Origin of the sequence: Phenylobacterium sp., assembly GCF_036563385.1 — a bacterium.
GTDB lineage: Bacteria > Pseudomonadota > Alphaproteobacteria > Caulobacterales > Caulobacteraceae > Phenylobacterium.
In genome coordinates this window covers 549,009-604,664 of the sequence record NZ_DATCML010000011.1, presented here as the reverse complement: position 1 = coordinate 604,664, position 55,656 = coordinate 549,009, and the positions used below count along the sequence as shown (strand labels likewise).

Genomic DNA, 55,656 nt, shown 5'->3' with positions numbered 1-55,656 from the left:
CCCACGCTGGCGCCCCACTGCGGCAGGTCCTGCGTGTAGCGGGCCTCCCATTCCAGCGGTCGAAGCCGCGAGATGCGCCGGGTGGTCAGGGTGGTGGGATCGGTGACCCTCGACCAGCGGCGGTTGACCTCGCCCTGCAGCACGCCGCCCTTCCAGCCCAAGGGCTCGGTGGGGACCATGAGGGTCACGATCAGCTCGTCCTTGGTCCCGTCCCCAATGTTGGTCGGCCGGTCGTAAACGCCGTCGGGCGTGAACACCGGGCCGCGGTCGATCACGTCGGTGAGCTCAGAGCGGCGGTAGGTCACCGTCACCGCGCCGCTCTTCCAGAAGCGCTGCTCCAGGGCGAGTTCGCCCACCCAGGCCTGCTCGGGGTCCAGGTCGGGGTTGCCGACGCTGACGCCGGTGCCTTCCTCGAAGTCCGCGCCGGCCACGAAGTCGTCGAAGTTCAGCTGGCCGACCACCCGCTCCACCCGCGCCCGCACCTGGGTGCTGGGCCTGGGCTGCCACGCGACCGCCAGGCGGGGCTTGAGGAAGCTGAGGCTCTTCTCCAGCACGACGTCGCCTTCGGAGGAAATGTCGGAGGCTTCAAAGCGAAGGCCGCCGTCGAGAGTCCAGGCGGGGGCCGGGCGCCAGACCAGCTTGGCGAAGGCTTCGCCGCGCAGCTCTTCCACCTGCACGTCGGCGGCGGGCAGGTCCTGGGCCTGGCCGTTGACGAATTGCTCCGAGTGGCTGTCGAGCCTGTTCAGCGCCGTTTCGCCGCCCGCTTCAAACGATAAGGTGGCGGAGCGCTGGTGCTTGAGCACCGCACGGCCGATCGTCTCGTTGTAGTCGCGGGCGTAGCGGAAGTCGTTGATGACCCCGGGCGTCCGAGCCAGGTCAAAGCCGTGGAAGTCGGAGTCGGAGCGCAGCAGCAAGGTCTCGAGCTTGGTCCTCGCGCCGAAGTCACGGGTGTAGCGGGCGCCCAGCTCGGTCTCGAATTCGTCGTAGGGCGAGGTGAAGTTGTCCACGCGGCCCGCCGGCAGGGAGAAGGCTACCGTGTTCTCGCTCTTCCAGCTGTCCCAGAAGGCGCGGCCGTTCAGCGAGATGCGCCCGCCGAGCAGAGGCTGGCTGTAGCCGGCGGTGATGGTCTGCTGCAGGCCGTCGCTCTCGGCCTCGTAGTCGGCGCTCCGCAGGACGGTTCCGTCGGGGGCGAGGCGCACGTAGGGGCCGAACTGGCCGCCATCGTCGTTCCCGTAGCCGTAGCGGATCGTGGTCTCCCACGTGCGCTGGCCGTCGCCGCCGGAGAGCTCCAGACGCATGCCATGCATGTTGCGGCCGTCCCAGAGGTGGTTGTTCGCCACCGCGAAGAGGCCGCGGAAGCTGGCGCCCTGCTTGCGGACCACGTTGGCCAGCACCGACTTGCCCTGCATGTCGATGCCGGGCGCGCCGCCGCGGATGATGTCGATGCGCTCGACCGCGCCGGCGGACACGCGGCGCAGGATCTCCTCGAGGTTGTCGCTCTTGCTGGTGGGACGCTGGCCGTCGATCAGCACATTGCCCGCGGCCCCCTCGAAACCGCGGACGTTGTCGCCCGTCTCCAGATTAAAGCCGGGAACGCGCGCGAGCATCTCGGCGGCGTTCGAGGCCTGCTGCCCCTCGAAGAAGGCGGGCGGGTAGCTGATCACCCCCTGCTGCGACGGCGCCTCGGCGGCGGGCGGAACGGCGGCGATGGCGGCCTGGGCCAGAACGTTGGCGATCAGCATCAAGATTTAAGCTCCCCTACGGGTCGCACTTGGCCCGCGACCGCGAGGTGGAGCCAATTAAATGCCCGTAAGGTGGGTTAAATCGGTGAAATGTTTCGCTGACTGCGCGGGAGCCAGCAGCGTCTATCCCCCGAAGGTCTTCCGGACGCGGACGTACCACATCTGCGGCGCGCTCACGTCGCGGTGCTCGATGCTCGGCGCTCCGCCGGCGTTCCGCGGACCGGGATACCTGGCGATGGTGCGCCGCACGCCGCGGCCGGTGACGTTGGGGGCCTCGAAGCGGATGTGGATGTCCGGCTGCGGCTTCCACTCCAGGAACGGGTGGACGTAGGTGCTGAACTTCACCGTCTCCACCACATTGTACCGGTAGTAGGTCTGGCGGAACCCGCCGTAGGCGTCGACGCCGTAGTTGATGCGCCAGGCCGGCACGTCGTGGGTGAGGCTGACCTCCCAGTCCAGCGGCTTGAGGCCGGAGATCTCACGCTTCTCGCCGGTCGTCGGGTCGGTGACCTCGGACCAGCGCTTGATCACCTCGCCGCGCAGCAGCACGCCGTTCAGCCCCACCCGCGCGAAGGGCACGGTGGCCTCCAGGGCGAGTTCGTCCTTCGTCCCCTCGCCGATGTTCTCGGGACGGTCGAACACCTCGCCGGCGGGGCCGAACACCGGCCCGCGGTCGACGACGTCCTTGAGTTCGTAGTGGCGGACGGCGAGCAGGATGGAGCCCGAGCCCCAGAAGCGCTGCTCCACCGCCGCCTCGCCCACCCAGGCCTGCTCAGGGTTCAGGTCGGGGTTGCCGGCCGTCACGCCGCCGCCGCTGGAGAACCGCGACGAGGCGACGAAGTCGTCGAAGTTGAGCTGGCCCACCTCGCGCTCGAGGCGGAACCGGAACTGGGTGCGGCTCAGCGCATCCCAGGTGACGGACACCCGCGGCTTCCAGTAGTGGAGCGTCTTCTCCAGCACCACGTCGCCGTCGGACGAGATGGTCGAGGTCTCGTACCGGATCGAGGAATCGACGGTCCAGGCGTTGATCGGCCGCCAGGTGGCCTTCAGGAAGGCTTCGCCGCGTTCCTCCTTCACCTGGACGTTGGCGGCGGGCAGGTCCTCCTCCACGCCGTTGACGAACAGCTGGCTGGCGCTCTCCAGGTCGTTGACCGCGAACTCGCCGCCGCCCTCGAACGACAGCCGGTCGTCGTGGCGATACTTCAGCACCGCACGCCCGATGGTCTCGGTGGTCTCGCGGTCGAGCACGAAGGTGGAATCCGCCGGGCCGGCGGCGAACCGCGAGACGATGTCGAAGCTGCCCTGCTGGCGCAGGCCGACGATCTCCACCGCGGTCCTGGCGTTCAGGGCGCGGGTGTAGTTGAGGCCCAGTTCCGCGTCGTTCTCGTGGAAGACCTCGGAGCTGTTCTCGAGTCCGGGCGTGGGCGTGAGGATGCGGAACGCCTCGTCGAACTTGTACTTGCGCTCGGAGAGGCGCCCGTTCAGGCGGGCGACGCCGCCGGCCAGCGGGGTCTCGAACGTGCCGGTTCCCTGCCAGTCGAGCAGGTCGCCCTCCTGGTCGAGATCGGCCGTAACGGTCGGGCGGCCGTCGGGGTACTGGCGGATCGCCTGGCCTTCGCCATAGCCGTCGTCGATCCCCTTGCCGCCGTAGAAGCCGAGCTCCCAGGAGCGGGGGCCGAGTTCGCCCTGCGCCTCGGCGCGCACGGCCAGCGCCGTGCGGCCGTCGCCGGTGTGGTTCTGGGCGGCCGCCACCAGGCCGGTCAGGCCGCCGCCGGCCTTGCGGACCACGTTGGCGATGACGGTCTTGCCCTGCATGTCGATGCCGGGCGCGCCGCCCCGGATGATGTCGATCCGCTCGACCCGGCTCGCCGGGATGCGGCGCAGGATCTGCTCCAGGTTGTCGGTCTTGCTGGCCGGCCGGCGGCCATCGATGACGACGTTGCCGGCCGAGCCCTCGAAGCCGCGAACGGAGTCGCCGGTGTCGAGCGCGAACCCCGGCACCCGGTCGAGCATCTCGGCGACGTTCGCCGGTTGCTGGCTGGCGAAGAAGCTTGCGGGGTAGCTGGTGACCCCCTGGGCCGCGGGCGAAGGCGCAGCGGCGACGGCGGCTTGCGCAAGCACATGAACGAACAGCATCGATCTCTCCCCAGAGCACCCTCAGGTAGAGAGGGCCTGGGGAGAGAGGCCAGTTAAATGGCTGTAACCTGGATTACATCGAAGACAGGTTCCGCCTTCGACTATGGCCTAACCAGCGCTAGAGGCTGGTGCCGCCGACGGTCAGGCCGGTGATCTTCAGCGACGGCTGACCGACGCCGACCGGCACGCTCTGGCCCGACTTGCCGCAGACCCCGATGCCGGGATCGAAGGCGAAGTCGTCGCCGATCATGGTCACGCGGGTGAGCGCCGAAGGACCGTCTCCGATCAGGGTCGCGCCCTTCACTGGCGCGGTCACCTTGCCGTCCTCGATGAGGTAGGCCTCGGTGCACTGGAAGACGAACTTGCCGTTCGTGATGTCCACCTGGCCGCCGCCGAAGTTGGCGCAGTAGAGGCCGCGCTTGGTCGACGCGATCATCTCCTCCCGGTTGGAGTCGCCGCCCATCATGCCGGTGTTGGTCATCCGCGGCATGGGCATGTGGGCGTAGGACTGCCGGCGGCCGTTGCCGGTGGCCTTCAGCCCCATCAGGCGCGCGCTCATCCGGTCGTGCATGTAGCCCACGAGGATGCCGTCCTCGATCAGGATGGTGCGCTCGGTGGGGGTGCCCTCGTCGTCGACGGTCAGCGAGCCGCGGCGGCCGAGGATCGATCCGTCGTCGAAGACCGTGACGCCGGGGGCGGCGACGCGCTCGCCGACCTTGCCGGAGAACGCCGAGGTGCCCTTGCGGTTGAAGTCGCCCTCCAGGCCATGGCCCACCGCCTCGTGCAGCAGGACGCCGTTCCAGCCGGGGCCCAGGACCACGTCCATCTCGCCCGCCGGGCAGGGGACCGCCTCGAGGTTGACCAGCGCTTGGCGCAGCGCCTCCTCCACCGCGTCCTGCCACTTGTCGGGGCTGATCCACGCTTCGAAGCCGGCGCGGCCGCCCTGGCCGGTGTAGCCGTTTTCACGGCGACCATCCTTCTCGACGGTCACCTGGACGTTGATGCGCGACAGCGGGCGCACGTCGCGGATCAGGCGGCCGTCGGCGCGCAGGATCTCCACGGTCCGCTGCTCGCCGGCCATGGAGGCCATGACCTGCACGATCCGCGGGTCGCGGGCGCGGGCCCAGGCGTCGATCTCCTGCAGCAGGGCGACCTTGTCGGAAAAGCCGGGGGAGGCGAGCGGATTGTCCTCGCCGTAGAGCTTGGCGTTGGTGGCCCGCGGGCCCTCGGCGGCGACGCCGGCGTAGCCGCGCTTGGCGAGCCGGGCGGAATCGGCGGCGCGGCGGATGGCGGCCTCGGAGACTTCGCTGGAGTGGGCGTAGCCGGCGGTCTCGCCCGCCACCACCCGCAGGCCAAAGCCTTCGGTGGAGTCGTAGGCGGCCGACTTCAGCCGGCCGTCGTCGAACAGAAAGGACTCGCTCTCGCTGCGCTCCACGAAGAGCTCGCCGTCGTCGGCGCCGGCGAGGGCGTCGCCGAGGATCTCGCGGGCGCGGTTCGGGTCGACGCCGGCGGCGTCCAGGAGCGAAGGGGCGGGAGCGTGCGCGTTCATGCGGGCAAGATAGGGAGCCGAGAGACGGGCGTCACCCGCCGTCGCGCCCTTTGAGAGGATCGTGGCCCCAGTTCATCAGGCTCCAGCGCCAGCGGGTGTCGGTGACGTCGCCCCAGGGACGTTGCGCCAGGTGGCGGCGGCAGTAGCCGATCACCTTCTTCATATGCGCGTAGTCGGCCTCGGTGAGGTCGTCCGGGGATTTGGCGCGGATCGCGAGGATCTTGCGGGCCGATTGACGGCCGACGGATTCCCGCTCGCCGGCGCGCACCATCCCCACCTTCCTGGATTGCGGCGTCTCCAGCCACGCCTCGAGCTCGGACGGGGCGAGGTTGACCAGGCGGTCGAACTCCCTGCGGATCACGCGCTCCTCGTCCGGGCTCAGGTGCATGCGAATCTCCACGAACGGCATTCCGCCGGAACCGCCTCTTCCAGCCTGATCTTTACGGCGTCGCCGTGGTCGGCGCGGCAACCGCGTGGTGCGAGGCGGCAAGCGCCTTGGCAAGGCAAAGCGATGCGCGTATGCACGCGCCCGAAGGGCCGGGCAGCGTGCGCCAGCATGCCTGCGCGCGCCCTTCAGACAGTCGGCGGGGGCGATTCGTCAGTTTCGCGAGACGCGGCCGGCCAACCAGACCGAGGGGACATGAAGTCGAGGTTTCAGGGTATGCGAGCGCTGACGGCAGGCGCCGTCGCGGGCGCGATGTCGGCGTTCTGGGGCGCGACCGCCCTCGCCAATGACCTGATGGGTCAGCCGACCCCGGGCGCGATCGACCTGCAGCCGGGGGTGACCCCGCTGCGGCACGACGCCATCTTCTTCCACAACGCGATCCTGCTGCCGATCATCACGGCGATCACGCTGTTCGTGCTTGGCCTGCTGGTCTGGGTCATCGTCAAGTACAACAAGCGCGCGAACCCGGTGCCGGCCCGCTGGAGCCACAACACCGCGATCGAGGTGACCTGGACGCTCGTCCCGGTGCTGATCCTGGTGTTCATCGCGATCTTCTCGTTCAAGCTCCTGTTCGCCTACCACGACATGCCCAAGCCCGACCTGACGGTGAAGGCGACCGGCTACCAGTGGTACTGGGGCTACGAGTATCCGGACCAGGAAGTCTCCGAGTTCGTCTCGAACATGCTGCCGGAGGACCAGGCCCGGGCGAACAACGTGCCGTTCCGCCTTGCGACCACCGAGCCGATGGTCGTGCCGGTCAACAAGACGGTCCGCGTGCTGGTCACCGGCGCCGACGTGATCCACGCCTTCGCCGTCCCCTCGTTCGGCGTGATCGTCGACGCCATTCCTGGTCGGGTGAACGAGACCTGGTTCAAGGCCGAGCGAGTCGGCACCTACTACGGCAACTGCCGTGAGCTGTGCGGCGTCGACCACGCCTTCATGCCCATCGAGGTGCGCGTGGTGAGCCAGGCCGAGTTCGACGCCTGGGTGGCCCGCAAGAGCGGAAAGGGCCCCGACGCCACGAAGACCGCGCTGGACAACGCCGGCGATGCCGGAGCGATGAACACCGAGCCCGCTCCCGCGGCCCCGGCTGCCGGCCCAGCCGCCACCGGAACGATCAATCCCGCCGCCGCCGCGCCGCGCACGCCGCAGCCTGCGGCGCCCGCGACGACCAACGCTCAGCCCGCGCCCACGGCGCCGGCTGCGAAATAAGCCAGGAATAGCGTTCAGATGGCCACGTCAGCCGCTCACGACCACCACGACGCCCACGACCACAAGCCGGGCTTCTTCACGCGGTGGTTCCTCTCCACCAACCACAAGGACATCGGTACGCTCTACCTGCTGTTCGCCATCATGGCGGGCCTGGTGGGCGGCGCGCTGTCCGGCCTGATCCGCTGGGAACTGGCCGAGCCGGGCATCCAGGTGTTCCGGGAGGGCAGCCTGCTCGCCCAGACCGGCCTGATCGAACCCAGCAAGCACGGCTACAACGTGGTCGTCACCGCCCACGCCCTGATCATGATCTTCTTCATGGTCATGCCCGCCCTGATCGGCGGGTTCGGCAACTGGTTCGTGCCGCTGATGATCGGCGCGCCCGACATGGCCTTCCCGCGGATGAACAACATCTCGTTCTGGCTGCTGGTGGCCGCCTGGGTGCTGATCTGCACGTCCATGTTCGTGGACGGCGGGCCGGGCCTGGGCTTCGGCGGCGGCTGGACGGCCTATCCGCCGCTCTCCACCTCGGGCCACGCCGGCCCGTCCATGGACCTGGCGATCCTGTCGCTCCACCTGGCGGGCGCGAGCTCGATCCTGGGCGCGATCAACTTCATCACCACCATCTTCAACATGCGCGCGCCGGGCATGACCCTGCACCGCATGCCGCTGTTCGTGTGGTCGGTGCTGGTCACCGTCTTCCTGCTGCTGCTCTCGCTGCCCGTGCTGGCGGGCGCGATCACCATGCTGCTGACGGACCGCAACTTTAACACCCACTTCTTCGACCCGGCCGGCGGCGGCGACCCGGTCATGTACCAGCACCTGTTCTGGTTCTTCGGTCACCCCGAGGTGTACATCCTGATCCTGCCGGGCTTCGGCATCATCAGCCACATCGTGTCCACCTTCTCGCGCAAGCCGGTGTTCGGCTACCTCGCCATGGCCTACGCCATGGTGGCCATCGGCTTCATCGGCTTCGTCGTGTGGGCGCACCACATGTACACCGTGGGCATGAACATCAATCTGCGCGCCTACTTCGTGGCCGCGACGATGGTCATCGCGGTGCCCACCGGCGTGAAGGTGTTCAGCTGGATCGCGACGATGTGGGGCGGGTCGATCGACTTCAAGACGCCCATGCTCTGGGCGATCGGCTTCATCTTCCTGTTCACGGTCGGCGGCGTGACGGGCGTGGTGCTGGCCAACGCCGGCATCGACTACAGCCTGCACGACACCTACTACGTCGTCGCCCACTTCCACTACGTGCTGTCGCTGGGCGCCGTGTTCGCGATCTTCGCCGGCTTCTACTACTGGTTCGAGAAGATCTTCGGCGTGAAGTACCGCGAGTGGCTGGGCGCGCTGCACTTCTGGGTCACCTTCGTCGGCGTGAACCTGATCTTCTTCCCGCAGCACTTCCTCGGCCTGCAGGGCATGCCCCGCCGCTACGTCGACTACCCGGAGGCCTTCACCTACTGGAACCAGGTCTCCTCGCTGGGCTATGCCGTGACCCTGGTGGGCGTGGGCGTCTTCCTGGTGATGCTGCTCGACGCCATGGTGTTCCGCCGGAAGGCCGAGGCCAACCCGTGGGGCGAAGGCGCGACGACGCTGGAATGGACCCTGTCCTCGCCGCCGCCGTTCCACCAGTTCAACGAACTGCCGGTGATCAAGCCCGACGCCCACCACTAGGCGAACGGCCCCATCGGGACCATCTGAGAGGGGCGCGCTCCGAAAGGGCGCGCCCTTCGAACATTCCGGGTATTCTGTAATGGCCATGGCTACGGCCCAATCCACCACACGCGCGCCGGCCCGCTGGCAGGACTTCCTGCAGCTGCTGAAGCCGCGCGTCATGTCGCTGGTGGTGTTCACCGCGCTGACCGGTCTGGTGGCCGCGGATCAGCCGGTGAACCCGATCCTGGGCGCCGTGGCGATCCTCTGCATCGCGGTCGGCGCCGGCGCGTCCGGCGCGCTCAACATGTGGTACGACGCCGACATCGACGCGAAGATGCGCCGCACCCGCGGGCGGCCGGTGCCTGCCGGCCGGGTGCAGGGCGCCGACGCCCTCACGCTCGGCGTCGTGCTGTCGCTGTTCTCCGTCATGCTGATGGGCATGGCGCTGAACTGGGTGGCGGCCGGCCTGCTGGCCTTCACCATCGTGTTCTACGCGGTGATCTACACCATGTGGCTGAAGCGCTGGACGGCGCAGAACATCGTCATCGGCGGCTTGGCCGGCGCCCTGCCGCCGGTCATCGGCTGGGCGGCGGTCACCGGCACGACCCCGCTGAACGCCTGGCTGCTGTGCGCCATCATCTTCATGTGGACGCCGCCGCACTTCTGGGCGCTCAGCCTCTACACCAGCGAGGACTACCAGAAGGCCGGCGTGCCCATGATGCCGGTCGTCGCCGGCGCGTCCTCGACCCGTCGCCAGATCTGGATCTACAGCCTGCTGTTCACGCCCTTCGCCATCGCCCCGGCCTTCACCGGCCTCGGCGGCGTGGCCTACCTGGCCGTCTCGGGCCTGGGGGCCCTCGTCTTCCTGCTGCTCGCCTGGCGGCTCTATCGCAGCAAGGCGGGCGAGGCGGGGGGACAGCGCAACGACCCGGAAGGCAAGGGGGGGCTCTACGACGTGCGCGCCGGAGCCAAGGACGCCCGCAACCTGTTCGCCTTCTCCATCCTCTATCTCGCCCTTCTCTTCGCCACCCTGCTGGTGGAACACCTGGCGGGCCTGCCCGCCCTGGAGGTCTTCTAGATGAGCGATCCCGCTCGCGAGTCCGACGTCGAGACCAAGGCCCGGCGCGGCCGCAACATCGCGCTCGCCCTTGGCCTGGCCCTGTTCGTCGTCCTGATCTTCGTGGTCACCCTCGTGCGCCTGGGCGCCAATGTCACCGCCCGCCCCCTCTAAGCGCCCGCTGACGCCCGAGCAGAAGCGCAACGCCCGGGTGGCGGCGATCTGCGCCGCCAGCTTCTTCGGCATGATCGGCGCCGCCTACGCCTCGGTGCCGCTCTACCGCGCCTTCTGCCAGCTCACCGGCTTCGACGGCACGACCAAGCGGGCCGAGGCCGCGCCCGGCCAGGTGCTGGACCGGGAGCTGACGATCCGCTTCGACGCCAATGTGCGCAACCTGCCCTGGACCTTCACCGCCGAGCAGACCTCGCAGGCGGCGAAGATCGGCGAGACCAAGCTCGCGCTCTTCAAGGTGACCAACAACGGCAGCTCGCCAATCACCGGTCGGGCGGTGTTCAACGTCGTCCCCGAGCAGGCCGGCCCCTACTTCCAGAAGCTCGACTGCTTCTGCTTCTCCGACCAGACGATCGGAGCCGGCGAGACGGTGGAGATGCCGGTGCTCTATTTCGTGGACCCCAAGTACGCCTCGGATTTCGAGACCAAGGGGAAGGGCGAGGTGACGCTCTCCTACACCTTCTTCCCGTCCACGGATGCCCCGCCGACCCCCGCCACCGCCCAGGCGCACAAGCCGGCGAACGCCGGTTAGCCTTTCCCCCTTGGCGGAGGGCGCGACGCAAGGCTATAGCGTGCCGGAATTCGACTGCCCGCGCCGCGACTCCGGCGCGCGCTGACTTGCGAGGGGTACTGGACGGCTATGGCCCAAGGCGTGAAGCACGACTACCACCTGGTCAACCCGAGCCCCTGGCCGCTTCTCGGCTCGCTGTTCGCCGTAGTCATGGCGATCGGCGGCGTGGTCTGGATGAAGGGCCTGTTCGGGCTCGAGAAGGGCTTCCCCTGGGTCTTCCTGCTCGGCCTCGCTGGCGTGCTCTACACCATGTTCGGCTGGTGGCGCGACGTGGTGAAGGAAGCCAACGCCGGCGATCACACCCCGGTGGTTTCGATCGGCCTGCGCTACGGCATGATCCTGTTCATCGCCTCCGAGGTGATGTTCTTCGTCGCCTGGTTCTGGATCTTCTTCGAGATGGCCCTGTTCAACGGCCATCGCACCCTGTCCTCCATCGAGGAGGTTCGCCTCGCTTGGGAAAGCTGGCCGCCGCACGGCGTCGAGACGGTGCCGGCCTGGGAGCTGCCGCTGCTCAACACCCTGACGCTGCTGCTCTCGGGCACCACGGTCACCTGGGCGCACCACGCGCTGCAGCAGGGCGACCGCCGCGGCGCCAAGATCGCCCTGATCCTTACGATTGTCCTCGGCGTGCTGTTCACCGCGATCCAGGCTTACGAGTATCACCACATCCTCGACCACCAGTACTTCTTTAACGAGGAAGCGGGGAACTCCGGCCTCTACGGCTCGGCCTTCTTCATGGCCACGGGCTTCCACGGCTTCCACGTGCTCGTCGGGACCATCTTCCTGGCGGTATGCCTGATCCGTCTGATGAACGGCGCCTTCACCCCGCAGAAGCACTTCGGCTTCGAGGCGGCGGCCTGGTACTGGCACTTCGTCGACGTGGTGTGGCTGTTCCTGTTCGCCTTCATCTACGTGGTGTTCGGCGGCGGGGGCCACTAGGCCGGTGCCGGCGGCCCGCAACCCGCGCCTCGCGGGCCTGGCGGGCCGCCGCCCCCCCGGCGGCGAAGGCCGCCTGTTCGACGGCGTCCTCAAGGCGTCCCTGCGCTGCGAAGCCTGCGGCTTCGACCTGGCCCGCGCCAACCCCGGCGACGGGCCAGCTGTGTTTCTGATGCGAGCCGCGTCGTGACGGACTCCTGGGAGCCTGAAGTCCCTGTTCGCGAGCCCCGGGCCCAGCGCCGCGGCTTCCCCGTCGCGCTGACCGTGGTGACCGCCATCGCCCTGGCCGTGCTGGTGGGGCTGGGCGCCTGGCAGCTGCAGCGGCTGGCTTGGAAGCGCGACCTCATCGCACGCATCGAGCGGCTGCAGAACATGCCGCCGCGGCCGATCGGGCCGGCGCTCGACGCGCTGAACGAAGGCGGCGACGTGGACTTCACCCGCGTCACGGCCGTCTGCCCCGGCCTCGCCGCCGCCCCCTATGTGGAGCTCTACGGCCTCAAGGACGGAAAGGCCGGCTCCCGGCTGATCTCGGCGTGCCGGGTGGACGCCCTGCGCTACAAAACCGTCCTGGTGGACCGCGGCTTCGTGGCCGACACCATCTCTGCGCGGCCTGCGGTGGACCCGGCGCAGACCGCGCCGGTGGCGGTGACCGGGGTTCTGCGGGCGCCTGAGGCCGCCACGTTCGTGACGCCGCCGAACCGGCCCGGCCGCTTCTTCTCGCGCGACGTGGCCGCCATGGCGCAGGCGCTGGGCGCGGAGCGGCCCGCGCCGATCTTCCTGATGGCGGAGACCTCCACCAACCCGGCGTGGCGGGCGCTGGAGCCGGCCCCGATCCCGGCGGCGATCCCGAACCGGCATCTGGAGTACGCGGGCACCTGGTTCGGCCTTGCCGGCGCCCTGGCCGGCGTCTATGCCGCCATGCTCTGGAGGCGGCGGAAAGCCTGATGCGGTACATTTCGACCCGGGGGCAGGCGCCCGCCGTGGGCTTCGTCGACGCGGTGCTGGCGGGGCTCGCGCCCGACGGCGGCCTCTACGTGCCGGAGACCTGGCCCACATTCACGACCGAGCAGATCGCGGCCTTCGCGGGCCGGCCCTACGCCGAGGTGGCCGCCGCGGTCATCGGCGCCTTCGCCGGCGACGAGATCGAGCCGGCCGAGCTGCTCGAGATGTGCCGGGAGGCCTACGCGACCTTCAACCACCCGGCGGTCGTGCCCCTCGTCCAGCTCGGCCCGGACGCCTTCCTGGCGGAGCTGTTCCACGGCCCCAGCCTGGCGTTCAAGGACGTGGCCATGCAGATCCTGGCCCGGCTGTACGACCACATCCTGGGCAAGCAGAACCGGCTGCAGACCATCGTCTGCGCGACCTCTGGCGACACCGGCGGGGCGGCGGTGGAGGCCTTCCGCGGCCGCAAGAACGTGAAGGTGGTGGCGCTCTTCCCGGAAGGGCGGATCAGCGAGGTGCAGCGGCGGTTCATGACCGCCGCCGTCGAGCCGAACGTGGCTTGTGTCGCGGTGCGGGGCACCTTCGACGACTGCCAGGCGATCGTGAAGCAGACCTTCCAGGACCAGGTGCTGCGCCAAGCCGTGGACCTATCCGGCGTGAACTCGATCAACTTCGCCCGTATCGCCGCCCAGGCGGTCTACTACTTCACCAGCGCCGTGGCGCTGGGCGCCCCGCAGCGGCCGATCAGCTTCTGCGTGCCGTCAGGCAACTTCGGCGACGCCTTCGCCGGCTACGTGGCCAGCCGCATGGGGCTGCCGATCGCCCGCATCGTGGTGGCCACCAACGCCAACGACATCCTGGCCCGCACCTTCGCGGAGGGGCGCTACGAGCGCGGGGTCGTTCAGCCGACCATCTCGCCGGCCATGGACATCCAGTCGGCATCCAACTTCGAGCGGCTGTATTTCGAGGGCGTGGCGCGCGAGCCGGTGGAGACCGCGCGCGCCTTCGAAGCCTTCGCCGCGGCGGGGGCCATCGACATCCCGCCGAAGGCTTTTGCGACCATGCAGGCGATGTTCCACGGGGTCGCGGTCGGCGAGGACGAGACGCTGCGCACGATCGTCGCCACCCTGAACGAGACGGGCGAGCTGATCGACCCGCACACGGCGGTCGCCGTCGCGGCGCTGAAGCGCAGTGACGTCCCGGGCCCGGTGGTGGTGCTGTCCACCGCCCACCCCGCCAAGTTCCCGGACGACGTGGCCAAGGCGTGCGGCGTGACGCCGACCCTTCCGCGCGGGGCGGCGGACCTTGCGGGGCGGCCCGAGCGTTACGAGCGTCTCCCCGCAGAGACGGAGACGATCAAGGCCTATGTCCGCGCGTTCGCCGAGGCGTAAGAAGGCGGCCGGCGTGTCCCCGGCGGCGGAGACGCCGCGGGTGCATACGTTGGCCAACGGGGTGCGCGTCGTGTGCGACCCCATCCCCGGCCTGCAAACCGTGGCGCTGTCGGTGGTCTCGGGCCGCGGTGCGCGCTTCGAAGACGCCGAGCGCTCCGGCTGGTCGCACCTTCTGGAGCACATGGTTTTCAAGGGCGCCGGCGGCCGCTCGGCCCGGGGCATCGTGGAAGTCATCGAGGCCGAGGGCGGCAACATCAACGCCGCGACCGGCTATGAGCGCACCAGCTACCAGGTGCGGGCGCTGAAGCACGGCCTCGACCTCGGCTCGCGGGTGCTGTCCGACCTCGTCCTGCGCCCGCACATGGAAGAGGACGACCTGCGGCGCGAGAAGCAGGTGGTCGCCCAGGAGATCGCCGAGGCCGCCGACGCGCCGGACGACCTGGTGTTCGAACTCGCCCAGGAGGCGGCCTTCGAGGGCCAGGCGCTGGGCCGGCCGATCCTGGGGACGACCGAGTCCATCGGACGGGCGAGCCCCGATACCCTGAGCGAATGGCGCGCCGCGCTCTACGGGCCCGAGACCCTGGTGGTCAGCGCCGCCGGCGCGGTGGACGAAGACGAGCTGCTGAGGCTCGCGGAGCGCGATTTCGGCCAGGCGGAAGGGGCGTCCTTGCCGCCGCCGGAGCCGGCCAGCTTCACGGGCGGCGAGCGGCCGGTGGCCAAGAAGCTTGAGCAGGCGAACATCGTGCTGCTGCTGCCGGCGGTGGGCGTGCTCGACCCGGACTATTTCACGCTGCGGCTGCTGGCCGAGATCCTGGGCGGCGGCATGGCCTCGCGCCTGTTCCAGGAGGCGCGGGAGAAGCGCGGCCTCGCCTATGCCATCGACGCCTATTCGGAGACCTACGCCGACACCGGCGTGCTGGGGGTGTTCGCCGGCTGCGCCGCCACCGACGCTGAGGAACTGGCGCGGGTCACGGCGGGCGAGATCATCGAGCTGCTCAAGCCCGTTCCGGAAGCCGAACTCGCCCGCGCCAAGGCGCAGCTGAAGGGCTCGATGTTCATGGGCCGGGAAGGCGCGCTCGCCCGGGCCGAGCAGGCGGCGGGACAGGTGCTGCTGTTCGGGCGCACCCTGCACCCGGACATCGTGGCGCGCGAAGTGGACTCGGTGACCGCCGACGACATCGCGCGGTTGGTGGAGTGGATCCTGCGCTCGCGCAAGTCGGCGGTGGCGGTGCTTGGGCCCAAGCCCGCCCTGCGCGCCGCCCCCGTCTTCGAAGCCTCCCTGTTCGGCCTGGGCGCCGTGGCCTTCACCCCAACCTATTGACGCGCCCGCGAAATCCGCGAGGCTCGCGGGAATGGCCCTGCTGGACTGGATCGCGCCGGAAAGCGGCCTTCGCGTGGAAGGCGACGGCGTGGTGCTCCGTCCGCCGCGCGCCGCGGACTATCCTGAATGGCGCGAGCTGCGGGCGGAGTCGCGAAGCTTCCTGCAGCCGTGGGAGCCCACCTGGCCGGCCGACGACCTGTCCCGGGCCGCGTTCCGGCGGCGGCTGGCCGCCTACCAGCGGGACCGGGACCTGGGCGCCGCCTATCCGTTCTTCGTCCTGCGCGCCTCGGACGGGGCGCTGACGGGCGGCATCACCCTCTCCAACGTGCGCCGGGGCGTCGCCCAGATGGGCTCGGTGGGCTACTGGTGCGGCAAGCCCTTCACGCGGCAGGGCCTGACGCTGGCGGCCGTTCGCGCGCTCTCCGATTTCGCCTTCCGCACGCTCGGCCTGCATCGGCTGGAGGCCGCCTGCATCCCCGAGAACGGCCCCTCGCGCACCCTGCTGCTCAAGGCCGGGTTCACCGAGGAAGGCTACGCCAAGGCTTATCTGAAAATTAACGGCGTTTGGCGAGACCATGTCCTGTTCGGTCTGACGACGCCGCTGAGCGCGCCCGAGGGGCCGGACGAGGGTGTGTCGGTCTGACCGGCGCGTATCTGTCAGGCGACGAGATCCATGCCAGGCGGCGGCCAATGGACGTGGGACGCGACGACGACGCTCGAAGCGTTGGGCGCGGCTGACGTCGTGCTCTGGCTGTGGGAGCCGGACACCGATCGCCTGCGGCTGACCGGCGCCACCCGCGCCCTGGGGCTGGGCCCCCTGGCGCCCGACTGCTCCTCCGCCGCCCTTCGGGCGCTCGCCCTGCCCCAGGACCGGGCGACAGCCGAGGACCTGCTGCGCCCCGGCGAGCCCGGAAGCGAGATCTCCGTGCGGCTGCGGATGCGCGGCGGCGGCGCCTGCGTCTGGCGTGGCGTCTGGCTGGAGGAGGGACGCCGCGCGGCGGGCGTCGTGGCCCCGGAATCCAAGTTCGCCGCCGCAGACCAGGACGCCCTGACCGGCTTGCTGGACCGCCGAAGCTTCATCATCCGCGCCCGCGAACGGCTGCAGGCGCCCGGCGAGCACGAGCTGATCGTGGCCGACCTCGACCGCCTGCGCCGCCTCAACGAGGCGCTGGGCCACGAGCGGGCGGACCTGGTGCTGGCGGCGCTGGGCTCGCGCCTGGCGGCCGCCTTCCCGCCCGGCGCCCTGCTGGCCCGCATCGGCGAGGATGAGTTCGCCGCCCTCGCGCCCAAGGCAGGGTCTCCCGGCCCTGAGGCGCTGCGCCGGGCGCTCGAGCAGCCGTTGCGGGTCGCCGGCTTCGACATCCATCCCACCCTGTCGATCGGCGCGGTGGCGGCCCAGGGCGGCGACGCCGCGCCGGAAGCGGCCGAACTGCTCCGCCGGGCCGAGCTTGCGGTGGAGTCGGCCAAGAGCCACGGCCGCGGCGGCGCGGCCGCCTACGGCCGCAGCCTTGAGACCGACGGACTGTCGCGGCTGGCCCTCGAAGGCGACCTGAAGGGAGCGCTGGCCCGGGGCGAGCTGACGCCCTTCTACCAGCCCATCGTGCGCCTCTCGACGGGCGCGCTGTCCGGGTTCGAGGCGCTCGTGCGATGGCGCCACCCCCGGCGCGGCCTGCTGATGCCCGAGCAGTTCCTCTCCCTTCTGGAAGAGATGGGGCTGATGGGCGAGCTCGGCGCCCAGATGATGCGCGACGCCGCCCGCCAGCTCGCCGCCTGGCGGCTGAAGCACAAGGCGGCGGGGGAGCTGACCGTGGCGATCAACCTCTCCACGGGGGAGATCGACCGGCCCGGGCTGGTGCAGGACGTGGCGGCTATCCGCCAGGAGACGGGGCTTCCGCCCGGGGCGCTGAAGCTCGAGGTCACCGAAAGCGACGTCATGCGCGACCCCGAGCACGCGGCGGTGGTGCTGGGGGAGCTGCGCGCCGCCGGCGCGGCGCTGGCCCTGGACGATTTCGGCACCGGCTTCTCGTCGCTGAGCTATCTGACCCGCCTGCCGTTCGACACCCTCAAGATCGACCGCTACTTCGTGCGCACCATGGCGACCAACGACGGCTCGGCGAAGATCGTCTCCTCGGTGGTGAAGCTCGGGCGCGACCTCGCCCTGGAGGTCGTGGCGGAAGGGGTCGAGAACGCAGGCATGGCGCGCCAGCTGCAGGCGCTGGGCTGCGACTATGGCCAGGGGTTCGGCTATGCGCCCGCGCTCTCCCCGCAAGAAGCCGAGGTCTACCTCAACGAGAGCTATGTGGACGGCGCCGCGCCGGTGATGGCCCGCGGCACGCGCGGCTAGGCGCGGCCCGCGGCGAAGCTCAGCCGCTCAGGATCCACGCCCAGCTTGGCCAGCGCGCGGCTCCACTTGTGGTCGTGGCCGCCGCCGAAGATCAGCTGCTCGTCGGGTTCGCAGGTGAGCCAGACGTTCTCCTTGATCTCGTCCTCGAGCTGGCCGGCGCCCCACCCGGCGTAGCCGAGGGCGAGGGCGGAGCGGCGTGGCCGGCCGCTGTTCTGGGCCATGGCCTCGAGAGCGTCCCGGGTAGGGGTCAGCGCCAGGCCCGCGCCGACCTCCAGGCTGTGCTCTGCCAGGTAGTCGTCGGTGTGCAGAACGAAGCCGCGCTCGCGCTCCACCGGCCCGCCCATGAGGACCAGGTCCGGCGGCGCCTTGATCTGCGACTGGATGTCGAGCCGGGCGAGCAGGTCGGGCACCGTCAGCCCCTCAACCGGCCGGTTCACGGCCAGCCCCATGGCGTGGCGGGCGTCGTGCGCGCAGACGAGGATGAGAGACCGCTCGAAGCGGGGGTCTGAAATCCCCGGCATGGCGATCAGCAGCTGGCCTGCGAAGAACCCGTCGTGCATCCCCGCCAGCTTCGGGCGGGATCGAAGCGCTTTCAAGGCGCCTTCGCACATGGTTGGTTGCGTGGCGCGGAGTTGTCGCTATCTCCCGCGAAGCTCGATCCATCAGGAGACGCCCATGACCATCAAAGTCGGCGACAGGCTGCCGGACGCCACCCTCACCCAGGCGACCGCCGAAGGGCCCCGTCCGGTGTCGACCAAGGACGTCTTCGGCGGCAAGAAGGTGGCGCTGTTCGCGGTGCCGGGCGCCTTCACCCCCACCTGTTCGGCCAAGCACCTGCCGGGCTTCAAGCAGCTGTCGTCCGACATCAAGGGCAAGGGCGTCGACACCATCGCCTGCGTGTCCGTGAACGACGCCTTCGTCATGCGCGCCTGGGCCGAGGACCAGGCGGTGGGCGAGGACATCGTGATGCTGGCCGACGGCGGCGGCGAGTTCACCCGGGCGCTCGGCCTCGACTTCGACGCCTCGAAGTTCGGCATGGGCGTGCGCTCGCAGCGCTACTCGATGATCGTCGAGGACGGCGTGGTGAAGGAACTGAACGTCGAGCAGCCCGGCGAATTCAAGATCTCCTCGGCGGACTACCTGCTCGCCCAGCTCTAGACCAAGGCCGCGCTTGCCGTGCGGCCGCCCACCCCATCTTCCGCGCACGCGCGTGTCGCCCATCGGGCGGCGCGCCCAAGCATCATGAGGAAGGGGTGGGGCCTTGCTGAGCTCCCTTAGCCGGCGCGCCGCCGCCGGTCTCTGCGCCGTCGCCAGCCTGGCGGCCTTCGCCAGCACCGCGGACGCCGCCATGCGCCGCCCGCGGCCGCAGACCGACGAGTACCGCAAGAGCTGGGGGCTCGAGGCCATCGGCGCGCAGGCGGCCTATCGCGCCGGCCTGTCCGGACGCGGCGTGACGGTGGCGCTGGTCGACTGCGGCGTGGTCGCGGCGCAGCGGGAGGTCCGGCGAAACGTGAAGGTCTCGCGTGACGTGGTGGCCGGGCGGGCAGGTCCGCCGGTCGAGCGGCACGGCGCCTACGTGGCCGGGCCCCTGGCCTCGGCGCTGAACGGCGCCGGGATGGTAGGGGTGGCGTACAACGCCCATGTGGTCTCCATCCGCGCCGACTTCGACGGCGGGCAGAACGGCGAATGCGCATTCCGCCCCAGCGACCTGGCCGCGGCGCTGGATCAGGCGGTGGCCGAGAAGGCGCGGATCGTCGTCATGCCCCTGCAAGGCCGCAAGCCTTTGGGCGAGGCGTTCGAGGCCGCTCTGCGGCGCACGGTCGACAGCGGTGCGGTGGTGGTCATCGCCGCCGGCAACCGCAAGGGCGACGAGCCCACCTGGCCGGCCCGCTACGCCGCCGACCCGCGGTTCGCCGGCTCGATCGTGGTGGCCGGCGCCTCCAGCTACTATGGCGACCTGACGCCCTGGTCGAACCGCGCGGGCGCGGCCAGCCCCTGGTTCGTGGCCGCGCCGGGGGAGTGGGTGCTCACCGACTGCACGCGCAAGTGCAAGCTGGTGTCGGGGACCTCGTTCTCGACGGCCTACGTCGCCGGCTCGCTCGCGCTGATGATGGAGGCGCATCCGCAGCTAAGCGGCCGCCAGGCGGCCGAGCGGGTGCTGGTTTCCGCCCGCGACCTCGGCCCGCCGGGCGTGGACCCGATCTATGGCCGCGGCGTCCTTGACCTTGGCCGCGCCTTCGCCACGGCGGACTGAGGAAAGGGCCTGCTGAGGAACCGCGAGCCGGCCTCGCCGAAACGCCAGGGGACATCCACCGCCTTGGTGATCCCGATCCGCGGGCCGGCGACGACGCCCGAGGCCTGGCCCGGGCGCAACTCGAAGGGCGCTTCGTCCAGCGGCAGGCCGTCGTGCTCGCGCGTGATCCCCAGCGCCTGACAGAGCTTGCCCGGGCCGGAGCAGAGCGCGCGAGGCTCGGCGAGCCCGCGGCGGTCGCGCATCGCGTCGAGGCCCTGCGTCGGCTCGATGGCGCGGATCAGCACGGCGCTGCCGGGGCTCTCGCCGCAGACGAAGTTCAGGCACCAGTGGATGCCGTAGGAGCGGTAGACGTAGGCGCGGCCCACCTGGCCGAACATCACCGCGTTGCGCGGGGTGGGACCCGAGAAGCTGTGCGAGGCCGGGTCCTCGTGGTGGTAGGCCTCGGTCTCGACGATCCGCCCGCCGACGCCGCCGACCAGCAGCTCCCAGCCGATCAGCATCTGCGCCGCTTCCGCAGGATGTCTTCGCCACACGTCGGCTTGACGGGCGGAATTTCGAAGCGGCGGAATGTCGGGAGAAGAAGAGACCATTGGGAGGATGCTGGCATGCCGTACGTCGAGGGCCAAACCATCCACGACGCCGACAGTCACGTGATGGAGCTGCCAGGCACGATCAATCGGTACCTGGACCCGAAGTTCCGCGCCGCCTTCGTCGAGAAGACCGGACGCAAGGACGTGCTGCCTGAATGGTTCGCCAACGCCGCTGCGCGGCAGGAGGATCCGGAGTTCCGGGCGGGCGCCGAGGCCAACATCCTGCTGCGCAAGAACTACGAGGCGCTGGGCGCCTTCCGGGCCGACGACCGGCCGCGCACCCTGGATTACCTGGGCTTCGCCAGCCAGCTGGTGTTCACCACCGCCTGCCTGTCGAACTTCGGCCTGGAGCAGATGGGGGAGGTTGAGCTCGCCCTGGAAGCTGCGCGCGCCCACAACCGGATGATGACCGAGTTCTGCTCGGTGGACCGCCGCCTGCTGGCGACCGGCTATGTGCCCCTGATCGACCGGGCGCGCGCGCCGCAGATCGCGAGGGAGGCCATCGACCTGGGCGCCAAGGCGCTGGTGGTCCCGTCGCGGCATCCGCCGGGCTTCTCCCCGAGCCACGTGGAGCTGGACCCGCTCTGGGCGCTGGCCGAGGAGGCGGGGCTGCCGATCCTCTTCCACGTCGGCGGCGAGGAGAAGATGAGCCGGGACTACCTGGAAAACGGCCTCCCCTATGTGAAGGACTTCCACGGGGGCGACGAGAACTTCACGTCGCTCACCTTCATGGCCATCCCGCTGAGCGCCTGGCAGACCCTGTCGGCCTTGGTGATCGACGGGGTGTTCGACCGCTTCCCGCGGCTGAAGTGGGGCGCGATCGAGCTGGGGGCCTCCTGGCTGCCCAGCCTGATGAAGTTCCTGGACTCCGGTACGGCCGCGTTCGGCCGCGAGGAGCGGCTGAAGAAGCTGTCGGCGCGTCCGTCCGAGATCCTGCGGCGGCAGCTGCGGGTCACGCCCTATCCGCACGAGGACGTGCGCTGGATCATCGACAACGCCGGCGAGGAGACCGTGCTGTTCTCCTCCGACTTCCCGCACGTGGAGGGCGGCCGCAACCCGCTGAAGCGGTTCAATGAGAGCCTGGACGGGGTGAGCGAGCGGGCGAAGCGGGCCTTCTATCGGGACAACTTCATCGACCTGATGGGCAAGGGGCTGGACCCGGCGCTGCACGACCTGCCGGAGCTGGCGGCCGCCTGATTGGCCTTCGCCCTCGACCACGTCTGGATCGCGACCGCCGAGCGGGATGTGGCCCTGGCGGCGTTGAGCGCGGTCACGGGGCGGCCGGTGCTGGACGGGTGGACGCCCGGCGGCGAGGTCCGTTCGCGCGGGGTGCGGTTCGGCAACGGCGCCTTCCTGGACGTGCACGGCGAGGCCTCGGGCTTCGGGGCGAGCCTGCTGCTGCGCGGGTCCCTCGACGCCGCGGAGGCGCTGGCGGCGGCGCACGGCTGGTCGGTCGTACGCGCGCCCAGGGAAGACGCGCCCGAGGCGTACCGGCCGCCGTGGTCGATCTTGGCGTTCCGCCGGCGGCAGGGCGCGCTCTCGCACCTGGCGGTGATCGCCTACGAAGCCGAGGTCACCCAGGCGGGTGCGGAGTACGCCGTGCCGCTCTATACGCCGGCTCCGGGCGTGGGGCCGACGCTGTCCCGGGTCTGGGTCGGCGGAGACGGGGCCGAGGCGCTGGCCGCATTCGGCTGCCCCGGCCTGGAGGTCGGCGAGACCGACGGGGTGTCACGGATCGAGATCGCCGGAGCCGCCGGGCCGGCGATCCGCATCGGTGAGGTCGAGGTGGTCTTCGCGCCCTAGCCGGTGAGGGCTTCGGCGGCTTCGGGGGCGGCCGGGCCGGAAAGGGCGCGGACCACCACCTCGAGCAACTCCTCCACCTGGATGGGCTTGGAGGCGTGATCGGTGAAGCCGAGGTCGAGGTAGCGCTGGCGGCCGCCGGACGTGACGTCGGCCGTCAGGGCGATCACCGGGGCGTGGCGGTTTGGCCCGTCCTGGGCGCGGAGTTCCTGCAGGGTCTCGATGCCGGTCATGCCCGGCATCTGGATGTCCATGAGGACGAGGTCGAAGGCCTGGTGGGCCATCAGGTCGAGGGCCTCGCGGCCGGAGGCGGCGCGGACCACGTCATGCCCGAAGCTGCCGAGCAGCTGGCCGATGACTTGGAGGTTCACCGGGTTGTCGTCAACCGCAAGGACGCTGAGCGCGTCGGAGGGCGCCGGGGCCTCGGCGTCGTGCTCGGGCTGGCGGGGCCGGGCGGCGATCTCGATCGGAAGTTCGACGATGAAGGTGGAGCCCTTGCCGAGGCGGCTCTCGACCGAGATGCGGCCGCCCATGAGCTCCGTGAGCTGACGAGCGATGGCGAGGCCGAGGCCGGTGCCGCCGAACCGGCGGGCCTCGGAGGCGTCAGCCTGGGTGAAGCGGTCGAAGAGGGTGGCGAGCTTGTCCTGCGGGATGCCCGAACCGGTGTCGCGCACGGCGATCCGCAGCCGAACGGACCCCGGGCCGCAGCTCTCCGCGCTCACCAGCACGTCCACCGAGCCTCGCTCGGTGAACTTCAGGGCGTTGCCCATGAGGTTGAAGAGCACCTGGCGCAGGCGCAGGGCGTCCATCTGCACGAACTCGGGGAGGCCCTCCTGCACCTGCAGGCCGAGGCGGACGCCCTTCTCCTGGGCGCGTCCGCCCCAGAACCCCACCAGACGGTCGAGGAAGAGCTGCAGGTCCTCCACGCCGTGGACGATCTCCATGTGGCCGGCGTCGATCTTGGAGATGTCCAGGACATCGTTGAGGATGCCCATCAGGTACTTGCCGCTGTCGATCAGGGTGTCGATCCGCTGGGCCTGGCGGGGATCGGTCTCGTCGCGCTTGAGCAGCTGGGCCATGCCGAGCACGCCGTTCATGGGCGTGCGGATCTCGTGGGACATGGTGGCCAGGAAGGCGGAGGCGGCGCGCTGGGCGCGGCGGGCCTCGTCGCGGGCGGCGGCGAGGTCGTTCATCATGGCGATGTTGGTGGTGAAGGCCGCGTGCCAAGCGCGGATCGCCCGCGAGGTGCCCAGCGAGATCAGCATCATCATGACGGCGAGGGAGGCCAGGCTGGCCAGCACGCCGGCGGCCGGCCAGCCGGAGAGGTGGCCCAGCACGAGGCCGCTGGCCGCCGCGAGGGCCGGGGCGGCGAACGACCAGAACATCAGGCGCGACAGGGCGCCCGCCGAAATCGCGATGGCCGCCATGGCGCAGAACTGCAGGCCGAAGAACAGCAGCTCGGCGTCGCCGCCGGTCCGCGCGACCGCATAGACCGGCGCCATGTAGACGGCCACGCGCAAGGCGCTGAGCGCCCCGATACGGCGGAAGCCCACGGCCTCGGGCGTCCGGGGCGCCTCGGCGATCCACCAGCGCAGCACCGCCTGCAGCCCGGTGTCGAAGGCGCAGGCGCTGAGGAACATGACGCCGGCCGCGCCCGGGTGGCCGAGCGCCCACATGGCGCCCGCCGACAAGGCGTTGAAGGCGTAGTGCGCCCAGACCGGCAGCACCAGGCCGGCGAGCGTCAGCTGGTACCCGTTGGGCGCCACAGAATGGCTGTCGCCGCCGGCGACCGGCGGTTGGGTCATGACCCGTCTTGGCATTGCATCCCCCGAAGGCGGCGGACCCTAGGGGGAAAAGGTAAAGCTTAGGAGAACAAGGGTCGTGCAGGCCCGGCGGTCAGCCGGCCAGCGCCTCCGGGCTGACGTGCTCCAGGTCGCCAGCCCCCTCGCAGACGCTGTCGGCCAGGCCCGGGGCGCCGGCCAGCACCTGGGCGGCGTAGAAGCGGGCCAGCGCCGGCTTGGACTGCAGCCAGGGATCCGATGCGCCGGCCGCGGCCAGCGCCTGGCGCCCCAGGAACCAGCCGCCGATCACGTCGCCGGCCAGCTTGAGGTAGGGCGTCGAGGCGGCCTGGGCGGCCGTGCCGCCGTTGGCCAGCACCCACTCGGTGGCGCGCTCCAGGGCCCCCACGCCGGCGGCCAGACGCCGGCCGACGGCGGCGAGCTCGGCGGTGTCGGCGAGGGTCTGGGCGGTGACCTGCATCTCGGCGCAGAGCTCGCGCATCACGGCGCCGCCGGCCATCGGGACCTTGCGGCCGACCAGGTCCAGCGCCTGGACGCCGTTCGTGCCCTCGTAGATCGGGGCGATCCGGGCGTCGCGGTAGTGCTGGGCCGCGCCGGTCTCTTCGATGAAGCCCATGCCGCCGTGCACCTGGACGCCCAGGGAGGCGACCTCGACGCCGACGTCGGTGGACCAGGCCTTGGCGATAGGAGTGAGCAGCTCCTGGCGGGCGCGTGCGGCGGCGCGCTCCTCCTCGGTGTCGGCCAGGCGGGCGATGTCGGCCAGCACGCCGGTGGTCAGGCAGATGCCCCGGGCCGCCTCGATCTTGGCCTTGGAAAGGGTGAGCATGCGCCGCACGTCGGGGTGGCCCCAGATGGCGCCGTCCGCGGCCCAGGCGGCGCGACCCTGGCGGCGCTCCTGGCTGAAGGCGAGCGCCTGCTGGAAGGCCCGCTCGGCGATGGCCACGCCCTGGACGCCGACTTGCAGGCGGGCGGCGTTCATCATGACGAACATGTGGGCGAGGCCCTGGTTGGGTTCGCCGACCAGCTCGGCCTTCGCGCCCTCGTAGAGCATCACGCAGGTGGGCGAGCCGTGGATGCCCAGCTTGTGCTCGATGGACGCGGGCCGGAAATCGTTGCGAGCGCCGAGGTTCCCCTCGTCGTCGAGCAGGTGCTTGGAGGTTAGGAAGAGGCTGATGCCCTTCACGCCGGGAGGGGCGTCGGGCAGGCGGGCGAGCACCAGGTGGCAGATGTTGTCGGTGGCGTCGTGGTCGCCCCAGGTGATGAAGATCTTCTGGCCGTACAGGCGGTAGCCGCCGTCCCCGTCGGGCTCCGCGCGGGCGCTGAGGGCGGCGAGGTCGGTGCCGGCCTGCGGCTCCGTCAGGACCATGGCGCCGGTCCACTCGCCGGAGACGAGTTTCGGCAGGACGAGGCGCTTCTGCTTCTCCGTGCCGTGCAGCGTGAGCGCCTCGACGGCGGCCTGGGTCAGCATCGGGCAGAGGCCAAAGGCCATGTTGGCCGCGTGGACCATCTCGAAGACGGCGAGCTCCATGGCCTTGGGCAAGCCCTGGCCGCCGAACTGCGGATCGGCGGCGAGCGAGTTCCAGCCCTGCTCCGCGAACTGGCGGTAGGCCTCGGCGAAGCCTGGCGCGGCGCGAACCACGCCGTTCTCGATCTTCGCGCCGTCCAGGTCGCCGCGGCGGTTCAGCGGCGCCAGCACGTCGGTGGTGAAGCCGCCGGCGGCCTCGAGGACGGCTGAGATGGTGTCGGCGTCCAGCTCGGGGAAGGCGCGCTTCACCAGGGCGTCATGGCCGACGGTGGACAGGGCGAAGGCGAGGTCGCGGACCGGCGCGCGGAAGGTCATGGGGCAAGCTCCAACTGCCGCCGCTGTTTAGGCCAAGGAACCCGGCGGTCAAAGGTGGACCGTAGGAACCGGGGCGCCGCTTGAGGCTTCTCGCGCCGGGGCCGGCGGCGACGGGCCGCGCGGTCCAAAGAGGGATTGCCCATGTCCGAAGACCTTCGCCCGCTCGCCGTGGTGACCGGAGCCTCCGCCGGCATCGGCTACGAGCTCGCCAAGCACGCCATCGAACACCACGGCTTCGACGTGATCATCGCCGCCGACCGGCCCGAGATCGTGGAGGCCGCCCAGGCCTTTCGCGCCATGGGCGCGAATGTCGACCACATCCAGGTGGACCTCTCCACCCGCGAGGGCGTGGACAGGCTCGTGGAGCTGGTGGGCGACCGGCCGGTGGACGCCCTGCTGGCCAACGCGGGCCACGGGCTGGGCCACGCCTTCCTCGAGCAGCCGGTCGAGGACTGGATGCACGTGATCGACACCAACATCACCGGGACCATCTACCTGGTGCAGCGGCTCGCCCCGCGGATGGTGGAGCGCGGCCAGGGCCGGATCCTGTTCACCGGCTCGATCGCCGGCTTCATGCCCGGGACCTTCCAGGCGGTCTACAATGGCACCAAGGCCTTCATCGACAGCTTCTCCTTCGCGCTCAGGAACGAGCTGAAGGACACCGGGGTGACGGTGACCTGCCTGATGCCGGGGCCGACCGACACCGACTTCTTTGAACGCGCCGGCATGGAGGACACCAAGGTCGGCACCGACAAGAAGGACGATCCGGCGATGGTCGCCAAGGTCGGCTTCCACGCCATGATGCGCGGCGAGGGCGACGTGGTCGCGGGCTTCAAGAACAAGGTGCAGGCCACCATGGCGGCGGTGACGCCGCAGACGGGCCTGGCCGAGATGCACCGCGGCATGGCCGAGCCGGGCTCCGGCCAGAAGTAGGCGACCCACGACAAGGCGCGGGCGCCGGTGTAACCAGCGCCCGTGGCCGAGGGCGCAGCACAGAACGGGACCGAGATCGCCGCGGCGGCGGGCGCCCTGCGCGCCGGACGGCTGGTGATCCTCCCCACCGAGACCGTCTACGGCCTGGCCGCGGACGCGGCGAACGCGCGCGCGGTCGCCGCGGTCTACGTGGCCAAGGGGCGGCCGAGCTTCAACCCGCTGATCGCCCACGTGGCGGACCTGGCGGCCGCGCAGCGTGTGGCCCGGTTCGACGACCGGGCGCTGGCGCTCGCGGAACAGTTCTGGCCGGGGCCGCTCACTCTGGTGCTGCCGGTGGCGGACGGGACGGCCGTCTCGGACCTGGCCCGCGCGGGGCTGGACACGGTGGCGGTGCGGGTTCCGGCCCACCCGACGGCGCGCGGCCTGCTGGCGGCGTTCGGCGGACCCGTGGTGGCGCCCTCCGCAAACCGCTCGGGTCGCCCCAGCCCGACGACGTTCCAGGACGCTGTCGAGGAGACCGGCGCGGCGGCGGGCGCGGCGCTGGACGGCGGGGCCTGCGCGGTCGGCCTGGAGAGCACCGTGGTGGCGCTGCTCGACCAGCCGCGGCTGCTGCGGCCGGGGGCGGTGACCCGCGCCGAGCTGGAGGCGGTGGTCGGGCCGCTGTCCGAGGCCGAGGCCGACGCGAAGCGCTCGCCCGGGCGCCTCGCGCGGCACTATGCGCCGAAGTCGCCGGTGCGGCTGGAGGCGGTCTCGCCGCGCCCGGGAGAGGCCTGGCTGTCGTTCGGGCCGGGGGGGCGGGGCCGCTGGAACCTGTCGCCGACCGGCGACCTGGCCGAGGCGGCGGCCAACCTGTTCGCCTACCTGCGCGCCGCCGACCGGACCGAGCCGGCGGCCATCGCCGTGGCGCCGATCCCGGAGGAGGGTCTGGGCGAAGCGATCAACGACCGCCTCCGCCGGGCGGCGGGGTTCGTGGGGTAGCGCCACGGTCGTCATCCCCGGCCTTGTGCCGGGGACCCATGAACACGAACACATCGAGGAATAAGCGCGGCGGCGCCGCTCGGGGCCAGCGGTGCCACGGAGATCATGGGTGGCCGGGACAAGCCCGGCCATGACGATCGGGGGAGGGGTTCGGTGGCGGCGGGGAGGAGCTATACTCCCCCCATGACCGCGCCTGTGCCCGCCGATGTCCTGTCCCGCCTGAAGGCCGTGCTGGGGGAAGGGGGCTGGAGCACGGATCCGGAGCGGATCGGGCCCAAGCTGGTGGAATGGCGGGACCGGTGGGTTGGGGCGACGCCGTTCCTGGCGCTGCCCCGGACCACGGCGGACGTGGCGGCGGTGGTGGGCGTCTGTTTCGAGGCGGGCGTGCCGATCACGCCGCAGGGCGGCAACACCGGCCTGGTGGGCGGACAGATCCCGCAGGGCGAGATCCTGCTGTCCACCGAGCGGCTGAACCGCATCCGCGACCTGGACGCCATCGACGATGTGCTCGTGGCCGAGGCCGGGGTGACCCTGTCGGCGGTGCACGAGGCGGCGGCCGGGGCGAACCGCCGGTTTCCGCTGGGGCTGGCTTCGGAGGGCTCAGCCACGGTGGGCGGTTTCGTCTCGACCAATGCCGGCGGCACCCAGGTGCTGCGCTATGGCATGGCGCGCGCCCTGGTGCTGGGGCTGGAGGCGGTGCTGCCGAACGGCGAGGTCTGGGACGGGCTGAAGCGGCTGCGCAAGGACAACACCGGCTATGACCTGAAGCAGCTGCTGATCGGGGCCGAGGGCACGCTGGGGGTGGTCACCGCGGCGGCGCTGAAGCTGCACCCGGTGATGGCCAGCCGGGCCGTGGCGATGATCGGGGTCGGTTCGCCGGAAGACGCCCTGCAGCTGCTGGCGCGCGCCCGGGAGGAGACGGGCGGGGCGGTGGAGGCCTTCGAGCTGATGGCGCGGATCGGCATCGACTTCGCCCTGCGCAACATCGCGGGCACGCGCGACCCGCTGGCCGAGGTCCACCCCTGGTACGTGCTGGCCGAGTTCGCCTCGGGCGAGCCGGGCTCGGCCGAGGCGGCCATGGAGCGGTTCCTGACCGCGGGCGTGGAGGCCGGGCTGGTGCGCGACGCGGCGGTGGCCCAGTCCGACGCCCAGGCCAAGGCCCTGTGGGCGATCCGTGAGAACCAGTCGCCGGCGCAAAAGCCCGAGGGTGCGACCTGGAAGCACGACGTCGCCGTGCCGGTGAGCCAGGTGGCGGCGTTCCTGGCGGAGGCGACCGCGGCCATGCAGGCGTTCGCGCCCGGCAGCCGGATCGCGGCCTTCGGCCACGTGGGCGATGGCAACATCCACTACGACGTGCTGCGCCCGGACGGCGGCGCGGACGCCGAGCACGCCGCCAAGCGGGACGCCGGCAGCCGGATCGTCCATGACATCGTCGCCAGGCTCGGCGGCTCGATCAGCGCCGAACACGGCCTGGGGGCGATGAAGACCGCCGAGGCGGAGCGCTACAAGAGCCCGGTGGAGGTGGCGGCCATGCGGGCCATCCGCCAGGCGCTGGACCCCAAGCGGATCATGAACCCGCGGGTGTTGTTCTAAGATCCCCTCTTCCGCCGGCGCAGCCCGGAAGGGAGAGGGAATTTGCGCCTTGGCGGCTACCGCGGAGCCGCCTAAGAGGCCGGCGATGCTGATCGTCCTTTCCCCGGCCAAGTCGCTCGATTTCAGCGCCGGACCGGACTTCGCGCCGCTGACGGCGCCGCAGCTGACGGACGACACGACAGAGCTGGCCAAGGCCACGAAGAAGCTGCGGGTCCAGGACCTGAAGCGGCTGATGAGCCTGTCGGACAGCCTGGCCAAGCTGAACCGCGAGCGGTTCCAGGCCTTCGACCCGGCCTCGGAGGAGGGGCTGCAGGCCGCCTTCGCCTTCAACGGGGACGTCTACACAGGGCTGCAGGCCCGCACGCTGGACCGCAAGGGCCTGGCGTGGGCGCAGGAACACGTGCGGATCCTGTCGGGGCTCTACGGCCTGCTCCGGCCGATGGACGCCATCCAGCCGTACCGCCTGGAGATGGGGACCCGCTTGAAGACCAAGCGCGGCGCCAGCCTCTACGACTTCTGGGGCGGGCGGATCGCCGAGGCGCTGAACGCGGACGCCATGGGCCACAGGGACAAGACGCTCGTGAACTGTGCAAGCGGCGAGTACTTCGGCGCGGTGGACCGGGCGGCCTTGACGCTGCCGGTGCTGAACTGCCGTTTCCTGGAAGAGAAGGACGGCGAAGCGCGGATCATCTCGTTCTACGCCAAGCGGGCGCGCGGGATGCTGGCCAGGTTCGCCATCGACAACCGGATCGCCCGGCGGGAGGACCTGAAGGGGTTCGACGTGGCCGGCTATCGTTTCGTGCCCGAGCTTTCGAGCGAGGACGAGTTCACCTTCGCCCGGCCGCAGCCGCCGCCGGCCGGCGCAGCCAAGGACGCCTGACCCATGCCGCAACCCTACAACCTCGAGGGCCAGGCGGCCGTCGTCACCGGCTCGACCAGCGGCATCGGCCAGGCCATGGCCCAGGCCCTGGCGGCTCAGGGCGTGAACGTGATCCTGAACGGCTTCGGCGACCCGGCGCAGATCGAGGCGGACCGGCGGCGGATCGAGGCCGAGACGGGCGTGAAGGTGGCCTACCACGGCGCAGACATGACCAAGCCGACCGAGATCGAGGACCTGGTGGACATGGCGCGCCGGGAGTTCGGCCGCCTCGACATCCTGGTGAACAACGCGGGCATCCAGCACGTGGCGCCGGTGGACGAGTTCCCGCCGGAGAAGTGGGACGCGATCATCGCCATCAACCTGTCGAGCGCCTTCCACGCCACACGGGCGGCCCTGCCGCTGATGAAGGCGGCCGGGCGCGGGCGGATCGTCAACCTGGCGTCGGCGCACGGCCTGGTCGCCTCGCCGTTCAAGTCGGCGTATGTGGCCGCCAAGCACGGGGTGGTGGGCTTCACCAAGTCGGTGGCCCTGGAGGTGGCGCGCCAGGGGATCACCGTGAACGCCATCTGCCCGGGCTATGTGAAGACGCCGCTGGTGGAGGCGCAGATCGGCGACCAGGCCAAGGCGCGGGGCATCGCGCCGGAGCGTGTGGTGGAGGAGGTGATCCTGGCCGCCCAGCCGAACAAGGCGTTCATCGACTATGGGCAGCTGGCGGGGCTGCTGCTGTACCTGTGCTCGGACATGGGCGGCGGGACGACCGGCGCCGCCTACACGGTGGACGGCGGCTGGACGGCGGCTTGACGGTCAGCCGGAAAGCAGCCCTCCTGCCTCCAACAACTGTTTGAAAACGAGGGAGGCATGCCATGGCGTTCAAGCCGTTCGACCTGACGGGCAAGGTGGCGCTGGTCACCGGCGGGAACGGGGGGATCGGGCTCGGCATGGCCGAGGGCCTGGCGGCGGCGGGCGCCACGGTGGCCATCTGGGGCCAGAACCCCGAGAAGAACGCCAAGGCTGAAGCGGCGCTGACGGCGCACGGCGGCCAGGTGCTGGTGCAGAAGGTGGACGTGGGCGACGAGGCCGCGGTGGTGGCCGCCGTGGCCGAGGTGGTCGAGCGCTTCGGTCGGCTGGACTTCTGCGCCGCCAACGCGGGGATCGGCGGCGGGGCGCCGTTCGAGGAGATGACCACGGAGAAGTGGCGCCGGGTGACCACGGTGAACCTGGACGCGGTGTTCTGGACCTTCCGCGAGGCTGTGAAGCCGATGATCGCCCGCGCCAAGGCGGGCGAGCCGGGGGGCTCGCTGGTGGTCACCTCGTCCACCTCAGCGATCCACGGCGCGCCGCGCAACCAGGCCTACGCGTCGACCAAGGGCGGGGTGCTGGCCATGGTCCGTGGCCTGGCGGTGGAATACGCCCGCTACGGGATCCGGGCGAACTCGATCCTGCCGGGCTGGATCGCCACCGACATGACCGCCGGCCTGCAGGCCTGGGACACCTTCAACGAGAAGGCTATCGGCCGGGTGCCGATGCGGCGCTGGGGCGAGGGCGAGGACTTTTCGGGCATCGCGGTCTACCTGGCGTCCGAGGCTTCCCGCTTCCACACCGGCGACAGCTTCGTCATCGACGGCGGGTATACGATCTTCTGATCTCTCTCCTCTCCCGCGAAGCGGGAGAGGGCAGGGTGAGGGGCGGCTCGTACAGAGGGGTCGCGCCGGATGGGAGGTCGAGGGCCCTCGGGCCGGCATCCGGAGTGGTGGCGAGGTCCCAGCCGGCCCTCACCCTACCCTCTCCCCGTGCCGGGGGAGAGGAGAGTTACCTCGGGTCAGGGTTTCCAGCGTCAGGCGGCGGCGCCATCCTGACCGGGACGTCAAATCCGGAGGAACGCCATGGCCCTGCATACCAAGCTCTGCGACCTGCTGGGCGTGCAGCATCCGGTGATGCTGGCGGGCATGGGCGGGGTCTCCTACGCCGAACTGGTGGCGGCGGTGTCGAACGCCGGCGGCTATGGCGTGCTGGGCATGGCCGGGCGCGGCCCCGACTTCATCCGCGAGCAGATGCGGCAGGTCCGGAAGCTCACCGACAAGCCGTTCGGCGTCGACCTGCTGGCGGCGAGCCCCGACAGCCTGACGGCCTCCGTGGACGTAATCATCGGCGAGGGGGCCTCGTCGTTCGTCGCCGGGCTGGGCGTGCCCATGCCGATCCTCGAGAAGCTGAAGACCGCAGGCCTCAAGGTGATGGTGGTCTGCGGGGCGGTGAAGCATGCCGTAAAGGCCGAGCAGGCCGGCTGCGACGCGGTGATCTGCCAGGGCGGCGAGGGCGGCGGGCACACGGGCCTGGTGGGCACCATGCCTCTGGTGGCCCAAGCGGTGGACGCGGTGAAGGTCCCGGTGGTTGCGGCGGGCGGCATCTATGACGGCCGCGGCCTGGCGGCGGCGCTCAGCCTCGGGGCCGTCGGCGTCTGGATGGGCACCCGGTTCATCGCCTCGCAGGAGGCGCACGCGGGCGAGCTCTACCGGCAGACCATCGTCGAGGCCACCGACGAGGATACGGTGCGCACCCGCTGCTACTCGGGCAAGCCGATGCGGGTGAAGAAGAACCCCTATGTCGAGGACTGGGAAAGCCGGCCGGGCGACATCCAGGCCTTCCCGATGCAAGCGATGGTCTCGCACCAGGCTGGGGTGATGGGCGGCATCGGCGGCCAGATCGAGGGGCTGGACGCCGACCGCTCCTGCTTCGCCATGGGCCAGTCGGCGGGCGGGGTCCACGAGGTGCTGCCGGCCGGCGAGATCGTGCGGCGAATCCTCGCCGAGGCGGAGACCGCGCTGGACGCGGTGGCGGCGCTCCGGACGCGGACGCCGCAGCCGGCCTAGGGCGCGATCGCCAGATAGCCCGGCGGGTCCTTGAGGAAGGCGCCGAAGTCGGCCAGGCAGGCCCGCCACGCGGCCACCTGGGTGAGCATCTCCTGGCGGGTGTCGCCGGCGAACAGCAGGGTGGAATAGAGCACGTGCGGCTTGCCGGCCCGGTCCTGGGTCAGGCGGCAGGTGAGCGAGCTCTGGTTGAAGCCGTTGAGCTGGGCGAGCGTCGGGGAGCTGCGCTCGGCCACCGCTTCGAACTGCACGGCGCTGCAGGCGCGGCCCTGAGGGCTGCAGCCGGCGAACTGGGCGGTGAAGCCGCCGGCGGGGGAGGTGACCTTCAGCAGCACGCCGTCGCCTTCGCGCCGGTCGGTCACGGCTTTGGCGTCCACCGAGGCGAGCAGGTCGATCAGGCTTGCCGGGTCGCGGGCGTCGAACGGGCCGGCGGGCGCGGCCTTGGCGGGCGCGGTCTTTGGCGGCGTGGCCTTGGGGGCGGCGGCCTTGGCGGGGGCGGGCCTGGCGGAAGGCGCCTGGGCCGCAGCCGGGGCGGCGAAGGCCAGGGCGAGGAGCAGGGCGGTGAGGGCGCGCGGCATCATGCCGAGCTATCAGACCTGCGACCTGGGCGCGAGCATGGCGGCCGCGTCAGGCCGCCGTCTGGCCCGCCGGGACCTGTTCGGCTACTCTGCGGCCGATCTGCACTGGAGTTCCTGGATGCGCGCTGTCGTCGTGGCCCTCGGTCTGGCCGCCCTCTCCCTTCCCGCCCTGGCGCTCGCCCAGGCCCAGCCGGCGGAGCCGGCCCAGCCCGCCCCGCAGGCGGCGCCCTCGGCCCGCGAGCGGATGGAAGCCGACAAGCTGCGCCCGGGGCGCGGCCAGCTCGAGAGCTATGTGGGCGAGAAGAAGGGCTCCGGCGTCGGCGGCGACGACAAGCGCAAGTGGGAAAGCACGCGCGACAAGATCGACGCGGCGCTCGCCCAGGGCGACTGCGCCGGCGCCCGCAAGATCGCCACCAACGAAGGGCTGCACGACCTCGCCGCCCAGATCCGCCGGGCCTGCAAGAAGAGCTAGGCCCGGCTCCACCAGAGACGGAGGTTCAGTTCGATGCGCGTACTCGTTGCTCTCGTCGGTCTCGGCCTCCTAGCGGCGCCCGGCCTCGCCAACGGCCAGACGGCGCCTGCCCCCCCCGACCGTGACCCCGCCGGCTGCCGCGTCGGGGCTTCGGTGGGTTGCCCCTCGCTGCGCGCAGGCGCCGATCCTCAGATGCAGTTCGCCAGCGTCCGGCGCCGGCAGGCCTGGGAGGCGCTGAAGGCGAAGGTCGATCCCGCCCTGGCCGCCGGCCGCTGCGACGAGGCCCGGGCCATCCTGGTGGACGAAGGCCGGCACGAGCTTGCCGACAAGGTCGAAAAGGCCTGCAAGGCCCGCAGCTGAGTCCAGCAGCAGCTCTCGATTTCCGTATCGTGCAGCTCTGACCGCCGATAGTCTCTTCGAAGACTTCGGAGGGATCCCATGGAACTGGCTGTCGCGCTCGTCTTCCTGGCGCTCGCGGTGATCGTGGCGCTGAGCGCCATCAAGATCGTGCCGCAGGGGCGCGAATACACGGTGGAGCGGTTCGGCCGCTACACCCGCACCCTGAAGCCTGGGATCAGCTTCCTGACGCCGTTCGTCGAGAGTGTGGGCCGCAAGGTCAACATGATGGAGCAGGTCCTGGACGTGCCGCGCCAGGAGGTGATCACCAAGGACAATGCGGTGGTCCAGGTGGACGGCATCGTCTTCATCCAGGTGATGGACGCCGCCGCCGCCGCCTACCGGGTGGACAACCTGAACTACGCCATCGCCCAGCTGGCCATGACCAACCTGCGCACGGTGGTGGGCTCCATGGAGCTGGACGAGGTGCTGTCGCAGCGCGACCAGATCAACTCGCGCCTGCTGAACGTGATCGACGACGCCACCAGCCCCTGGGGCGTGAAGGCGGCGCGGATCGAGATCAAGGACCTGCAGCCGCCGCCGGACATCACCAACGCCATGGCGCGGCAGATGAAGGCCGAGCGCGAACGGCGGGCGGTGATCACCGAGGCCGACGGCGAGAAGTCCGCCGCCATCGCGCGTGCGGAGGGCGCCAAGCAGGCCGCCATCCTGGAGGCCGAGGGCCGGCGCGAGGCGGCGTTCCGAGACGCGGAGGCCCGCGAACGGGAGGCGGAGGCCGAGGCCAAGGCCACCGAGCTGGTCTCCAACGCCATCGCCCGTGGCGACGTGAACGCGATCAACTACTTCGTGGCCCAGAAGTATGTGGAGGCCTTCTCGCGGCTGGCCGACAGCCCGCAGCAGAAGACCGTCATCGTGCCGGCCGAGATGGGGGCGCTGGTGGGCTCGATCGCCGGCATCGGCGAGCTGGTGAAGACGGTGCAGGCCGACGGCCCGACCCCGCCGCCGCGCCCGCGCGCCGGCCGCGCCGCCGCCGTGCCGCCCACGGGAGGCTGAACCATGGACGGGGCGATCGAACTCTACTCCGCCCACCCGTTCTGGGCCTGGGCGGCGGTGGGCGCCGCGATCCTGGCGGTGGAGATCCTCACCGGCAGCGGCTGGCTGCTCTGGGCGGCCGCCTCGGCGGCGGCGGTGGGATTGGCGAGCCTGGCCGACCTGTCGCTGTCCGCCGCCTTGCTGCTCTACGCCGGCCTGACCATCGTCTCGACGCTCGCGGCGCGCCGCTACCTGCCGCGGCGGATCCTGGGACCCGACGGGGACATCAACGACAACGTCGGGCGCCTCGTCGGCCACCGCGGCGAGGCCGTCGCCGCCTTCGAGAACCGGTCCGGCCGGGTTTCGATCGACGGGAAGGAGTGGGCGGCCGAGCTCGAGGGCGGCGAGCGGCTCAGGGCGGGCGCGCGGGTGGAGGTCGTGGGCGTGGACGGCGCCCGGCTGAAGGTGCGCGAAGCCGAGGCTTCGCCGTAACGCAGGTCTGCGGCCGGACCCGGGACAAGGCCGGCGAGGGTCTCTTAAGCCGTTGGAAGAACGCCACACTTCGGCCGGCATCGCGGCTCATCTTGACCCTTTAGGAGACGTGGCGCTTATGTGCGCGCCGCAAGGAAACACCCTGGAGAGAAACCCGAGATGAGGTCCAAGGCATTCGGACTGGCCGCGGCGCTGGTCGCCGCCGTGCTGGTCCCCGCGGCCGCCCTGTCGCAGGCCAAGAAGGGCGGCGGCGAGATCAGCGAAGCCCAGCGCAAGCAGGGCATGGCCGAAGCGCCGGCCCTCGTTCAGACCCTGGGCCTCGCCTGCAACGTCACCGACGCGCGGTTCGTCGGGAAGCAGGAAGACAAGAAGGCCAAGACCTCCACCAGCTTCTACGAAGTGGCCTGCCAGCAGGGCATGGGCTTCGTGGTGCAGGCCCCGGCCGGCGGCGCGCCGACCGCCTTCACCTGCATCGAGGCGAACACGGTCCCCGAGGGCGGCAAGGAAGCCGCGCTGCCCTGCAAGCTGCCGGCCAACAGCGACCCGAAGTCGGTGCTGACGCCGATGATCCAGAAGGCCGGCGCGGCCTGCACCCCCGAGCGGGTGCGCGGCATCGGCCAGGGCAAGACCCAGACCTTCATCGAGGTCGCCTGCCAGGGCGGCGAGGGCTATGTGGTCATCGCCTCCGCGCCGTTCGACCCGGCCAAGCCGGCCACGGCGCAGAACTGCCTGAACTTCGATGACGCCAACGGCAACATCAAGTGCACCCTGACCGACGCGGCGACGCGCCTGGCGGTGGTCGACACCTACGCCAAGACGAACCAGTGCGCCGTGAAGGATCGCCGTTTCGTCGGCACCTCGAAGGACGGCGCCAACTTCTTCGAAGCCTCCTGCCAGGACGGCAAGGGCTACATCTACAAGGTCGTCAACGGCCAGGTCGCCCAGAACTGGGACTGCGGCAAGGCCCAGGGCGTGCTCGGCGGTTGCACCCTGACCGACGCCCGTCAGGCGCAGAGCGAACAGGCCGGCCTCTACACCCGCCTGGCCAAGTCCGCCGGCGGCAACTGCGACGTCGAGAAGTACGCCCTGTTCCCGATGCGCGGGCAGGAAGAGGTCGTGGAACTGGTCTGCAAGGGCGGCGCCGGCGGCGTCGGCATCTTCCCGGCCAACGGCAAGGGGCAGTTCCTCGACTGCGGCCGCGCCCTGGTGGCCGGCTATAAGTGCGGCCTCTCGGCCAAGGTCGACTACTCGGCCCTGACCGCCGACCTGAAGAAGAACAACGTCCAGTCCTGCGTGGTCTCGAACTCGCGCCTGATGGCCAAGACGCAGAAGGGCACCACCCTGGTGGAAGTCGCCTGCGCCGACGGCCTGAAGGGCTATGTGCTCGAGTACAACACCACCCCGACCGTGAGCGCGATCGGCGCGACCGGCTGCGCCTTCTCCGGCGGCTGCAAGCTGCCGGGCAACACCTAGACGCAGGCGAGAGCCTGAACGAACGAGGCCCGCGGGGTGACCCGCGGGCCTTTTTCTTTGGGCGCGCCGCCTACCTTCCCGCGTGGGAAGGGAAGATCAGATGGCGGCTTCGATGAAGGTGGGGCCGCGCTGGGCCATGGCGGCGGCGAAGGCCTTGTCGAAGTCCTCGCCGGTCTCGCAGCGGACGGCCGGCAGGCCAAAGCCCCTGGCGACCGAGACCCAATCGATCTTCGGGTCGCCCAGGTCGAGGAGCTTGGAGGCGGAGGGACCGGCCTGGCCGGCGCCCGTCCGCGTCATCTCCACATTGAGGATGCGGTAGGTGTGGTTGGCGAAGACCACGACGGTGATGTCGAGGTTCTCCCGGACCATCGTCCAGAGCGCCTGGACCGTGTACATGGCCGCGCCGTCGCCGTTCAGCGACAGGATCTTGCGGTCCGGGCAGGCGACAGCGGCGCCGACGGCCAGCGGCAGGCCGATGCCGATGGCTCCGCCGGTCAGCGCCAGGGTCTCGTGGGCCCGGGCTGTCGCGACCCCGGCCGCCACGCCGGTGCCGGAGGTCACCGCGTCGTCGCAGATCACCGCGCCTTCCGGCATGTGCCGGGCGATCGAGGCGCCCACGTGGTAGGGGTTGAGACGGCCCGAGGGGGCCGCGTCGGGGATGGCGAGCGGCTGCACGGGCCCTTCAGCAGGAGCGCCCAGGGCGTCGGCGAGGGCGGCGAGGCCGGCGACAGGATCCTCCGACCGCTCAGCGAGCGTCAGGGTCTCGCAGCCTTCTGGCACGAGCACGCTTGGCCGGTCCGGATAGGCGAAGAAGGCCACCGGCGTGGTCGTGCCGACGAAGACCATCAGGTCGACGCCCTCCAGCTCGGCCAAGGCCATCTCGCCGAAATAGGGCATCTTCTTCGGCAGGAAGACGCCGGCGCCGCGCGCCTGCCGGGCTACGAAGGTGTCGGAATAGACGGTGACCCCGGCCGCTTCGAGGCGGGCGGCGGCCCTCAGCGCCTCGCCGCGGCAGGCCTCGCCTCCCAGAAGCACCACGGGCTTCTTCGCGGCCTTGATGGCCTGGGCGGCGGCGTCCACCGCCTGGCCAGCCGGGGCCGGCCGGGTGGGCTTCTGGGCGATGACCGGCTCGCCTTCGGTCGGCAGCCAGGCGGAGTCGGCGGGCAGCACCAGGCTGACCGGGCCGCCCGGGGGGCCGTAGCTGGCGGCTACCGCCTCGGCGGCGAGGCCCGCGACGCTGTGGGGCGTGTCCGCGGAGCGCACCCAGATGGAATTCGGCTTCACCAGGGTGGCGATGTCGGAGTTCAGCGGCGCGTCGTACTGGCGGTGGTAGGTGGCGTGGTCGCCGACCACGTTGACGATCGGGGTGAAGGCGCGCCGGGCGTTGTGCAGGTTGGCCACGCCGTTGCCGTAGCCGGGGCCGAGGTGCAGCAGGGTGCAGGCGGGCTTGCCCGCCATCCGGCCGTAGCCGTCGGCGGCGCCGGTGGCGACACCCTCGAACAGGCAGAGCACCGGGCGCATCTCGGGCTTGCCGTCCAGGGCGGCGACGAACTGCATCTCGCTGGTGCCAGGGTTGGCGAAGCAGGCGGTGACGTCGTTGGCCACCAGGGTCGAGATCAGGGCGTCGGCGCCGTTCATTTAAACACCATCACGTCAGGAGAAGGGGGATCGGCGAACAGCCGCTGGACGGCGGCCGCGTGCCGGGCGCGGGCCAGGCTCTGGGCGATGTAGCCCTTGTCGGTGATCTCGCCGGAATGCGGATCGGGCGGCTCGGGCAGGACGAGGGCGCGCGCGACCCGGCCGCCGGAGCCCTTCGCCTTGCCGTTGAAGCGGGCGAGCCCCGCGCGGACCGCGGCCTCCACCTCAGTCCGCGACAGGGTGGGGTTGGGATAGAACAGCAGGCCCACGTGCTGGCCCCCCTCGCCGCAGACCACCGCGTCGGTGACCGCCGAGCCGACCGCGCCGACCGCCCCGATCCGCAGGTCGCCGACGCTGACGAAGGTGCCGGACGCCAGCTTGAAGTTCTCGGACAGCCGGCCGTCGTAGACCATGCCTTCGCGTGGGTCCGACGGGTCAACGAGGCGTGCGGCGTCGCCGATGAGGTAGAAGCCCTCGTCGTCGAAGATGCTGGCGTTCAGGTCCGGCCGGCCGAGATAGCCCTCGGTGATCTGCGGACCTTTGACGCGGAACTCCATCTTGCCGGCGTTGGGCGTAAGGCGGACCGATGTGCCCGGGATCGGCAGGCCGATCATCCCCATGCGGGCGTTCGGCCAATGCACGTTGCAGGCGGTGGGGCCCGTCTCCGTCGCGCCATAGCCGGAGCCGAAGCTGATCCGCTCGCCAACGGTACGCGCCGCCACCGCCTGGATACGGTCCGCGGTCGCCTGGCCGAGCGCCGCGCCGCCGTACTGCAGCAGCCGGACGCGAGAGAAGAAGGTGCGGGCGAGGGCGTCGTCCTTCTCCAGCTCCTCGGCCAGCAGCATCCAGCCGGCCGGCACCATATTCTGGTAAGTGGGGGCGATCTCGCGCAGGTTCCGCAGGGTCTCGCCGAACCGGGCGGCGGTCGGCTGCCCGCGGTCGATGTACAGCGTGCCGCCGCGGTGCAGCCCCATGTGCAGAATGGCGTTGGCGCCCAGGCTGTGGCTCCAGGGCGCCGAGTGCAGCATCACCGGCGGCTCGGGATCGTCGAAGCAGGCCTCGATCTGGGCCGCGTTCAGCGAGATGGCCCGATGGGTGCAGATCACCGCCTTGGGGTGGCCGGTGGACCCCGAGGTCAGCAGGTACTTGCCGTGGTCGCCGGGCTGAGCGGTGAATTCGGCGGCGGCGCCCCGGAAGAGACGCTCCAGCGGGATGTCGCCGGGCCGGCCGTTGCGTCCGGCGATGACCGGCAGCCCGGCGAGGCAGGGGTTCGCCAGGCCGTCGGCAAACAGCTCCGCGTCCTCCGTGTAGACCGCGGCGGGATTGAGGATCTGCACGGCGTGGGCGAGACGGGCCGGGTTCGCCCCCTTCAGACCGTATTGCGGGGAGACGGGGGCGACCGGCATGCCCTGGCTCATGGCCGCATACTTGATCAGCGCGTGGTCGATCGCGTTGCCGGACAGGATCAGCAGGGGCCGCGCGCCGACGACGCCCAGCTCGCGGAGCCCGCCGGCCAGAATGGCGACGCGCTCGCGGGCCTCGGCGAAGGTGAGGGTGCGCCAGCCCTCGCCCGAGCGCTCGGCCAGCCAGACCCGGTCGGGGGCCGCCCGGGCCCAATGCTCAAGGGCCGCGACCGTGGTGAGGAAACGCTCGGAGAAGGGCGTCGGATTGGTGAGCACCAGATCCCCGCCGGCCCTGGAGTCCACCTCGAGCCGGCGCGGCGCGTAGCGGGGGTCGCGGAAGGGCGCAGTGTCGGTCCGGAGCTCGGCGTCCATCTGTCGAGGGTTACGGGCGGCGGGGCCGAAAGGAAAGCCCAACCTTCCGCACTTGCGCACGGGGGCAGGCGGTCGGTGAGAGGACGGTTGCAAAACACCGTCGTGCGTGCCTGTTCTCCGCCGGACAGCACTGGGGGGCGCCGGGCTTGGAGAGCGTCGCGACAGGGAGAGCCTTTGTCGGCCAGTCCGGCGTCCTGCTCGCTCTGCTCGGCGTCCTGGCGGCGCCCGCGATGGCGCAGCAGGAGCCGCAGGCGGACGACGCGGCGCCGCCCGAGACCAGCTCTACCGAAGCGGCGGCGCCGCCGCAGCCGCGAGAGCCGGTGGTGGTTCGCCACAGGGTGCTGCGCTCGCCCACGGGCGAGGACGTTTCGGCGCTCTATCCCGACGCAGCGGCGCTGGCCGATCTGGGCGGCCGGGCGGTCGTCGAATGCACCGTCGCCCTCTCCACGCGGCTGGAGGCCTGCAGGGTCCTCGAGGAGGAGCCCAAGGGCTACGGGTTCGGCGACGCGGCGGTGCGCACGGCGATGCTCTACCGGATCGCGCCACCCACCATCGACGGCGAGCCTGTGCCCGGCACCAAGTTCCGGGTGCCCGTGCGCTTCGCCATGGCGGACGGTCCGCCCCGGCCGGTCAAGCCGCCACCCGCGCAGCCGGATGGGGCCCAGCCGGCTCAGCAGGGGAAACAGAAGGGCGCCGACACGGCGAAGCGCGAGGATCGGCCGAAGCGGCCGGCGGTGCGCGCCGCCGGGGCGCTCTGGGCGCCGCTGTCGTTCGCAGCGGCGCTCATGCTGGCGACCGCCGCGGCCTTCCTCTGGCCCGTACAAACCCGGCCGCGGCGCAGGGCGCGCCCATGGGCCTGACGCACTCTGCGGAGACACGATGATCGTTGGCATCGATCTGGGCACCACCAACTGCGCGGTCGGCGTTTGGCGTGACGGCCGTCCGGAGCTGATCCCCAACAGCCTGGGCCATCGGCTGACGCCCTCTGCGGTGAGCGTCGACGAGGACGGCGCGATCCTGGTCGGCCTGCCGGCGCGCGAGCGGCAGACGACGCATCCGCAGAACACCGCCACAGCCTTCAAGCGCTACATGGGCTCCACCCGGCGAACGCGGCTCGGCAAACACGAATTCCTGCCGGAGGATCTCTCCGCCCTCGTGCTGCAGCGCCTGAAAGGCGACGCCGAAGCCTTCCTGGGCGAGCCGGTGACCGAGGCGGTGATCACTGTTCCCGCCTACTTCAACGACAAGCAGCGCAAGGCCACGCGCCGCGCGGGAGAGCTCGCGGGGCTGAAGGTCGAGCGGCTGTTGAACGAGCCGACGGCGGCGGCGCTGGCCTACGGCATCCACGAGCTGGCGGACGAAAGCCGGTTCCTGGTGTTCGACCTAGGCGGCGGCACCTTCGACGTCTCGGTGCTCGAGATCTTCGAAGGCGTCATCGAGGTGCGCGCCTCGACCGGTGACAACCGGCTGGGCGGCGAGGATTTCAACGAAGTGCTGGTGGACGGCTTCGTCCGCCTCCCCGGCGTCGCGTTCGCCGAGCGCGACCGACAGGATCCGGTGCTGCGGGAGCGGCTGCGGGAGGCCGCCGAGAAGGCCCGGCGGGCGCTCACCGACGAACCCGCGGTGACCATGTCGCTGACCTGGCGCGACGAGACGGTCGCGGCGGAGGTCACGAGCGAGATGTTCGAGACGTGGGCCGAGCCCCTGGTGCAGCGGCTGCGCGAGCCTGTCCTGCGGGCCCTGCGCGACAGCCAGCTGCGCGCCGACCAGCTGCAGGAGGTCGTGCTGGTTGGCGGGGCGACCCGGATGCCGCTCGTCCGCCGCACGGCGACACGCATGTTCGGCCGCTTCCCGGCCCATGCCGTCCATCCGGACGAGGCCGTGGCCATGGGCGCCGCGGTGCAGGCGGGGCTCAAGGCCCGTGACGCGGCGCTGAAGGAGGTCGTTCTGACCGACGTCTGCCCCTACTCCCTGGGGACGGAGTCGGTGGAGCGGGGGCCGACGGGCGCCTTCCGGGAGCCGGTGTTCGTGCCGATCATCGAGCGCAACACCATCATCCCGGCGAGCCGGGTGTCGAGCTTCGTCAATGCGCAGGACAACCAGCGCCAGGTGGACCTGCGGATCTTCCAGGGGAGTCGCGCCGGCCGGCCGACAACATCCTGCTGGGCAGCCTGACGGTGCCGGTGCCGCCAGGGCGGGCGGGCGAGGTGCAGCTGGACGTTCGCTTCACCTACGACGTGAACGGCCTGCTGCAGGTGGAGGTCCACGTGCCGCGGACGGGCGAGCGCCGGGAAATCACCATTGTCGACGACGACACCCTCACGGCCGAACAGATCGAGAAGCAGAAGGCTGCGCTGGCCGCCCTGAAGCAGCATCCCCGCGACGACGACGCCAACCGCCATGCCCTCGCCCGCGCCGAGCGCTGCTACGAAACCTTCCTGGGCGACCGGCGGGACTATGTGGCGCGGCTGATCAGCGAGTTCGAGGCCGTCCTGGAGACGCAGGACCCACGGGCGGCGGAGCATGCCCGCAAGGCGCTCAACGAGCGGCTGGACGCGCTCGAAGGCGAGACCTGGCTGTGAGCAGCCGCTCCATCTGGCGCACCCTAGGGATCGCGGCCACCCGCGACCGCAGCGCGATCCGGCGGGCCTATTCGGTTCGGCTGAAGGCGACGAACCCGGAGGACGACCCGGAGGGCTTCCAGGAGCTGCGCTCCGCCTACGAGCGGGCGCTGGCTATGGCCGAGGCGCCGGAGGCGTATGCCGAGCCGGTGCAGCCGGAGGCGGACTGGACCGCGGGTCCGGCTGACGACCCCTTTCCGGAACGTTCGAGGCCCGAGCCCGCGGAGCCGCGCCCGCCGGCGGAGGTCCCCGGCGTCAGCCGCGAGGAGGTGGCCGACCTCCAGGCGCGGTTCGAACGCCTGGATCGGCTGCTCGACGCACCGGAGCGGGACGAGGACGCCATCCTGATCGCCTTCGACTATGCCCTGCGGGCGCCCGCCCTGGAGGCGGTGGTGCTGCGCGACCAGGCCGAGGCCTGGGTGGCGTCGGCCATCCTGGACCGCGCGCCTCAGGCCGACCTGCTGATCCCCGGAGCCATTCAGGCCTTCGGCTGGAGCGACGCCGGCCTGGATTGGCGGCACACCTGGGTCGACGCGGTGCTCGCCCGCCACAGGACCTTGGAGGTCGTCGCGCGCCTCTCCAGCCGACGTTCGCCGTTCCATGCCGGGTACCGGGCGCTGGTCGAGCCGCCCGTCGGACTCCGCGCCTGGCGCAACCGCCTCACGCCGGGGCTGCCCGGCAAGGTGCGTGTGGTTCTCCACCACCTGGACGAGGCCGGCGCGCCGGAGCAGCTCGATACGGCCGCGCTCGCGTGGTGGACGGAGCGGCTGCGGCGCAGGCGCCCTTGGGTGGAGTGGTCGATCCTCGCCTTCCTCAGCTTCAGCGTCGCCGGGGGTTACTTCCAGTCGACGGGCGTGGCGGGCGCCTCGCCGCCAGAATTTTGGGGGACGGCCGCCGCGATGGTCGTGCTGGCCGCCGTGGCCGTCGGCGTCGGGGCCGGACCGGCGCGCCGCGCCCTGCGGCGGCGCTGGCCCTTCTCGGAGCCGGCCTGGCTGCGGTACGGCTGGGCCCTCGCCGGCGTGGGCGTCCTGGCGCTCGCGGGCTTGGCTCCGACCAGCCCGCCCGTGACGCTCGCGGTGCTTGGCCTGGGGCTGCTCACGCTCGTGTGGTCCGTTGCGCTGGCCTCGCCGGACCTGGACGAGCCGGAGGTGCTACGCCTGCGGTACTGGTGGATCTTCCGGGCGGACCTGAAGCTCTCCCGCGCCGGATACATGGCGGTTTCCCTGCTGCCCCTGCTGCTGCTCCACTTCTCCGTGACGACCGATCTGGCGGACCGGGCCTGGGGGCAGACCGGCCTGGCGCTTGTCCTCGTCGGCGCCGCGCAGGCGGCGGGCTACAAGGATCTCCGGGCCGCCTGGCTGGGCGCGACGTCCGCCCGCACCCGCATCGTCGTCCTGGGGATGGCGCTGGCGGCGGTCGCCGCCCTGCCGACCCTGCTCTGGGCCACAGCGCCGGGGCCGAGGTGGGTGGGCGGCGCCGTCGCTCTGGTGGCGGTGTTCATGCTGGGACACATGTGGGCGCTTCCGGAACGCACGGGCCTGACCGCCCGGCACCTGATCGCCAACCTGGGCTGGCTGCCCGCCATCGTCATCGGCGTCGCCGTCGGCGACACGACGGGGCAGGGCAACGCCGCCCTGCTGTTCGGGGGCATGTGGGTCCTCGCAATTGCCGCTGCGGGCCTGGTGGGGGCGCTGCGCGAGGAGATCGTGCTGACGCGGCCGGCTCCGCGGACGGCCTAGCCCAGCGAGCGTCGTCGCCGCTCGAGGTAGAGCCGCTCGGCGGGCGGCGGCCTCAGGGCGAGGGCGGCGTCCAGGGCGGCCCGGGCTTCCACCGCCTCACCGGCCGCGGCGAAGAGGCCGGCGCGGGCGGCGTGGTATGGGAGCCAGGCCTGCAGGCGTTCGGGCCCGACCTGGGCCAGGGCGGCGAGGCCCTGGTCGGGGCCGAAGGCCTCGCCGATCGCGACGGCGCGGTTCACGGCGGTGACCGGTGTGGGGCGAAGGGCCAGCAGCACGTCGTACAGCGCGGCGATGTCGCGCCAGGGGGTCGCTCCGGTCTCGGCGCGGGTCAGGTGGGCGCCGTGGATGGCCGCCAGCACCTGGCGCGGGCCGCTGCGGCCCAGCCCTGCGGCCCGATCCATCAGCCGGACGCCGGCGGCGATCAGGTCGCGCCGCCAGAGGCCGACGTCCTGCTCGTGAGGCGGGACCATGGCGCCGCTGTCGTCCAGGCGGGCCGGCCGACGGGCCTCGGCGAAGCGCACCAGGGCGGCGAGCGCGAGGACTTCGGGGTCGTCGGGGAGCAACTCGGCCAGCAGGCCCGACAGCCGCAGCACCTCGGCTGCGAAACCGGCGGTGTCGCCCGCCAGCGCGGCGTCCTCGTAAGCCTGGGCGTAAGCGATCTCCAGGGTGGCCAGCACCGCCTCGATCCGTTCGGGCCAGGCGGCGGGGCTGGGGACCTCGAAGGGAACGCCCGCCGCCGCGATCTTGGTCTTCGCCCGGGTGATCCGCTGGAGCATGGTCGGTTCGGGGACGAGGAAGGCGCGGGCGAGACGCTCGGCGCTGAGGCCGCACACCACCTTCAGGGTCAGGGCGGCGCGTGCGTCCAGGGCGAGCGCCGGATGGCAGCAGACGAAGATCAGCCGCAGGCGCTCGTCGGGGATGGGCTCGTCGGCGGCCATCAAAGCCTCCTCGGGCGTCGGCGGCGGCTCTGGGGCGTCCGGGACTAGACGGGCGCGCACGGCGGCCCGGCGGCGGGCGTCCAGCGCCTTGCGCAGGGCCGCGCGCCACAGCCAGGCGCCGGGATCGCGGGGGGCCTGGTTCGGCCAGGCGGCCAGGGCCGCGGCGGCCGCCTCCGCGAAGGCGTCCTCCGCCTGGTCGAGGTCGCGCAGGCGGGCCGCCAGGGCCGCGACGACCCGCGGCCGGGCCTCGGCGATCGCCCGCCCGAACGCCGTCACTGGTCGTGGACGATGAGCGGCCGGACCTCGATCTTCGTGCCCTCGACGCCGGGCACGCGGCGCGCGATGGCCAGGGCCGCGTCGAGGTCCGGCACGTCGATCACGTAGTAGCCGCCGAAATGCTCCCGGGTTTCGGCGAAGGGTCCGTCGTGGATGGTCTGCCGGCCGCCGGCGCCGGTGAGCACGGTGGTGGCCGTCTCGACGCCCTGCAGCCCGGCGCCTTCGATCTGGACGCCCGCCGCGCGGAGCTCTTCCGCAAGCGCCATGTGCCTGCCGACCACATCCTGCAGCAGGGCCTCGCCGCCTTCGCCCTCGTAGGCGTCGGCCGGTTCGTAGACGAGCAGCATGTATTGCATTGGAAGTCCCCTCGGGGTTTGAAGTCTGCGCGACGTCGATGCGTGCGTCACCCCGGAGACGCGCCGCGTCGGCCGGATTCGACAGGGGTAGGCTGATGCGTGCGTTTTTCTTCTCGGCGGCCCTGCTGGCGCTCTGGCCTGCCCACGCCCTGGCCCAGGCGCCGGCTGCGACACCGGACGCCCACACCCGGGCGCTGGCCGCCGGCTACAAGGCGGCGTTCCTGTGCAGCGACCTGTTCAACGCCGGCCAGACGCCGGAGCAGGTGGCGGCCGACGACCTGGAGGGGATCTATCCCGACTACCAGGTGCTGGTCCGGGAGCTGCCGGCCGAAATCGACCGGGACCGCAAGCAGGTGAGCGTCCGGTTCGACAAGCACCTGGCGCCGCGGGTGGCGGCCTGGCGGCCGAACCTCGGCTGCAGCCAGCTGCCGATCGGTGCGGAGCCCGAGGCGGCCGCGGTCCTGCCGCGCTTCGACGCCGCGCCGCCCAACACCGCCGGTCGCAAGTGGCCGGACGGAGACGTGCATCCGAAGGTGCGCACGCCGGCCAAGCTGGCGCGCGTGGCCCAGGCGGCGTTCGACGGCGCGACTTATGGCGAGGGCTCGAAGACCACGGCGGTCCTGGTGCTGAAGGACGGGCGGATCGTGGCCGAGCGCTACCGCGCCGACTTCGACATGCATACCCCGCAGCGCACCTGGTCGGCGGCCAAGAGCCTGACGGCGACGGTGGTCGGCCGGGCAGTGCAGCTGGGTATCGCCAAGGTGGATGCGCCGGCCAACATCCCGGAGTGGAAGGTCCCGGGCGATCCGCGCGCGAAGATCACCCTCGCCCAGCTGATGAACATGGGCAGCGGGCTATGGACGGACGGCCCCGGCAACCGCACGGATGAGGTCTATGTGGGCGGCGGCCTGGTCACCGATTGGGCCACGCGGATGCCGCTGGAGGTCCGGCCGGGAACGCGCTTCCGGTACGCCAACAACGACACCCTGCTGGCCGCGCGTAGCGTGCGGGCGAGCCTGGGCGACGGCGAGCGCGCGCTGGCCTTCCCGTTCCAGGAGCTGCTCTGGAAGATCGGCATGACCCACACCACGCCGGAGACCGACTGGCAGGGCAACTACATCCTCTCCAGCCAGCTGTGGACCACGGCCCGGGACCTCGCCCGGCTGGGGCTGCTCCACCAGAACGATGGGGTGTGGAACGGCGAGCGCCTGCTGCCGGAAGGCTGGGCCAGGTTCGTGGCGACGCCGGCGCCGGCCCAGCCGCCCAGCGGCCCAGGCTATGGCGCGTTCTTCTGGCTCTACGGCCAGGCCCAGGGCCTGCCCGAGGGCACCTACGGCATGAACGGCAACCGCGGCCAGTACGTGCTGATCGTGCCGTCGAAGAAGGTGATCGTGGTCCGCCGCGGCTATGACCCGGCCGGCAAGCGCTTCGACGAGGCCAGGTTCGCGAAGGACGTGCTGGCGGCGCTGGAGTAGCTCAGCCCGCAAGGGTCTCCTGGAACCGCACTGGCTGGCCCCGGTGAGGCGCCACGATCTCGTCCTCGCGCATCACCACGGTCCCGCGGATGACCGTCGCCACCGGCCAGCCCTTGGCCTCCATGCCGTCGAAGGGTGTCCAGCCGACGCGGCTGGCCATGTCGTCATGCCGGAAGGTGCGGCGGGCCTTCAGGTCGACGATGGTCAGGTCCGCGTCGTAGCCCACCGCCAGCCGGCCCTTGTCGGCGAGATTGAACAGGCGGTTGGCGCCGTGGCTGGTCAGGTCGACGAGGCGCTCGAGCGTGAGCCGGCCCTCGGCCACATGGGTCAGCATCACCGGCAGCAGGGTCTGCACGCCCGGCATCCCGGAGGGCGAGGCGGGGTAGGGCCGGGCCTTCTCCTCGGAGGTGTGCGGCGCATGGTCGGAGCCCAGGACGTCGGCCACGCCATTAGCGACCCCCGCCCACAGGCCCGCCCGGTGGTGGGCGTCGCGGATCGGCGGGTTCATCTGGGCGTAGCCCTTCAGCCGTTCGTACGCCTCGGGACCGGCGAGGGTGAGGTGCTGCGGCGTCACCTCCACGGAGCAGATGTCCTTGTGCGCGGCGAGGTAGGCGATCTCGTCGGCCGTGGTGACATGCAGGATGTGGATGCGCTTGCCGAGGCTGCGGGCGATCCGGACCAGGCGCTCGGTGGACTGGATGGCAGACTGGGCGTCCCGCACCTCCGGGTGGCTGGTCCAGTCGCCCTCGCGGGCGAGGGCGCGGCGCTCGGCCAGGCGGTACTCGTCCTCGGAGTGGAAGGCGGCGCGGCGGTTGATGTTGCGCAGGACGGCCTCGACCCCGGCGTCGTCCTTGACCAGCAGGGTGCCGGTGGAGGCGCCCATGAACACCTTCACGCCGCAGCAGCCGGGCAGGCGCTCCATCTCGCCGAGCCACGGCGTGTTCTCGTGCGTCCCGCCGACGTAGAACGCGTGGTCGCAGTGCATGCGGTCGCGGGCGCGGGCGAGCTTGTCCGCCAACTGGTCGGGGTCGGTGGTGGTGGGCTCGGTGTTCGGCATCTCGAACACCGCCACCACGCCGCCGAGGACGGCGGCGCGCGAGCCGGTCTCCAGGTCTTCCTTCCACTCGAGGCCGGGCTCGCGGAAGTGGACCTGGGTGTCGATGACCCCCGGCATCACCGTCAGGCCCGCGGCGTCGAAAGTCTCGCCGGCGCTCGCCTGGGAGAGGTCGCCGATGGCGGCGATCTTGCCGCCGCGCACGCCCACGTCGGCCAGGCCTCGGCCGGCGTGGTTCACCACCTCGCCGCCACGGACGATCAGGTCGTAGGTGTCAGCCATGCGGGGTCTCAGCCATGCTTGGTTTCGCGGCGGGCGGGTTCGGTCTCGGCGAGCAGCGCCTCCGCCGCCTTTGCCACGGTCTCCACGCTGAGGTCCATCATGTGGCAGACCTGCTGCGAGAGGGCGGGATCGGCGTTCTTCACCTGCTCGAAGCTGCGGGGGCCGCGCACCACCCGCGCGTGCTCGCCCCAGGGCGCGTAGAGTCGCTCGTCCGAAGGGCCGAAGAGGGCCAGTGTCGGCACGCCGGCCGCCGCCGCCAGGTGCGTCGTGCCGCTGTCGTTGCCGATGTAGAGGCGCGCCCGCTTCAGGGCGGCGTGGGCGACGAGCAGGTCCGTGCCGCCGGTGAGGTCGATGAGCTGCTTGCGCATCACCACGTCCTTCAGCTGGGCGGCGACCTTCGAGTCCTCCGGCCCGCCCAGGATCATCAGCCGCCCGCCGCGCATCGGGCCGCCGGGGCCCAGCAGGCGCAGGGCCACCTGGCTGAACCGCTCCGCCGGCCAGGTCTTGCCGATCCAGTTGGCGGCCGGGGCGATGGCCAGGATGGGTCCGTAGCCCTGGGTGAGCTCAGCCGCGAGGGCCTCGGTCTCGAGCGAGGTGAAGATGTAGGGCGCGGCCGGCTCGTCCTCGATGCGCAGGGTGCGGGCGGCCTCCATCACCTTGTGGACGGGCTCGCCTGTGGCCTTGCGGAAGACGGCGCGGCGGCGCGTGCTGAGGAAGCGCGACAGCCCGGAACCGCGAAGGTCGACCACCAGGCCCCATTTCCGCCGGCGCACCTGACGCCAAAGGTCGAACCAGTGGGAGCCGTTCTTGGCCTTCTCGAACACGATCAGCCGGTCGAGGTTGGGGAGATCGGCGAACAAGGGCGCCGCGGCCGGGCCCGCGACGATGGTGAAGCGCGCGTTCGGGATCTCGTCCGCCAGCCGCTTGATCAGGCCTGACGAGAGCACCGCGTCGCCGATCCGGGTCGCGGTGATGAACAGAATCGGGAAGGACCCGCGCGCCATCGGCCATCTATAGGCCGCCGCCCGCTGGCGCTCCACCGCGGCTGCGCCCAAATTGCTGTCATGAGCTTCTACTGCTTCCTTCCAAGCCGAGCGCTGATCGCCGTCGTCGGACCCGACTGGCGCAGCTTCTTGCAGAACCTGGTAACCCAGGACGTGGAGACGCTGGCGCCTGGCGAAGCGCGGCTGGCGGCGTTGCTGACGCCGCAGGGCCGGCTGCTGTGGGACATGTTTGTCGTCGGCCGTGAGGAGGGCTGCTGGCTGGACGTGGCGGCCGAGCACCGGGACGCCATGCTGCAGCGGCTGGCCATGTATCGCTTGCGGGCGAAGGTGGAGCTGAGGGCGTCGGAACTGGCGGTGAGCGCCATCCTCAACGCCACCCATCCCGGCGGAGGTTGGGTGCGGGATCCGCGACATCCGGAGCTCGGCTGGCGCGGCTATGGCGCGGACCTGCCCCAGGGGGCGTCTCCCGCGACGGAGGCCGATTACGAGGCCCACAGGTTGGCGCTCGGCATCCCCGGGCCCGCCGACTGGGGCTCTGAGAAGACCTACCCGATCGAAGCCAATTTCGACCTGCTGCACGGCATCGACTTCAAGAAGGGCTGCTTCGTGGGCCAGGAGACCACCTCGCGCATGAAGCGGCGCGGGCAGATCAAGACCCGCATGCTGCCGATCGTCTTCGAAGGGCCGGCTCCGGCGGCCGGCGCGGAGGTGCTTGCTGGGGCGCTGCGCGCGGGCGAGGTGCTGTCCGGGGGCGACGGCCGGGCCATGGCGCTGCTGCGCCTGGACCGGGCCCTGGGCGCGGAGCTGACGGTGGACGGCCGAGGCGCCCGAGCCGAGGTCCCAGCCTGGATGGCGCCCGCCTTGGGAGAGGCCGCCGCCTGAAGCTGGGCCGAAGAGGCCTGGGGATAAGCTGTCCGAAATCCGCGGATGCGGCGCAAACGACCCTTGAGGTTCTGAGCGCGCTCGGCTGAAGGTGGCGCCGATGACGGCTCCCGTGACCCGGTGCGGCTGGCGCGGCATGGCCGGCGACCCGCTCTACGAGCGCTACCACGACACCGAGTGGGGCGTGCCGGAGTACGACTCGCGGGCGCTTTGGGAGAAGCTGGTGCTGGACGGCTTCCAGGCCGGGCTGGCCTGGATCACCATCCTCCGGAAGCGCGACGCCTTTCGCGCGGCCTTCGATGGCTTCGACCCGGAGAAGGTCGCGCGTTACGGCGAGAGCGACCGGGCGCGGCTGATGGCGGATCCAGGCATCGTCCGATCGAACGCCAAGGTCGACGCGGCCATCGCCAGCGCACGGACCTACCTGGAGATGCGCGAGCGCGGCGAGGACTTCTCCGAGTTCTGCTGGGGGTTCGTGGGCGGAGAGCCGCTGCAGAACGGCTGGTCGGAGATCGGCCAGGTGCCGGCGAAGACACCGCTGGCGGAGGAGGTCTCGAAGGCGCTCAAGGCGCGCGGCTTCAAATTCGTGGGCCCGGTGATCGTCTATGCCTGGATGCAGGCCACCGGCCTCGTGAACGACCACCTCACCTGCTGTTTCCGCCACGATGAAGTAAAGGCGCACGCCCATGGCTAAGGGCCCGACCATGCTGCTCGAGCGGGCGTTCGTGGACGCGATCGTCTGCGGCGTCGACGAGGCGGGCCGTGGGCCGTGGGCCGGACCGGTGAGCGCCGGCGCCGTGATCCTCGATCCGAACCCGCGCAAGCACCCGAAGGGGCTCGACGACTCCAAGAAGCTGAACGCCAAGACCCGCGAGGCTCTGGAGATCGAGATCAAGAAGAAGGCGGTGGCCTGGGGCGTCGGCTTCGCCACGGTCGAGGAGATCGCGAGCCTGAACATCCTGCACGCCACCGGACTGGCCATGTGCCGCGCGATCGAGGCGATGGCGGTGCAGCCGACCCACGCCCTCGTGGACGGCAACTACCGCTTCAAGCTGCCGTGCGAGGTGAAGACGGTGGTGGGCGGCGACAGCAGGTCGAAATCCATCGCGGCGGCCTCGATCCTCGCCAAGGTGGCGCGCGACCGGCTGATGGCCGAGATGGACCAGGTCTATCCGGGCTACGGCTTCTCCAGCCACAAGGGCTACCGGGCGCCGATCCACGCTCAGGCGCTGCTGGAGCTGGGGCCCTCGCCGATTCATCGAATGGCCTGGGGCCCGGTGAAGCTCGCCCTGATGGGCAAGGACCCGCTGATGGCCTTCGAAGACGCCGTCCAGGACGAGCTGCCGCTCGAAGCGGCGGAGTAGGGGGCGGCGGAGCGGGAGTTGCTTCGCCAATTAACTTTCCATTGACCATAAACGGCAACGGCCCCTTCACCATGAAAGGGGGAGGATTCAGACTCCTGACCTCAAGAGGCTGACATGGGCTTTGCGGCCGAGACCATCATCCTGGGCGACTGCCTGGAGGAGCTGAAGAAGCTCCCGGACCGGTCCGTCGACCTGGTCTTCGCCGACCCGCCCTACAACCTGCAGCTGGGCGGCGACCTGCTGCGGCCAGACAACTCGAAGGTGGACGCCGTCGACGACGACTGGGACCGCTTCGAGAGCTTCGAGGCCTACGACATCTTCACCAAGGCTTGGCTGAAGGAGTGCCGCCGCGTCCTGAAGGACGACGGGGCGCTGTGGGTGATCGGCAGCTACCACAACATCTTCCGGGTCGGCGCGACCCTGCAGGACCTCGGCTTCTGGATCCTGAACGACATCGTCTGGCGCAAGGCGAACCCGATGCCGAACTTCAAGGGCACGCGCTTCACCAACGCCCACGAGACCCTGATCTGGGCGACGAAGAGCCGGGGCGGGAAGCGCTACACCTTCAACTACGACGCCATGAAGATGGCCAACGACGAGCTGCAGATGCGCTCGGACTGGACCTTGCCGCTGTGCACCGGCGAGGAGCGGCTGAAGGACGAGACCGGCCAGAAGGCTCACCCGACGCAGAAGCCCGAAGCGCTGCTGCACCGCTTGATCCTGGCTTCCACCAAGCCTGGCGACGTGATCCTTGACCCGTTCTTCGGCACCGGCACGACGGGCGCGGCCGCCAAGCGGCTCGGCCGCCGCTTCATCGGCATCGAGCGGGAGGCGCAGTACGCCGACCTGGCGAAGGCCCGGATCGCCAAGGTCATCCCGGCCTCTCCCGAGGAGGTGATGGTGACCGGCTCCAAGAAGTCGGAGCCGCGGGTGCCTTTCGGCCAAATTGTCGAGGCCGGCCTGCTGCGGCCTGGCGACGTGCTCTACTGCCCGAAGGGCCGCAACGCCGCCCGGGTGCGCGCGGACGGCAGCCTTGCGGTGGGCGAGCTGACCGGCTCGATCCACAAGGTGGGCGCCATGGTGCAGTCCGCACCCGCCTGCAACGGCTGGACCTATTGGCACTTCAAGTCCGACGCGGGCCTGGCGCCGATCGACGTGCTGAGGGCCAAGGTCCGCAGCCAGCTGCCGGCCTGAGCCCCAGCGGCGCTGGCCGCTATTCCACGTCTTCTAACTGGACCGCGGGCGGTTTCCTGCCCAACCTGAGGGTAAGCAGGGGGGAGACTGACGCCGTGAACGGACGAAGGCCGTGAACCCGCGCATCTTCGTCCTGACGATGGTGACCTTCGCCTTCGGCTCGTCGGCCTTCATTTTCGCCGGCCTGCTGGAGGTGATGGCGCGCGACCTCGGCGTCACCACCGCTGTCGCGGGCCAGCTGCAGACCGCCTTCGTCCTGACCTCGGCGGTGCTTGGGCCGTTCGTGGCCTGGATCTTCGGGCGACTGGACCGCAAGTTCACCATAGTGCTCGGCCTGAGCCTCGGCCTGCTGCTGCATCTGGCCTGCGCCTTCGTCCCGAACTTCACCTGGCTGCTCGTGCTGCGAGCCCTGGCGGGCTTGGCGGGCGCGATCTCCGGCCCGTCCGCCAGTGTGGCGGCCGCGCAGCTTGCTCCGCCCGAACGGCGCGGCTCGGCCATCGCCATGGTCTCCGGGGGCATGACGCTCGCCTTCGTGCTGGGCATCCCCATGGGCAGTGTCGTGGGCTCGATCTTCGGCTGGCGCGCCACCTTCCTGTTCGCGGCGCTGCTGTCGGGTGTGGCCCTGGCCGGCGTGCTGTTGTTCATGCCGAGGGTCCCGGCGCCGCCGAAGCGCACCGGCGGCAAGCTGGAGATCCCGGCGATCTGGCCGCTCTACGCCACGACTTTCCTGACCTTCGCCGCCAACATGACGCTGAACCTCTACATCGCCCCGATCGTGCGCGTCGGGGCCGGGGTGACCGGTGCGGGCGTGGGCGCCTTCCAGGCGATGATCGGCGTGGGCTCAATCGCCGGCTTGTGGCTGGGCGGACGGGCCGCCGACCGCGACGCCGGCAAGGCCTGGGTGATCCAGGGCTTCCTGATCCAGGCCGCGGCCATGAGCACCCATTTTGCCGCGACCCACCATGTCGTTCCGGCCGGCGCGCCCAGCCGGCTTCTGGTGGCCTTCGCCATCTTCCTGGCGGCCACGGCGCTGTTCTCGATCACGCCGGTGATCCAGAACCGGCTGATCCGCATGACGGAGGGCGCGCCGGTGGCGCTGGCGCTGAACGGGTCGGTGATCTCCATGGGCCAGGCCCTGGGCTCGGCGCTTGGCGGCGCGGCGCTGGCGGCGTTCGGCGTCCCGGCGATCCCGGCCGCCGCCCTGGGCATGTCGCTGGCCGGCCTGCTGATCCTGATCCTGGTGTTCCCGAAGGCGCCTAGAGCAGGTTCGTAAGCCCGGCGCGGGCCGCCTTCAGGAAGACGCTGGGCAGGGCGTCCAAGTCACGCCGTGGGCTCCAGATGAGGTCGGCCGCCTCGCCTTCCGCACGCAACAGCTGCAGCGTCAGGGTGAAGTGGGTGAAGCCGTGCTCCACCTCCCCCACGCCTCTCCACGCCGCCTCGGCTGGCGCAGCGGACAGGGCCTCGTCCTCGGTCCACCGCTCGGCCCGCCACTCCGAGGTCGGCAGGGCCAGCATGCCGCCAAGCAGCCCGCTGGGCGGCCGCCGCACGAGGGCGACCTGGTCTCCGCGGGTCAGGACATAGGCGACGCCG

52 protein-coding genes and 1 pseudogene (2 of these 53 running past the window's edge) are annotated in these 55,656 nt (G+C 71.1%); 37 read left to right on the top strand and 16 right to left on the bottom strand.

Annotated features, from left to right (window positions below; all coding sequences use genetic code 11):
* The 4 genes from VIL67_RS11155 to VIL67_RS11140 all read right to left on the bottom strand — a co-directional run.
* Positions 1–1,742, bottom strand: partial view of a TonB-dependent receptor plug domain-containing protein gene (locus VIL67_RS11155; RefSeq protein WP_332048959.1) — the 5' portion only. The gene continues 283 nt to the left of window position 1, outside the view; only the first 1,742 of its 2,025 coding nucleotides appear in the window; its start codon is at positions 1,740–1,742; the stop codon falls past the left edge of the window.
* Between the two features lie 123 nt (positions 1,743–1,865).
* Positions 1,866–3,878 carry a TonB-dependent receptor plug domain-containing protein gene (locus VIL67_RS11150; protein WP_332048958.1) on the bottom strand — a complete coding sequence of 671 codons (2,013 nt, stop codon included), beginning with the start codon at positions 3,876–3,878 and terminating at the stop codon, positions 1,866–1,868.
* A 118-nt stretch (positions 3,879–3,996) separates the two neighbouring features.
* Entirely contained in the window at positions 3,997–5,427 is a 1,431-nt protein-coding gene (gene tldD, locus VIL67_RS11145; RefSeq protein ID WP_332048957.1) for a metalloprotease TldD, read from the bottom strand.
* A gap of 31 nt (positions 5,428–5,458) precedes the next feature.
* Positions 5,459–5,815 (bottom strand): DUF3140 domain-containing protein, encoded by a 357-nt coding sequence (locus VIL67_RS11140; protein WP_332048956.1) that lies wholly within the window; start codon positions 5,813–5,815, stop codon positions 5,459–5,461.
* Between the two features lie 252 nt (positions 5,816–6,067).
* On the opposite strand from VIL67_RS11140, the gene coxB reads away from it, so the two are divergent.
* From coxB to VIL67_RS11080, 12 genes are all read left to right on the top strand, one after another.
* The gene (gene coxB / locus VIL67_RS11135) at positions 6,068–7,084 is read left to right on the top strand and encodes a cytochrome c oxidase subunit II (RefSeq protein WP_332048955.1); all 1,017 of its coding nucleotides are present in this window, start codon (positions 6,068–6,070) and stop codon (positions 7,082–7,084) included.
* 18 nt (positions 7,085–7,102) lie between these two features.
* Entirely contained in the window at positions 7,103–8,761 is a 1,659-nt protein-coding gene (ctaD, locus tag VIL67_RS11130) for a cytochrome c oxidase subunit I (protein WP_332048954.1), read from the top strand.
* Positions 8,762–8,846: 85 nt separating this feature from the next.
* Positions 8,847–9,821 (top strand): heme o synthase, encoded by a 975-nt coding sequence (gene cyoE / locus VIL67_RS11125; RefSeq protein ID WP_414696201.1) that lies wholly within the window; start codon positions 8,847–8,849, stop codon positions 9,819–9,821.
* Entirely contained in the window at positions 9,822–9,974 is a 153-nt protein-coding gene (locus VIL67_RS11120) for a hypothetical protein (RefSeq protein WP_332048952.1), read from the top strand.
* Positions 9,952–10,563: a cytochrome c oxidase assembly protein gene (locus VIL67_RS11115; RefSeq protein ID WP_332048951.1), complete on the top strand. Its 612-nt coding sequence runs from the start codon at positions 9,952–9,954 to the stop codon at positions 10,561–10,563. Before VIL67_RS11120 ends, VIL67_RS11115 begins: the two co-directional genes overlap by 23 nt.
* Positions 10,564–10,671: 108 nt before the next feature.
* A complete protein-coding gene (locus VIL67_RS11110) occupies positions 10,672–11,541 on the top strand; it encodes a cytochrome c oxidase subunit 3 (protein WP_332048950.1) in 870 nt (289 codons plus the stop codon).
* A 4-nt stretch (positions 11,542–11,545) separates the two neighbouring features.
* The gene (locus VIL67_RS11105) at positions 11,546–11,728 is read left to right on the top strand and encodes a DUF983 domain-containing protein (protein ID WP_332048949.1); all 183 of its coding nucleotides are present in this window, start codon (positions 11,546–11,548) and stop codon (positions 11,726–11,728) included.
* Positions 11,725–12,483, top strand: a complete 759-nt coding sequence (locus VIL67_RS11100; RefSeq protein ID WP_332048948.1) for an SURF1 family protein — start codon at positions 11,725–11,727, stop codon at positions 12,481–12,483. Before VIL67_RS11105 ends, VIL67_RS11100 begins: the two co-directional genes overlap by 4 nt.
* Entirely contained in the window at positions 12,483–13,871 is a 1,389-nt protein-coding gene (gene thrC / locus VIL67_RS11095; RefSeq protein WP_332048947.1) for a threonine synthase, read from the top strand. Before VIL67_RS11100 ends, thrC begins: the two co-directional genes overlap by 1 nt.
* Complete coding sequence (locus VIL67_RS11090) at positions 13,846–15,192, top strand: M16 family metallopeptidase (protein WP_414696200.1); 1,347 nt, start codon at positions 13,846–13,848, stop codon at positions 15,190–15,192. Before thrC ends, VIL67_RS11090 begins: the two co-directional genes overlap by 26 nt.
* A 31-nt stretch (positions 15,193–15,223) precedes the next feature.
* On the top strand, positions 15,224–15,835 hold the full coding sequence (locus VIL67_RS11085; protein ID WP_332048945.1) for a GNAT family N-acetyltransferase: 612 nt from the start codon (positions 15,224–15,226) through the stop codon (positions 15,833–15,835).
* A gap of 30 nt (positions 15,836–15,865) precedes the next feature.
* Positions 15,866–17,536, top strand: coding sequence for a putative bifunctional diguanylate cyclase/phosphodiesterase (locus VIL67_RS11080; protein WP_332048944.1), 1,671 nt, complete (start codon positions 15,866–15,868; stop codon positions 17,534–17,536).
* Here the strand turns inward: VIL67_RS11080 and VIL67_RS11075 are convergent.
* Positions 17,533–18,096, bottom strand: coding sequence for a YqgE/AlgH family protein (locus VIL67_RS11075; protein WP_332048943.1), 564 nt, complete (start codon positions 18,094–18,096; stop codon positions 17,533–17,535). The genes VIL67_RS11080 and VIL67_RS11075 overlap by 4 nt on opposite strands.
* A 115-nt stretch (positions 18,097–18,211) precedes the next feature.
* On the opposite strand from VIL67_RS11075, the gene VIL67_RS11070 reads away from it, so the two are divergent.
* On the top strand, positions 18,212–18,694 hold the full coding sequence (locus VIL67_RS11070) for a peroxiredoxin (RefSeq protein ID WP_332048942.1): 483 nt from the start codon (positions 18,212–18,214) through the stop codon (positions 18,692–18,694).
* A gap of 103 nt (positions 18,695–18,797) precedes the next feature.
* Positions 18,798–19,790: a S8 family peptidase gene (locus tag VIL67_RS11065; protein WP_332048941.1), complete on the top strand. Its 993-nt coding sequence runs from the start codon at positions 18,798–18,800 to the stop codon at positions 19,788–19,790.
* Here the strand turns inward: VIL67_RS11065 and VIL67_RS11060 are convergent.
* On the bottom strand, positions 19,739–20,290 hold the full coding sequence (locus tag VIL67_RS11060) for a DNA-3-methyladenine glycosylase (protein ID WP_332048940.1): 552 nt from the start codon (positions 20,288–20,290) through the stop codon (positions 19,739–19,741). The two genes, VIL67_RS11065 and VIL67_RS11060, sit on opposite strands and share 52 nt — an antisense overlap.
* 105 nt (positions 20,291–20,395) lie before the next feature.
* Here VIL67_RS11060 and VIL67_RS11055 point away from each other — a divergent pair, with 105 nt between their 5' ends.
* Together VIL67_RS11055 and VIL67_RS11050 are read left to right on the top strand one after the other, a co-directional pair.
* Entirely contained in the window at positions 20,396–21,577 is a 1,182-nt protein-coding gene (locus tag VIL67_RS11055) for an amidohydrolase family protein (RefSeq protein WP_332048939.1), read from the top strand.
* On the top strand, positions 21,578–22,183 hold the full coding sequence (locus VIL67_RS11050; protein ID WP_332048938.1) for a hypothetical protein: 606 nt from the start codon (positions 21,578–21,580) through the stop codon (positions 22,181–22,183).
* Here the strand turns inward: VIL67_RS11050 and VIL67_RS11045 are convergent.
* Positions 22,180–23,985: an ATP-binding protein gene (locus VIL67_RS11045; RefSeq protein ID WP_332048937.1), complete on the bottom strand. Its 1,806-nt coding sequence runs from the start codon at positions 23,983–23,985 to the stop codon at positions 22,180–22,182. The two genes, VIL67_RS11050 and VIL67_RS11045, sit on opposite strands and share 4 nt — an antisense overlap.
* A 91-nt stretch (positions 23,986–24,076) precedes the next feature.
* The gene (locus VIL67_RS11040) at positions 24,077–25,819 is read right to left on the bottom strand and encodes an acyl-CoA dehydrogenase family protein (protein WP_332048936.1); all 1,743 of its coding nucleotides are present in this window, start codon (positions 25,817–25,819) and stop codon (positions 24,077–24,079) included.
* A gap of 141 nt (positions 25,820–25,960) precedes the next feature.
* On the opposite strand from VIL67_RS11040, the gene VIL67_RS11035 reads away from it, so the two are divergent.
* From VIL67_RS11035 to VIL67_RS11005, 7 genes are all read left to right on the top strand, one after another.
* The gene (locus tag VIL67_RS11035) at positions 25,961–26,752 is read left to right on the top strand and encodes an SDR family NAD(P)-dependent oxidoreductase (protein WP_332048935.1); all 792 of its coding nucleotides are present in this window, start codon (positions 25,961–25,963) and stop codon (positions 26,750–26,752) included.
* A gap of 42 nt (positions 26,753–26,794) precedes the next feature.
* Positions 26,795–27,730 (top strand): L-threonylcarbamoyladenylate synthase, encoded by a 936-nt coding sequence (locus tag VIL67_RS11030; protein ID WP_332048934.1) that lies wholly within the window; start codon positions 26,795–26,797, stop codon positions 27,728–27,730.
* A 183-nt stretch (positions 27,731–27,913) separates the two neighbouring features.
* On the top strand, positions 27,914–29,323 hold the full coding sequence (locus tag VIL67_RS11025) for an FAD-binding oxidoreductase (RefSeq protein WP_332048933.1): 1,410 nt from the start codon (positions 27,914–27,916) through the stop codon (positions 29,321–29,323).
* An 85-nt stretch (positions 29,324–29,408) separates the two neighbouring features.
* On the top strand, positions 29,409–30,203 hold the full coding sequence (gene yaaA, locus VIL67_RS11020; protein WP_332048932.1) for a peroxide stress protein YaaA: 795 nt from the start codon (positions 29,409–29,411) through the stop codon (positions 30,201–30,203).
* Between the two features lie 3 nt (positions 30,204–30,206).
* Positions 30,207–31,004 carry a 3-hydroxybutyrate dehydrogenase gene (locus VIL67_RS11015; RefSeq protein ID WP_332048931.1) on the top strand — a complete coding sequence of 266 codons (798 nt, stop codon included), beginning with the start codon at positions 30,207–30,209 and terminating at the stop codon, positions 31,002–31,004.
* Positions 31,005–31,066: 62 nt separating this feature from the next.
* Positions 31,067–31,846, top strand: a complete 780-nt coding sequence (locus VIL67_RS11010; protein WP_332048930.1) for an SDR family NAD(P)-dependent oxidoreductase — start codon at positions 31,067–31,069, stop codon at positions 31,844–31,846.
* A 240-nt stretch (positions 31,847–32,086) separates the two neighbouring features.
* A complete protein-coding gene (locus VIL67_RS11005) occupies positions 32,087–33,070 on the top strand; it encodes an NAD(P)H-dependent flavin oxidoreductase (RefSeq protein ID WP_332048929.1) in 984 nt (327 codons plus the stop codon).
* On the opposite strand, the gene VIL67_RS11000 is transcribed toward VIL67_RS11005, so the two are convergent.
* Entirely contained in the window at positions 33,067–33,648 is a 582-nt protein-coding gene (locus VIL67_RS11000; protein WP_332048928.1) for a YbjN domain-containing protein, read from the bottom strand. The two genes, VIL67_RS11005 and VIL67_RS11000, sit on opposite strands and share 4 nt — an antisense overlap.
* Here VIL67_RS11000 and VIL67_RS10995 point away from each other — a divergent pair.
* From VIL67_RS10995 to VIL67_RS10975, 5 genes are all read left to right on the top strand, one after another.
* Positions 33,647–34,117 carry a hypothetical protein gene (locus VIL67_RS10995; protein WP_332048927.1) on the top strand — a complete coding sequence of 157 codons (471 nt, stop codon included), beginning with the start codon at positions 33,647–33,649 and terminating at the stop codon, positions 34,115–34,117. The genes VIL67_RS11000 and VIL67_RS10995 overlap by 2 nt on opposite strands.
* Positions 34,118–34,150: 33 nt before the next feature.
* Complete coding sequence (locus tag VIL67_RS10990; protein WP_332048926.1) at positions 34,151–34,477, top strand: hypothetical protein; 327 nt, start codon at positions 34,151–34,153, stop codon at positions 34,475–34,477.
* A 78-nt stretch (positions 34,478–34,555) separates the two neighbouring features.
* A complete protein-coding gene (locus tag VIL67_RS10985; protein ID WP_332048925.1) occupies positions 34,556–35,527 on the top strand; it encodes an SPFH domain-containing protein in 972 nt (323 codons plus the stop codon).
* A 3-nt stretch (positions 35,528–35,530) separates the two neighbouring features.
* Positions 35,531–35,998 (top strand): NfeD family protein, encoded by a 468-nt coding sequence (locus tag VIL67_RS10980; RefSeq protein ID WP_332048924.1) that lies wholly within the window; start codon positions 35,531–35,533, stop codon positions 35,996–35,998.
* 159 nt (positions 35,999–36,157) lie between these two features.
* Positions 36,158–37,471, top strand: coding sequence for a hypothetical protein (locus tag VIL67_RS10975; protein WP_332048923.1), 1,314 nt, complete (start codon positions 36,158–36,160; stop codon positions 37,469–37,471).
* Positions 37,472–37,567: 96 nt separating this feature from the next.
* On the opposite strand, the gene VIL67_RS10970 is transcribed toward VIL67_RS10975, so the two are convergent.
* Both VIL67_RS10970 and VIL67_RS10965 read right to left on the bottom strand, forming a co-directional pair.
* Positions 37,568–39,109, bottom strand: coding sequence for an acetolactate synthase large subunit (locus VIL67_RS10970; RefSeq protein WP_332048922.1), 1,542 nt, complete (start codon positions 39,107–39,109; stop codon positions 37,568–37,570).
* Complete coding sequence (locus tag VIL67_RS10965; protein ID WP_332048921.1) at positions 39,106–40,884, bottom strand: feruloyl-CoA synthase; 1,779 nt, start codon at positions 40,882–40,884, stop codon at positions 39,106–39,108. The genes VIL67_RS10970 and VIL67_RS10965 overlap by 4 nt, the downstream gene beginning before the upstream one ends.
* A gap of 146 nt (positions 40,885–41,030) precedes the next feature.
* On the opposite strand from VIL67_RS10965, the gene VIL67_RS10960 reads away from it, so the two are divergent.
* The 3 genes and pseudogenes from VIL67_RS10960 to VIL67_RS10945 all read left to right on the top strand — a co-directional run bounded on the left by VIL67_RS10960 (position 41,031) and on the right by VIL67_RS10945 (position 45,244).
* Positions 41,031–41,744 carry a TonB family protein gene (locus VIL67_RS10960; protein ID WP_332048920.1) on the top strand — a complete coding sequence of 238 codons (714 nt, stop codon included), beginning with the start codon at positions 41,031–41,033 and terminating at the stop codon, positions 41,742–41,744.
* A 19-nt stretch (positions 41,745–41,763) separates the two neighbouring features.
* A pseudogene (locus VIL67_RS10955) lies at positions 41,764–43,466 on the top strand (Hsp70 family protein).
* Positions 43,463–45,244: a hypothetical protein gene (locus VIL67_RS10945; RefSeq protein WP_332048917.1), complete on the top strand. Its 1,782-nt coding sequence runs from the start codon at positions 43,463–43,465 to the stop codon at positions 45,242–45,244. Before VIL67_RS10955 ends, VIL67_RS10945 begins: the two are co-directional and overlap by 4 nt.
* Here VIL67_RS10945 and VIL67_RS10940 read toward each other — a convergent pair.
* A complete protein-coding gene (locus tag VIL67_RS10940) occupies positions 45,241–46,455 on the bottom strand; it encodes an RNA polymerase sigma factor (protein ID WP_332048916.1) in 1,215 nt (404 codons plus the stop codon). The genes VIL67_RS10945 and VIL67_RS10940 overlap by 4 nt on opposite strands.
* On the bottom strand, positions 46,452–46,811 hold the full coding sequence (locus VIL67_RS10935) for a YciI family protein (protein ID WP_332048915.1): 360 nt from the start codon (positions 46,809–46,811) through the stop codon (positions 46,452–46,454). Before VIL67_RS10935 ends, VIL67_RS10940 begins: the two co-directional genes overlap by 4 nt.
* 95 nt (positions 46,812–46,906) lie before the next feature.
* Here VIL67_RS10935 and VIL67_RS10930 point away from each other — a divergent pair, with 95 nt between their 5' ends.
* Complete coding sequence (locus VIL67_RS10930) at positions 46,907–48,286, top strand: serine hydrolase domain-containing protein (RefSeq protein WP_332048914.1); 1,380 nt, start codon at positions 46,907–46,909, stop codon at positions 48,284–48,286.
* A gap of 1 nt (position 48,287) precedes the next feature.
* Here VIL67_RS10930 and VIL67_RS10925 read toward each other — a convergent pair whose 3' ends face one another.
* Positions 48,288–49,622 (bottom strand): dihydroorotase, encoded by a 1,335-nt coding sequence (locus VIL67_RS10925; protein WP_332048913.1) that lies wholly within the window; start codon positions 49,620–49,622, stop codon positions 48,288–48,290.
* Between the two features lie 8 nt (positions 49,623–49,630).
* Positions 49,631–50,626, bottom strand: coding sequence for a glycosyltransferase family 9 protein (locus tag VIL67_RS10920; RefSeq protein WP_332048912.1), 996 nt, complete (start codon positions 50,624–50,626; stop codon positions 49,631–49,633).
* Between the two features lie 60 nt (positions 50,627–50,686).
* Here VIL67_RS10920 and ygfZ point away from each other — a divergent pair, with 60 nt between their 5' ends.
* The 5 genes from ygfZ to VIL67_RS10895 all read left to right on the top strand — a co-directional run bounded on the left by ygfZ (position 50,687) and on the right by VIL67_RS10895 (position 55,339).
* Complete coding sequence (gene ygfZ, locus VIL67_RS10915) at positions 50,687–51,508, top strand: CAF17-like 4Fe-4S cluster assembly/insertion protein YgfZ (protein WP_332048911.1); 822 nt, start codon at positions 50,687–50,689, stop codon at positions 51,506–51,508.
* Positions 51,509–51,608: 100 nt separating this feature from the next.
* The gene (locus VIL67_RS10910; protein ID WP_332048910.1) at positions 51,609–52,202 is read left to right on the top strand and encodes a DNA-3-methyladenine glycosylase I; all 594 of its coding nucleotides are present in this window, start codon (positions 51,609–51,611) and stop codon (positions 52,200–52,202) included.
* Entirely contained in the window at positions 52,195–52,872 is a 678-nt protein-coding gene (locus VIL67_RS10905) for a ribonuclease HII (protein WP_332048909.1), read from the top strand. The genes VIL67_RS10910 and VIL67_RS10905 overlap by 8 nt, the downstream gene beginning before the upstream one ends.
* A gap of 114 nt (positions 52,873–52,986) precedes the next feature.
* Positions 52,987–54,066, top strand: coding sequence for a site-specific DNA-methyltransferase (locus VIL67_RS10900; RefSeq protein WP_332048908.1), 1,080 nt, complete (start codon positions 52,987–52,989; stop codon positions 54,064–54,066).
* 112 nt (positions 54,067–54,178) lie between these two features.
* A complete protein-coding gene (locus tag VIL67_RS10895) occupies positions 54,179–55,339 on the top strand; it encodes an MFS transporter (RefSeq protein ID WP_332048907.1) in 1,161 nt (386 codons plus the stop codon).
* Here the strand turns inward: VIL67_RS10895 and mutY are convergent.
* Positions 55,323–55,656, bottom strand: partial view of an A/G-specific adenine glycosylase gene (mutY, locus tag VIL67_RS10890; RefSeq protein WP_332048906.1) — the 3' end only. 716 nt of this gene lie beyond the right edge of the window; only the last 334 of its 1,050 coding nucleotides appear in the window; the start codon falls outside the window, past its right edge; its stop codon occupies positions 55,323–55,325. The genes VIL67_RS10895 and mutY overlap by 17 nt on opposite strands.

What these genes read in the sequence shown, in the direction of transcription:
- VIL67_RS10965 (WP_332048921.1), bottom strand. Translation starts at nt 40,884, where the DNA reads ATGGACGCCGAGCTCCGGACCGACACTGCGCCCTTCCGCGACCCCCGC.
- VIL67_RS11120 (WP_332048952.1), top strand. Translation starts at nt 9,822, where the DNA reads ATGAGCGATCCCGCTCGCGAGTCCGACGTCGAGACCAAGGCCCGGCGC.
- yaaA (WP_332048932.1), top strand. Translation starts at nt 29,409, where the DNA reads ATGCTGATCGTCCTTTCCCCGGCCAAGTCGCTCGATTTCAGCGCCGGA.
- VIL67_RS11060 (WP_332048940.1), bottom strand. Translation starts at nt 20,290, where the DNA reads ATGCTGATCGGCTGGGAGCTGCTGGTCGGCGGCGTCGGCGGGCGGATC.
- VIL67_RS10990 (WP_332048926.1), top strand. Translation starts at nt 34,151, where the DNA reads ATGCGCGTACTCGTTGCTCTCGTCGGTCTCGGCCTCCTAGCGGCGCCC.
- VIL67_RS11055 (WP_332048939.1), top strand. Translation starts at nt 20,396, where the DNA reads ATGCCGTACGTCGAGGGCCAAACCATCCACGACGCCGACAGTCACGTG.
- VIL67_RS11090 (WP_414696200.1), top strand. Translation starts at nt 13,846, where the DNA reads ATGTCCGCGCGTTCGCCGAGGCGTAAGAAGGCGGCCGGCGTGTCCCCG.
- VIL67_RS11025 (WP_332048933.1), top strand. Translation starts at nt 27,914, where the DNA reads ATGACCGCGCCTGTGCCCGCCGATGTCCTGTCCCGCCTGAAGGCCGTG.
- VIL67_RS11140 (WP_332048956.1), bottom strand. Translation starts at nt 5,815, where the DNA reads ATGCACCTGAGCCCGGACGAGGAGCGCGTGATCCGCAGGGAGTTCGAC.
- VIL67_RS11110 (WP_332048950.1), top strand. Translation starts at nt 10,672, where the DNA reads ATGGCCCAAGGCGTGAAGCACGACTACCACCTGGTCAACCCGAGCCCC.
- tldD (WP_332048957.1), bottom strand. Translation starts at nt 5,427, where the DNA reads ATGAACGCGCACGCTCCCGCCCCTTCGCTCCTGGACGCCGCCGGCGTC.
- VIL67_RS10985 (WP_332048925.1), top strand. Translation starts at nt 34,556, where the DNA reads ATGGAACTGGCTGTCGCGCTCGTCTTCCTGGCGCTCGCGGTGATCGTG.
- VIL67_RS10970 (WP_332048922.1), bottom strand. Translation starts at nt 39,109, where the DNA reads ATGAACGGCGCCGACGCCCTGATCTCGACCCTGGTGGCCAACGACGTC.
- VIL67_RS10920 (WP_332048912.1), bottom strand. Translation starts at nt 50,626, where the DNA reads ATGGCGCGCGGGTCCTTCCCGATTCTGTTCATCACCGCGACCCGGATC.
- VIL67_RS10905 (WP_332048909.1), top strand. Translation starts at nt 52,195, where the DNA reads ATGGCTAAGGGCCCGACCATGCTGCTCGAGCGGGCGTTCGTGGACGCG.
- VIL67_RS11085 (WP_332048945.1), top strand. Translation starts at nt 15,224, where the DNA reads ATGGCCCTGCTGGACTGGATCGCGCCGGAAAGCGGCCTTCGCGTGGAA.
- VIL67_RS11010 (WP_332048930.1), top strand. Translation starts at nt 31,067, where the DNA reads ATGGCGTTCAAGCCGTTCGACCTGACGGGCAAGGTGGCGCTGGTCACC.
- VIL67_RS11115 (WP_332048951.1), top strand. Translation starts at nt 9,952, where the DNA reads ATGTCACCGCCCGCCCCCTCTAAGCGCCCGCTGACGCCCGAGCAGAAG.
- VIL67_RS10980 (WP_332048924.1), top strand. Translation starts at nt 35,531, where the DNA reads ATGGACGGGGCGATCGAACTCTACTCCGCCCACCCGTTCTGGGCCTGG.
- ctaD (WP_332048954.1), top strand. Translation starts at nt 7,103, where the DNA reads ATGGCCACGTCAGCCGCTCACGACCACCACGACGCCCACGACCACAAG.
- VIL67_RS11075 (WP_332048943.1), bottom strand. Translation starts at nt 18,096, where the DNA reads ATGCACGACGGGTTCTTCGCAGGCCAGCTGCTGATCGCCATGCCGGGG.
- VIL67_RS11035 (WP_332048935.1), top strand. Translation starts at nt 25,961, where the DNA reads ATGTCCGAAGACCTTCGCCCGCTCGCCGTGGTGACCGGAGCCTCCGCC.
- VIL67_RS10910 (WP_332048910.1), top strand. Translation starts at nt 51,609, where the DNA reads ATGACGGCTCCCGTGACCCGGTGCGGCTGGCGCGGCATGGCCGGCGAC.
- VIL67_RS11150 (WP_332048958.1), bottom strand. Translation starts at nt 3,878, where the DNA reads ATGCTGTTCGTTCATGTGCTTGCGCAAGCCGCCGTCGCCGCTGCGCCT.
- VIL67_RS11040 (WP_332048936.1), bottom strand. Translation starts at nt 25,819, where the DNA reads ATGACCTTCCGCGCGCCGGTCCGCGACCTCGCCTTCGCCCTGTCCACC.
- VIL67_RS10995 (WP_332048927.1), top strand. Translation starts at nt 33,647, where the DNA reads ATGCCGAGCTATCAGACCTGCGACCTGGGCGCGAGCATGGCGGCCGCG.
- VIL67_RS11000 (WP_332048928.1), bottom strand. Translation starts at nt 33,648, where the DNA reads ATGATGCCGCGCGCCCTCACCGCCCTGCTCCTCGCCCTGGCCTTCGCC.
- VIL67_RS11080 (WP_332048944.1), top strand. Translation starts at nt 15,866, where the DNA reads ATGCCAGGCGGCGGCCAATGGACGTGGGACGCGACGACGACGCTCGAA.
- VIL67_RS11045 (WP_332048937.1), bottom strand. Translation starts at nt 23,985, where the DNA reads ATGACCCAACCGCCGGTCGCCGGCGGCGACAGCCATTCTGTGGCGCCC.
- VIL67_RS11015 (WP_332048931.1), top strand. Translation starts at nt 30,207, where the DNA reads ATGCCGCAACCCTACAACCTCGAGGGCCAGGCGGCCGTCGTCACCGGC.
- VIL67_RS10935 (WP_332048915.1), bottom strand. Translation starts at nt 46,811, where the DNA reads ATGCAATACATGCTGCTCGTCTACGAACCGGCCGACGCCTACGAGGGC.
- VIL67_RS10930 (WP_332048914.1), top strand. Translation starts at nt 46,907, where the DNA reads ATGCGTGCGTTTTTCTTCTCGGCGGCCCTGCTGGCGCTCTGGCCTGCC.
- VIL67_RS10925 (WP_332048913.1), bottom strand. Translation starts at nt 49,622, where the DNA reads ATGGCTGACACCTACGACCTGATCGTCCGTGGCGGCGAGGTGGTGAAC.
- thrC (WP_332048947.1), top strand. Translation starts at nt 12,483, where the DNA reads ATGCGGTACATTTCGACCCGGGGGCAGGCGCCCGCCGTGGGCTTCGTC.
- coxB (WP_332048955.1), top strand. Translation starts at nt 6,068, where the DNA reads ATGAAGTCGAGGTTTCAGGGTATGCGAGCGCTGACGGCAGGCGCCGTC.
- VIL67_RS11070 (WP_332048942.1), top strand. Translation starts at nt 18,212, where the DNA reads ATGACCATCAAAGTCGGCGACAGGCTGCCGGACGCCACCCTCACCCAG.
- VIL67_RS10975 (WP_332048923.1), top strand. Translation starts at nt 36,158, where the DNA reads ATGAGGTCCAAGGCATTCGGACTGGCCGCGGCGCTGGTCGCCGCCGTG.
- VIL67_RS10900 (WP_332048908.1), top strand. Translation starts at nt 52,987, where the DNA reads ATGGGCTTTGCGGCCGAGACCATCATCCTGGGCGACTGCCTGGAGGAG.
- cyoE (WP_414696201.1), top strand. Translation starts at nt 8,847, where the DNA reads ATGGCTACGGCCCAATCCACCACACGCGCGCCGGCCCGCTGGCAGGAC.
- ygfZ (WP_332048911.1), top strand. Translation starts at nt 50,687, where the DNA reads ATGAGCTTCTACTGCTTCCTTCCAAGCCGAGCGCTGATCGCCGTCGTC.
- VIL67_RS11005 (WP_332048929.1), top strand. Translation starts at nt 32,087, where the DNA reads ATGGCCCTGCATACCAAGCTCTGCGACCTGCTGGGCGTGCAGCATCCG.